Annotated in this window: 51 protein-coding genes (2 of these 51 only partly in view); 24 read left to right on the forward strand and 27 right to left on the reverse strand. The window is 59.0% G+C overall.

The window, feature by feature from the left end:
• Positions 1-134, forward strand: the final stretch of a protein-coding gene (locus tag ACZRMS_RS16050; RefSeq protein WP_463996036.1) for a GNAT family N-acetyltransferase. Its footprint begins 439 nt before the window's first position; only the last 134 of its 573 coding nucleotides appear in the window; its start codon lies off the left edge, out of view; the stop codon is at positions 132-134.
• Positions 135-154: 20 nt separating this feature from the next.
• Here the strand turns inward: ACZRMS_RS16050 and ACZRMS_RS16055 are convergent, their stop codons facing one another.
• Complete coding sequence (locus tag ACZRMS_RS16055; protein WP_463996037.1) at positions 155-1066, reverse strand: LysR family transcriptional regulator; 912 nt, start codon at positions 1064-1066, stop codon at positions 155-157.
• Between the two features lie 93 nt (positions 1067-1159).
• Complete coding sequence (locus ACZRMS_RS16060; protein ID WP_463996038.1) at positions 1160-1381, reverse strand: hypothetical protein; 222 nt, start codon at positions 1379-1381, stop codon at positions 1160-1162.
• A 196-nt stretch (positions 1382-1577) separates the two neighbouring features.
• On the opposite strand from ACZRMS_RS16060, the gene ACZRMS_RS16065 reads away from it, so the two are divergent.
• Positions 1578-2138 carry an NADPH-dependent FMN reductase gene (locus tag ACZRMS_RS16065; RefSeq protein ID WP_463996039.1) on the forward strand — a complete coding sequence of 187 codons (561 nt, stop codon included), beginning with the start codon at positions 1578-1580 and terminating at the stop codon, positions 2136-2138.
• Between the two features lie 44 nt (positions 2139-2182).
• On the opposite strand, the gene phnX is transcribed toward ACZRMS_RS16065, so the two are convergent.
• On the reverse strand, positions 2183-3010 hold the full coding sequence (gene phnX / locus ACZRMS_RS16070) for a phosphonoacetaldehyde hydrolase (protein ID WP_463996040.1): 828 nt from the start codon (positions 3008-3010) through the stop codon (positions 2183-2185).
• A gap of 71 nt (positions 3011-3081) precedes the next feature.
• On the reverse strand, positions 3082-4191 hold the full coding sequence (locus tag ACZRMS_RS16075) for a 2-aminoethylphosphonate--pyruvate transaminase (protein ID WP_463996041.1): 1110 nt from the start codon (positions 4189-4191) through the stop codon (positions 3082-3084).
• Between the two features lie 112 nt (positions 4192-4303).
• On the opposite strand from ACZRMS_RS16075, the gene ACZRMS_RS16080 reads away from it, so the two are divergent.
• A complete protein-coding gene (locus tag ACZRMS_RS16080; protein ID WP_463996042.1) occupies positions 4304-5161 on the forward strand; it encodes a LysR substrate-binding domain-containing protein in 858 nt (285 codons plus the stop codon).
• A 117-nt stretch (positions 5162-5278) separates the two neighbouring features.
• Here the strand turns inward: ACZRMS_RS16080 and ACZRMS_RS16085 are convergent, their stop codons facing one another.
• Positions 5279-6148: a LysR substrate-binding domain-containing protein gene (locus tag ACZRMS_RS16085; protein WP_463996043.1), complete on the reverse strand. Its 870-nt coding sequence runs from the start codon at positions 6146-6148 to the stop codon at positions 5279-5281.
• A gap of 291 nt (positions 6149-6439) precedes the next feature.
• Between ACZRMS_RS16085 and ACZRMS_RS16090 the strand changes: the two genes are divergently transcribed.
• The 3 genes from ACZRMS_RS16090 to ACZRMS_RS16100 all read left to right on the forward strand — a co-directional run bounded on the left by ACZRMS_RS16090 (position 6440) and on the right by ACZRMS_RS16100 (position 9984).
• Entirely contained in the window at positions 6440-7765 is a 1326-nt protein-coding gene (locus ACZRMS_RS16090) for an MFS transporter (RefSeq protein WP_463996044.1), read from the forward strand.
• Positions 7766-7780: 15 nt separating this feature from the next.
• The gene (locus ACZRMS_RS16095) at positions 7781-9172 is read left to right on the forward strand and encodes an FAD-dependent oxidoreductase (RefSeq protein WP_463996045.1); all 1392 of its coding nucleotides are present in this window, start codon (positions 7781-7783) and stop codon (positions 9170-9172) included.
• 107 nt (positions 9173-9279) lie between these two features.
• Positions 9280-9984, forward strand: a complete 705-nt coding sequence (locus ACZRMS_RS16100; protein WP_048359609.1) for a YebC/PmpR family DNA-binding transcriptional regulator — start codon at positions 9280-9282, stop codon at positions 9982-9984.
• 111 nt (positions 9985-10095) lie between these two features.
• On the opposite strand, the gene ACZRMS_RS16105 is transcribed toward ACZRMS_RS16100, so the two are convergent.
• Positions 10096-11406 carry a protein kinase gene (locus tag ACZRMS_RS16105; protein WP_463996098.1) on the reverse strand — a complete coding sequence of 437 codons (1311 nt, stop codon included), beginning with the start codon at positions 11404-11406 and terminating at the stop codon, positions 10096-10098.
• 233 nt (positions 11407-11639) lie between these two features.
• Here ACZRMS_RS16105 and ACZRMS_RS16110 point away from each other — a divergent pair, with 233 nt between their 5' ends.
• The 7 genes from ACZRMS_RS16110 (at position 11640) to ACZRMS_RS16140 (ending at position 17960) form a co-directional block, all read left to right on the forward strand.
• Entirely contained in the window at positions 11640-12137 is a 498-nt protein-coding gene (locus ACZRMS_RS16110) for a Csu type fimbrial protein (RefSeq protein ID WP_463996099.1), read from the forward strand.
• A gap of 16 nt (positions 12138-12153) precedes the next feature.
• The gene (locus ACZRMS_RS16115) at positions 12154-12690 is read left to right on the forward strand and encodes a Csu type fimbrial protein (protein WP_463996046.1); all 537 of its coding nucleotides are present in this window, start codon (positions 12154-12156) and stop codon (positions 12688-12690) included.
• Between the two features lie 18 nt (positions 12691-12708).
• On the forward strand, positions 12709-13245 hold the full coding sequence (locus tag ACZRMS_RS16120) for a Csu type fimbrial protein (RefSeq protein ID WP_463996047.1): 537 nt from the start codon (positions 12709-12711) through the stop codon (positions 13243-13245).
• A gap of 32 nt (positions 13246-13277) precedes the next feature.
• Entirely contained in the window at positions 13278-13745 is a 468-nt protein-coding gene (locus ACZRMS_RS16125; protein WP_463996048.1) for a Csu type fimbrial protein, read from the forward strand.
• Positions 13746-13769: 24 nt separating this feature from the next.
• Complete coding sequence (locus tag ACZRMS_RS16130; protein ID WP_463996049.1) at positions 13770-14549, forward strand: fimbrial biogenesis chaperone; 780 nt, start codon at positions 13770-13772, stop codon at positions 14547-14549.
• 142 nt (positions 14550-14691) lie between these two features.
• Positions 14692-17013: a fimbria/pilus outer membrane usher protein gene (locus tag ACZRMS_RS16135; protein ID WP_463996100.1), complete on the forward strand. Its 2322-nt coding sequence runs from the start codon at positions 14692-14694 to the stop codon at positions 17011-17013.
• A complete protein-coding gene (locus ACZRMS_RS16140) occupies positions 17010-17960 on the forward strand; it encodes a Csu type fimbrial protein (protein ID WP_463996050.1) in 951 nt (316 codons plus the stop codon). The genes ACZRMS_RS16135 and ACZRMS_RS16140 overlap by 4 nt, the downstream gene beginning before the upstream one ends.
• Here ACZRMS_RS16140 and ACZRMS_RS16145 read toward each other — a convergent pair.
• Both ACZRMS_RS16145 and ACZRMS_RS16150 read right to left on the reverse strand, forming a co-directional pair.
• Positions 17957-19108 (reverse strand): M14 family metallopeptidase, encoded by a 1152-nt coding sequence (locus ACZRMS_RS16145; protein ID WP_463996051.1) that lies wholly within the window; start codon positions 19106-19108, stop codon positions 17957-17959. The genes ACZRMS_RS16140 and ACZRMS_RS16145 overlap by 4 nt on opposite strands.
• Positions 19109-19644: 536 nt before the next feature.
• Positions 19645-20112 carry an Lrp/AsnC family transcriptional regulator gene (locus ACZRMS_RS16150; protein WP_016782348.1) on the reverse strand — a complete coding sequence of 156 codons (468 nt, stop codon included), beginning with the start codon at positions 20110-20112 and terminating at the stop codon, positions 19645-19647.
• A gap of 182 nt (positions 20113-20294) precedes the next feature.
• On the opposite strand from ACZRMS_RS16150, the gene ACZRMS_RS16155 reads away from it, so the two are divergent.
• Entirely contained in the window at positions 20295-21347 is a 1053-nt protein-coding gene (locus tag ACZRMS_RS16155; RefSeq protein ID WP_463996052.1) for a Glu/Leu/Phe/Val dehydrogenase dimerization domain-containing protein, read from the forward strand.
• Positions 21348-21396: 49 nt separating this feature from the next.
• On the opposite strand, the gene ACZRMS_RS16160 is transcribed toward ACZRMS_RS16155, so the two are convergent.
• Positions 21397-21744, reverse strand: a complete 348-nt coding sequence (locus ACZRMS_RS16160) for a DUF6124 family protein (RefSeq protein ID WP_463996053.1) — start codon at positions 21742-21744, stop codon at positions 21397-21399.
• Positions 21745-21873: 129 nt separating this feature from the next.
• On the opposite strand from ACZRMS_RS16160, the gene ACZRMS_RS16165 reads away from it, so the two are divergent.
• Positions 21874-22533, forward strand: a complete 660-nt coding sequence (locus tag ACZRMS_RS16165; protein WP_463996054.1) for a LexA family protein — start codon at positions 21874-21876, stop codon at positions 22531-22533.
• Positions 22534-22590: 57 nt separating this feature from the next.
• Here ACZRMS_RS16165 and ACZRMS_RS16170 read toward each other — a convergent pair whose 3' ends face one another.
• Genes ACZRMS_RS16170 through ACZRMS_RS16185 form a run of 4 tightly spaced genes read right to left on the reverse strand, consistent with a single transcriptional unit; the run spans position 22591 to position 28164 of the window.
• A complete protein-coding gene (locus ACZRMS_RS16170) occupies positions 22591-24531 on the reverse strand; it encodes an acetyl/propionyl/methylcrotonyl-CoA carboxylase subunit alpha (protein ID WP_463996055.1) in 1941 nt (646 codons plus the stop codon).
• Positions 24528-25346, reverse strand: coding sequence for a gamma-carboxygeranoyl-CoA hydratase (locus tag ACZRMS_RS16175; protein WP_463996056.1), 819 nt, complete (start codon positions 25344-25346; stop codon positions 24528-24530). Before ACZRMS_RS16175 ends, ACZRMS_RS16170 begins: the two co-directional genes overlap by 4 nt.
• A gap of 35 nt (positions 25347-25381) precedes the next feature.
• The gene (locus ACZRMS_RS16180; protein WP_463996057.1) at positions 25382-26989 is read right to left on the reverse strand and encodes a carboxyl transferase domain-containing protein; all 1608 of its coding nucleotides are present in this window, start codon (positions 26987-26989) and stop codon (positions 25382-25384) included.
• A gap of 11 nt (positions 26990-27000) precedes the next feature.
• On the reverse strand, positions 27001-28164 hold the full coding sequence (locus ACZRMS_RS16185; RefSeq protein ID WP_463996058.1) for an isovaleryl-CoA dehydrogenase: 1164 nt from the start codon (positions 28162-28164) through the stop codon (positions 27001-27003).
• Positions 28165-28369: 205 nt separating this feature from the next.
• On the opposite strand from ACZRMS_RS16185, the gene ACZRMS_RS16190 reads away from it, so the two are divergent.
• The gene (locus tag ACZRMS_RS16190) at positions 28370-30052 is read left to right on the forward strand and encodes an AMP-binding protein (protein ID WP_463996059.1); all 1683 of its coding nucleotides are present in this window, start codon (positions 28370-28372) and stop codon (positions 30050-30052) included.
• Between the two features lie 682 nt (positions 30053-30734).
• Here the strand turns inward: ACZRMS_RS16190 and ACZRMS_RS16195 are convergent.
• From ACZRMS_RS16195 to ACZRMS_RS16205, 3 genes are all read right to left on the reverse strand, one after another.
• Positions 30735-31631: a hydroxymethylglutaryl-CoA lyase gene (locus ACZRMS_RS16195; protein WP_463996060.1), complete on the reverse strand. Its 897-nt coding sequence runs from the start codon at positions 31629-31631 to the stop codon at positions 30735-30737.
• Positions 31632-31762: 131 nt separating this feature from the next.
• Positions 31763-32161 carry a MerR family transcriptional regulator gene (locus ACZRMS_RS16200; protein WP_463996061.1) on the reverse strand — a complete coding sequence of 133 codons (399 nt, stop codon included), beginning with the start codon at positions 32159-32161 and terminating at the stop codon, positions 31763-31765.
• 26 nt (positions 32162-32187) lie between these two features.
• On the reverse strand, positions 32188-33153 hold the full coding sequence (locus ACZRMS_RS16205; protein ID WP_463996062.1) for a LysR family transcriptional regulator: 966 nt from the start codon (positions 33151-33153) through the stop codon (positions 32188-32190).
• A gap of 148 nt (positions 33154-33301) precedes the next feature.
• Here ACZRMS_RS16205 and ACZRMS_RS16210 point away from each other — a divergent pair, with 148 nt between their 5' ends.
• Positions 33302-34516, forward strand: a complete 1215-nt coding sequence (locus ACZRMS_RS16210) for an acyl-CoA dehydrogenase (protein WP_463996063.1) — start codon at positions 33302-33304, stop codon at positions 34514-34516.
• A 272-nt stretch (positions 34517-34788) separates the two neighbouring features.
• Here the strand turns inward: ACZRMS_RS16210 and ACZRMS_RS16215 are convergent, their stop codons facing one another.
• Both ACZRMS_RS16215 and xthA read right to left on the reverse strand, forming a co-directional pair.
• Positions 34789-36096, reverse strand: a complete 1308-nt coding sequence (locus tag ACZRMS_RS16215; protein ID WP_463996064.1) for a substrate-binding domain-containing protein — start codon at positions 36094-36096, stop codon at positions 34789-34791.
• An 88-nt stretch (positions 36097-36184) separates the two neighbouring features.
• Positions 36185-36997 carry an exodeoxyribonuclease III gene (gene xthA / locus ACZRMS_RS16220; RefSeq protein ID WP_463996065.1) on the reverse strand — a complete coding sequence of 271 codons (813 nt, stop codon included), beginning with the start codon at positions 36995-36997 and terminating at the stop codon, positions 36185-36187.
• A gap of 183 nt (positions 36998-37180) precedes the next feature.
• On the opposite strand from xthA, the gene ACZRMS_RS16225 reads away from it, so the two are divergent.
• The 5 genes from ACZRMS_RS16225 (at position 37181) to ACZRMS_RS16245 (ending at position 44896) form a co-directional block, all read left to right on the forward strand.
• Positions 37181-37831, forward strand: coding sequence for a GNAT family N-acetyltransferase (locus ACZRMS_RS16225; RefSeq protein WP_463996101.1), 651 nt, complete (start codon positions 37181-37183; stop codon positions 37829-37831).
• A 64-nt stretch (positions 37832-37895) separates the two neighbouring features.
• Positions 37896-39623 (forward strand): autotransporter assembly complex protein TamA, encoded by a 1728-nt coding sequence (locus ACZRMS_RS16230; protein WP_463996066.1) that lies wholly within the window; start codon positions 37896-37898, stop codon positions 39621-39623.
• On the forward strand, positions 39620-43294 hold the full coding sequence (locus tag ACZRMS_RS16235; RefSeq protein ID WP_463996067.1) for a translocation/assembly module TamB domain-containing protein: 3675 nt from the start codon (positions 39620-39622) through the stop codon (positions 43292-43294). Before ACZRMS_RS16230 ends, ACZRMS_RS16235 begins: the two co-directional genes overlap by 4 nt.
• A gap of 189 nt (positions 43295-43483) precedes the next feature.
• The gene (locus tag ACZRMS_RS16240) at positions 43484-44389 is read left to right on the forward strand and encodes a LysR family transcriptional regulator (protein ID WP_463996068.1); all 906 of its coding nucleotides are present in this window, start codon (positions 43484-43486) and stop codon (positions 44387-44389) included.
• A gap of 318 nt (positions 44390-44707) precedes the next feature.
• Positions 44708-44896: a hypothetical protein gene (locus tag ACZRMS_RS16245; RefSeq protein ID WP_048359584.1), complete on the forward strand. Its 189-nt coding sequence runs from the start codon at positions 44708-44710 to the stop codon at positions 44894-44896.
• On the opposite strand, the gene ACZRMS_RS16250 is transcribed toward ACZRMS_RS16245, so the two are convergent.
• Positions 44893-45279, reverse strand: coding sequence for a fe2+ zn2+ uptake regulation protein (locus ACZRMS_RS16250; protein WP_463996069.1), 387 nt, complete (start codon positions 45277-45279; stop codon positions 44893-44895). The genes ACZRMS_RS16245 and ACZRMS_RS16250 overlap by 4 nt on opposite strands.
• A gap of 255 nt (positions 45280-45534) precedes the next feature.
• A complete protein-coding gene (locus tag ACZRMS_RS16255) occupies positions 45535-46536 on the reverse strand; it encodes a FecR family protein (RefSeq protein ID WP_463996070.1) in 1002 nt (333 codons plus the stop codon).
• Between the two features lie 164 nt (positions 46537-46700).
• Between ACZRMS_RS16255 and ACZRMS_RS16260 the strand changes: the two genes are divergently transcribed.
• Positions 46701-46976 (forward strand): PepSY domain-containing protein, encoded by a 276-nt coding sequence (locus ACZRMS_RS16260; protein WP_048359581.1) that lies wholly within the window; start codon positions 46701-46703, stop codon positions 46974-46976.
• 78 nt (positions 46977-47054) lie between these two features.
• On the opposite strand, the gene ACZRMS_RS16265 is transcribed toward ACZRMS_RS16260, so the two are convergent.
• From ACZRMS_RS16265 to ACZRMS_RS16275, 3 genes are all read right to left on the reverse strand, one after another.
• Positions 47055-47624 carry a GNAT family N-acetyltransferase gene (locus tag ACZRMS_RS16265; RefSeq protein ID WP_463996071.1) on the reverse strand — a complete coding sequence of 190 codons (570 nt, stop codon included), beginning with the start codon at positions 47622-47624 and terminating at the stop codon, positions 47055-47057.
• Between the two features lie 111 nt (positions 47625-47735).
• Positions 47736-47993, reverse strand: a complete 258-nt coding sequence (locus tag ACZRMS_RS16270) for a DUF2790 domain-containing protein (protein ID WP_463996072.1) — start codon at positions 47991-47993, stop codon at positions 47736-47738.
• A gap of 275 nt (positions 47994-48268) precedes the next feature.
• Positions 48269-48523, reverse strand: coding sequence for a DUF2790 domain-containing protein (locus ACZRMS_RS16275; protein ID WP_463996073.1), 255 nt, complete (start codon positions 48521-48523; stop codon positions 48269-48271).
• Between the two features lie 302 nt (positions 48524-48825).
• Here ACZRMS_RS16275 and zapE point away from each other — a divergent pair, with 302 nt between their 5' ends.
• Positions 48826-49944: a cell division protein ZapE gene (gene zapE / locus ACZRMS_RS16280; protein ID WP_463996074.1), complete on the forward strand. Its 1119-nt coding sequence runs from the start codon at positions 48826-48828 to the stop codon at positions 49942-49944.
• A gap of 772 nt (positions 49945-50716) precedes the next feature.
• On the opposite strand, the gene dkgB is transcribed toward zapE, so the two are convergent.
• The 4 genes from dkgB to ACZRMS_RS16300 all read right to left on the reverse strand — a co-directional run.
• On the reverse strand, positions 50717-51520 hold the full coding sequence (gene dkgB, locus ACZRMS_RS16285) for a 2,5-didehydrogluconate reductase DkgB (RefSeq protein ID WP_463996075.1): 804 nt from the start codon (positions 51518-51520) through the stop codon (positions 50717-50719).
• A 174-nt stretch (positions 51521-51694) separates the two neighbouring features.
• Positions 51695-52630, reverse strand: coding sequence for a DUF8189 domain-containing protein (locus ACZRMS_RS16290; protein ID WP_463996076.1), 936 nt, complete (start codon positions 52628-52630; stop codon positions 51695-51697).
• Positions 52631-52821: 191 nt separating this feature from the next.
• Positions 52822-54207, reverse strand: a complete 1386-nt coding sequence (locus tag ACZRMS_RS16295) for an efflux transporter outer membrane subunit (RefSeq protein ID WP_463996077.1) — start codon at positions 54205-54207, stop codon at positions 52822-52824.
• 7 nt (positions 54208-54214) lie between these two features.
• A protein-coding gene (locus ACZRMS_RS16300) for a MacB family efflux pump subunit (protein ID WP_463996078.1) crosses the window boundary here: on the reverse strand, positions 54215-55921 show its 3' portion. 264 nt of this gene lie beyond the right edge of the window; only the last 1707 of its 1971 coding nucleotides appear in the window; the start codon falls outside the window, past its right edge — the gene reads right to left on this strand; the stop codon is at positions 54215-54217.

The raw sequence follows: 55921 nt of genomic DNA on the forward strand, positions 1-55921 counted from the left end.
TCGGCGCCTGCCGGTTGTACGAACGTTGCGGGTACCAGGTAGGCGGGATCGATTATCTGCGCTATCGCGGTATTGATCCGCAGACCAGCGAAGTAGCGATTTTCTGGTATCTGATGTTCGAGAGCCGGATTTAGCCTGCTGTCGCAGACGGCCGTTAAAGCACCACCAACCCCTGATCAGCCAGCAATGCCTCGGCCTTCTGGTGCACGATCTCAAGCAACGCAATAAGTGCCAGCCCGGGCTCGCAGCCTTTGCGTGTCAGTGCATACAGTGTCACGGGAATGGCAGGCGACAGGGGGCACACATCCAGCCCGGCGGCTTTGGCGCCCACTGCCGTAAACGGGTCGACCAGTGCCAGCCCTTCACCAGCCTCCACCATGCTGCGCATCATCTGATAGCTCTGAACCTGAATGTGCACGACAGGCATCGGGCGCAAGGCTTGCAGCTTGCCGTCCAGCACGCGGCTCAGGGGGTCATGCTGCTGCAGGCCGATCATGGCCTGGCCGGCCAGCTCTTGCAGCGCGATGTATTTGTGCCGGGGGGATAACCAGCCGTGGGGTGCCAGGAGTTGCACTTTGCCCTGGATCAGGGGCCGGCAGTCGATCCCCGATTGTTCTGAAGGTTGCAGGCTCAGGCCGATATCGCATTCGTCCATTAACAGACGGCGCACGATTTCAGCGCAAGGCTGGCTGCTCAAGGTGGTGGGGGTGTCGGGAAAGCGGCGGCGCAGTGCGCCTATGCAGTGGGGCAGAAGTGGCTGTGCCAGTGTCTCGCTGCACACCACGCGCAAGGCCGGCTCCTGATGCTGGCGCAAGTCGTTGCCAAGCTGGCGCAGCGGCTCAAGTGCCTGGTACAGCTGGTTGATCAGGGGTTGCAGCAACAGCGTGTCGCGGGTGGCCTGGAGCCGCCCGCGAACACTGGAAAACAGCATAAAGCCCAATTGTTGTTCGGCCTCCTGCAGCGTGGCGCTGAGGGTGGTCGTGGGCAATTGCAGCAACTCGGCGGCATGGCCGAGGTTGCCGGTTTGCAATATGGCCTGAATCACTTCGATGTGGCGTAAACGCATGCGTGAAGTCCATGTTCAGCAGATGAGGTTTCAGCGTTGCGAAGCCTGATCCAGGTCTCATCCTTTGACTTCAGCGATATGCCGGTTAGCAGGTCAGGCTGTGACAACCGGAGTAGGATCACGAACCAGAATGACGCCCGACTGCACCAGCTCGAAATTATTGTCGTCGTTCTTTTTGACGCGGTCGCCAATGGCCAGTTTGTACGTTGTTACGAGTTGGTCGCCTGTTGCTTCTGTATTTTCAAACTCATGCACGGAGTAGACACGACCTTCCGCATCCCTTGCATGAAATTGCCCAACGAGAACTGCCGCCATTTGTAGAGAACCTCTGGAGATAAACACCCAATTTTCGGTTCTGTAGACCGTTGTTCAGTAGGGGAAGTTTAGCAATGTGAAAAAAATAGTCTGCCTACTTTACAGGCTTGCAGGCCGATAGGGTGAACTGGGGTGCAAGAAAGGCGTCCGATCATCTATAACTACTCTTCCTACAGCTACTGACTCGGGGTTTTCCATGAGCAAGGTCTACAGCGTTGCAGTATTGGTTGGCAGTTTGAGAAAGGACTCCCTCAATCGAAAAGTGGCCCATGCGCTTGCCGAACTGGCGCCGGCCAGCCTGAAGCTGAATATTGTCGAAATCGGTGAGCTGGCGCTTTATAACGAAGACATTGATGTCACGCCGCCGCCAGCGTCTTACACCGCCTTCCGTGACAAGGTCCGCCCGGCCGATGCGGTGCTGTTCGTTACCCCGGAATACAACCGCTCGGTACCCGGTGTGCTGAAAAACGCCATCGATGTCGGCTCGCGCCCCTATGGCAAAAGCGTATTCAGTGGCAAGCCGGGTGCGGTGATCAGCGTGTCCCCGGGAGCCATTGGCGGCTTTGGGGCCAATCATCATTTGCGCCAGTCCCTGGTGTTTCTCAATGTGCCGTGCATGCAGCAGCCTGAGGCCTACTTGAGTGGTGCGGGGGATGCATTTGATGCGTCTGGCAAGCTGTCAGATAAAACCCGACCGTTCTTGCAAAAATTTATCGACGAATTTGCCGGGTGGGTTGAGCGCCAGCACCAGGAATGAAGCACAAAGCCGCAAGCTACAGGCTTGCAGCTTGACGCTGCGTCTTAGCTGCTTTGCGGCATCTCGCCTTTGGCCAGGCGGCGGTTGATGTCAGTGATGACGTCCGGCAAGTCGCTGATGGTGTCGATCAGGTAGTGCGGGCGCGAACCGGCGAACAGAGCGTGGATGCGCGTGCGTTCGCTGGCCAGTGTCGCAGGGTCCAGCGCTTTGTATTGCTCATGGGTCAGCCCCAGGGCGTTGCCGGAGCACACCAGCGCAACGGTCCACATGCCGGCACGGCGACCTTCCAGGATGCCCGGCACGGTGTCGTCGATCTTCACGCAGGCGCCCACATCATCAATACCCAGCGCGATCACGTTGGCCAGTGCCTGAGCCGGCCACGGGCGGCCGTTGGGAACTTCGTCGGTGGCCACTACGTGGTCGGCGATGTAGCCGTTGGTGGCCGCCAGCTCAACCACTTTGGCCATTACTTGCGCCGGGTAGCCAGAGCACGAACCGATTTTGATGCCTTGCTCGCGCAGCTTGGCGATGGTTTCCAGTGCGCCCGGGATCAGCGCCGAATGCTCGGCGATTTTTTCGATTTGCAGCGGCATGAAACGTTCGTAAATGGCGGTCACGTCGGCGTCAGTCGGGGCGCGACCAAATGCTTTTTTATAGCGCTCGGTGATTTGCGGCTGGTCACACAGGGTGCGGATGTGGTCCCACTTGCCCATGCCCATCGGGCCGCGTGCTTCTTCAATAGACACTTGCACATCGAACTCGCCAAAGGCTTCGACAAAAATCTGCGTGGGGGCGAACGAGCCAAAGTCGACCACGGTGCCGGCCCAATCGAGAATGGCGGCCTGAAGCTTGCTTGGGTTGGTGTAGTTCATGTCGATAAATCCTGTGTGAGCGACTCTTGGTCGCACGGAGTAATTTGGGGTGTTATTGGGCAACAGTGCCGTCAGATTTCCACTACTTCCATTTCCTGCAGTACCTGCGCCACGGCGGTTACAGCAGCTTGCATCTCAGCCTGGTTGACGTGGCCGATGCAGCCCACGCGGAAGGTTTCGACCTGGGTCAATTTGCCCGGATACAGGATGAAACCTTTGGCCTTGACGCGTTCGTAGAACTCCTTGAACTGGTAGCGCGGGTCTTTCGGTGCATGGAAGGTGACGATAATCGGCGCTTGAATAGCCTCGGGCAGGAAGCTGCGAATGCCCAGTGTGGCCATGCCGTCGAGCAGTGCCCGGCAATTGTTGGCGTAGCGCTGGTGGCGTGCCGGCAGGCCGCCTTCTTCGTTGTATTGCAGCAGGGCCTCGTGCAACGCGGCGACCACGTGGGTGGGCGGGGTGAAGCGCCATTGCCCGGTCTTGGCCATGTAGGTGTGCTGGTCGTAAAGGTCCATCGCCAGTGAGTGGCTGTTGCCGGCGGCGTTGGCCAGTGCCTCTTTGCGGGCGAAGACAAACCCCATACCCGGTACACCTTCCAGGCATTTGCCGGAGGCGGCGATCAGTGCGTCAAACGGCACTTGCTGTGCGTCCACAGGCAGGGCACCGAAGGAACTCATGGCGTCGATGATCAGACGCTTGCCGTGCCGGGCAATGACAGCTGCAATTTCGGGCAGCGGATTAAGGATGCCGGTGCTGGTTTCGCAGTGAATCAGCGCCACATGGGTGATGCTCGGGTCAGCCTGCAGCAGACGGTCGACATCAGCGGCCGTCGTCGGCTCATCTTCAGCCGTTTCAAAGGTGCTGAAGCGCCGGCCCAGTACTTCACAGATCCTGGCCAGGCGTTTGCCGTACGCGCCGTTGATCAGCACCAGCACATTGCCGTCCCGTGGCACCAGAGTGCCGATGGCGGCCTCGACAGCGAAGGTGCCGCTGCCTTGTAGTGGCACGCAGTGATGGCTGGTACCGCCATTGATAATGGCCAGCAGTTGCTCGCACAGGCTGGCAGTCAACTGGTTGAAGCTGTCATCCCATGAACCCCAGTCGACCATCATCGCCTGTCGGGTGCGCTGCGAGGTGGTCAGTGGGCCAGGGGTCAGCAGGATCGGTGCGGCAGTACTCATTCTGGTTTCCTCACAAGCGTTGGGATGTACTGGATACACGGCATAAATTGCAGTTTGAGTTGCTATCAATCAAATTGTTTGTTGTTATGCCAGCCATCAGTGAGGCTTATAGATGAATTTATTCCAGCTCCGCGCTTTTGATGCCGTGGCCCGCGAAGGCAGTTTTACCCGGGCGGCGGCTCGCCTGTTTATCAGCCAGCCGGCGGTCACCGGGCATATCAAGACCCTTGAAGAGCACTACCAGATCACCTTGCTGCGGCGTACGGCCCGGCGTGTGGAGTTGACGCAGGAGGGCATCAAGCTGGCGGCCATTACTCGCGCCATGTTCGGTCTGGTGGATGAGGCGCAGGTCCTGCTGGAGGCCCATCGGCAGTTGCTGACCGGGCGCCTGGAAGTGGCGGCCGATGGCCCGCATCAGGTCATGCCGATGCTGGCCAGCCTGCGGGCGCGCTACCCGGGGATTACGGTGAATCTGCGTTTGGGCAATGCCCAGGAAACCCTGGCGGCATTGTTGTCAGAGCATGTGGATGTGGCCGTGCTGACCGAAATTGAACCGCGCAAAGGTCTGACCTTGCGGCCACTCAACGAGTCGCGGATTTGCGCACTGGTGCCGGCCAGTCATCCGTGGCTGGACCTGGCAGACGGCATCGGGATTGAGCAACTGGATCAGGTGATCATGGTGTTGCGTGAGCCGACGTCGATTACCCGCCGGACCTTCGATGCCGCGTGCGGGCTGGCCGGGGTCACCCCGCGCGTGCTGCTGGAACTGGACAGTCGTGAGGCCGTTACCGAGGCGGTCGCCGCACAGCTCGGGGTGGGCGTCGTCTCGTCGGTAGAGGTCAGCCATGACCCCCGTGTCCGTACGGTACCGATCAACGGTGCCGGGCTGATCAACCGCCACATGCTCGGTTGCATGGAGCGCCGCGCCGAGTTGCGGCTGATCAAGGCGTTTATGGAGCTGGCGCCGTAGAAATGTCGTAACCCTGTGGAGCGGGCTTGCTCGCGATGGGATCGCTGCGGTGTATCAGGTAAACCGCGCTGATCCCATCGCGAGCAAGCCCGCTCCCACATTTGAATGCCAGTGGCCTTACAAACTCTCCCGCACAATCTCCAAAAACGTCGCCACTACCCGGCGTGTGCTTTGCTCGCGCAGGCACACGAGGGTTTCGGTCAGGCGTCTTTTGCAGTCGGTGATGGGCAGGGCAATCACCCGCGAGTCTGAACCGAACTCTGCCGCCGACACCACGCCCACGCCAATCCCGACCACCACCGCTTCACGCGCCGCTTCGCGCCCCTCAACCTGGATCGCGGCGCGTATGCGCAAGCCTGCCCGGCTCATTTCTTCTTCAAGGGTTTGCCGGGTCACGGAGCCCACTTCGCGCAGCACCAGCGGTGTGTCATCCAGGTCGGCCAGGCAAATGGAGTCGCGGCTGGCCCACGGGTGGGTTTGCGCGACAAATGCCACCATCGGATCGCTGCGCAAGGGCACACTGAACAACCGTTCGTCATTGACGTCTCGTCCCAGCAGCGCCAGATCAGCCTGATAGTTGAATAAGCGCGACAGGGATTCGTCGGTGTTACCGGTTTCGATTTTTACGCTGATACCGGGGTAGCGCTCGCAGAAGCGGGCAATTTGGGGCAAGACGTGAACGGGCGCGTCTACAGCCAGAACCAGGCTGCCAGTTTGCAGCGCCTGGGAGTCCTGCAATAACTCCTGGGCCTCAGCTTGCACCCCAAACAAGCGCTGGGTAATGCCCAGCAGGCGCTCGCCCAGATCGGTCAGGCGCACCGAACGCTTGTTGCGATGGAACAGCAAGACGCCGAAACGTTCTTCGAGCTTGCGTACCTGATCAGAGATTGCCGGCTGACTTAAGAAAAGCCGCTCGGCGGCGCGGGTGAAACTGCCGTGTACGGCAACCGCGTGAAAGGCCTTCAACTGCGCGTGGGAAACCGACACCGGGCAACCTCTTACAAGCTGAGCTTATGATTGAAATACGATAAATCGATTTTACCTATTAGTCAGTAATTGTTTCTATCGATCTCGGCCTGGCGTTATGTCCTCGATAGCGCCGGGTTGTGACACGCCTCTGCGCGATCCTGAAACCCAATAAAAACGGGGTCGTCGTGGCATGTCTGATTAATGCCGTCCTTGTCTGAAGGGCGGTATTGAAGTGCTCAACACAATAAAAAAAACAGGCGTTCTTTTCTGATTCTGCCGGCACATTCCACACCTGAGGTCAGACCCAACATGAATAAGCACATTGGCACCATCAAGCGTTGGCGCGTGCAGATTTTTGCCATCACTTGGCTGGCCTACGCGGCCTTCTATTTCACCCGAAAAGCATTTTCCGTGGCAAAGCTGGGGATCGGTGAAGACCCGACTTTCCATATGGACAAGATGGCGATGGCCAACCTGGATGCCATCTATCTGGCCGCGTATGCAGTCGGACAGTTTACCTGGGGCATTCTCGCCGACCGCTATGGCCCCAGGGTGGTGGTGCTGGGCGGTTTGATCATTTCGGCCTTGGCCGCTCTGGTGATGGGTACGTTTGCCACCTTGCCGATATTCGCCACCTGCATGCTGATTCAGGGGTTGGCGCAATCAACGGGCTGGGCTGCCTTGTGCAAAAACATAGGCAGTTTTTTTCCGGCAAAACAACGTGGCCAAGTGCTGGGATTGTGGAGCTCGAGCTATGCCTTTGGCGGCCTGGTGGCTTCGCCGTTTGCCGGCTGGTGGGCGTACACGTTGATCGGCAGTTGGCACGCGGCGTTTATTTCCAGTGCCGCGGTAGTCGCGGTGACGGCCGTGCTGTTTTTTATCTTCCAGCGCAACAAGCCTGAAGACGTTGGCTTGCCGGCGGTCGAGCCTGAACCCCAGATGAGCGCCGAAGAGATCGAGGCTGAAAAGAAACTCGGCTTTTGGGCGCCGTTGCGCGAAATCATGCGCAATCGAACGGTGCTGATCCTGGGGCTGGCGTATTTCATGCTCAAGCCTGCGCGCTACGCGATTTTGCTGTGGGGACCGGTGATCGTTTTCGAACAAATGCCACAAGTGGGCAAGGTGGGTGCGGCGATTATTCCGACAGCGTTTGAGCTGGCCGGTTTATTGGGCCCGGTGATGATTGGCGTGGCGTCGGACAAAATCTTCGGTGCCCGACGCATGCCGGCCTGCATTTTGAGCCTGCTGGCGCTGACCATCTCGCTGGCCTTCTTTATGGGCGCCTTGCAGTCCGGCAGCGTGTTGATCGTGGTAGCGCTGCTGTTTGTGATGGGGCTGACCCTGTATGGGCCGGACTCGATGATTTGTGGCGCGGCGGCGATTGATTTCGGCACGGCCAAAGCCGGCGCCACGGCGGCGGGCTTTGTGAACGGCTGCGGCTCCGTTGGCGCGGTGCTTGGCGGCTTGCTGCCGGGGTATTTCGACACGGTCACGGTATTTATCGTGTTTTCCTGCTGCGCGCTTTTCTCGGCCCTGGTGCTGATCCCGTACTGGAACAGCCGTCCTGACGGTTACAGGCGCGAATGTGCATTTGTGCCCAATCACCCGTTATTGATCAAACCTTTGCGCACCTGAGTGGGAGAACGATCCATGCGACCTTTTTGGCTGGAACAGGCGCTTGCGCTGGAAAACGCTGAACCTTGCGAAACCCTGAACGGTGACACCCGCGCCAACGTCTGCATCGTAGGTGGCGGCTACACGGGGCTGTGGACCGCGATCATGCTCAAGGAGCAAAACCCCGAGCTGGACGTGGTGCTGATTGAGGCCGACATCTGTGGCGCCGGTGCCAGCGGGCGCAACGGCGGCTGCGCGCTGTCGTGGTCGGCCAAGTACTTCACCCTTGAACGGTTGTTCGGGGTGGAGGAGGCGGTGCGGCTGGTCAAGGCTTCGGAACAGAGCATTTATGCGATCGGCGCGTTCTGTGAAAAGTACGGGGTGGACGCCGACTATCGCCTGGATGGCACGCTGTACACCGCCACCAATCAGGCCCAGGTCGGTTCGACCGACGGCGTGATAGCGGCGCTGGAGCGTCAATCCATCAACTCGTTCAACAAATTGCCGGTTGAAGAGGTACAGCGCCGGGCCGGTTCGGCCCAGCATGTGGAGGGCTGGTTTTCACCGGCAGCCGCCAGTGTGCAGCCAGGCAAGCTGGTGCGCGGGCTGCGCCGGGTTGCGTTGCAGCTGGGCGTGAAGATTTACGAAAACACCCCCATGACCGGGCTGGAGGAGGGCGCCACGGCGCTGATCCGCACACCTGCCGGGAGCATTCGCGCCGACCGTGTAGTGTTGGCGATGAATGCCTGGATGGCCCGGGCGTTCCCGCAGTTCGGGCGCAGTGTGGCGATTGTGTCCAGCGATATGCTGATTACCGAGCCGCGTCCGGACCTGCTCGAAGAAATCGGCCTGACCAGCGGCGTCACCGTGCTCGATTCACGCATTTTCGTGCACTACTACCACAACACCCCGGACGGGCGAATCATGCTGGGCAAGGGCGGCAATACCTTTGCCTTTGGCGGTCGCATGTTGCCGGTATTCGATCAGCCTTCGCCCTATGCCGGGCTATTGCGCCAAAGCCTGGAGCAGTTTTTCCCGGCCTTCGCCGGGGTTGCTGTGGAGGCGACCTGGAACGGGCCTTCCGATCGCTCGGTCACCGGCTTGCCGTTTTTCGGTCAGATGAGCAGCCACGGCAATGTGTTTTATGGCTTTGGCTATTCGGGCAGCGGGGTCGGGCCGTGTCATATGGGCGGTCAGATCCTGGCGTCGCTGGTACAGGGCCAGGCCAATGACTGGACACGTTCGCCGCTGGTCAACGGGCCGCTGGGGTATTTCCCGCCCGAACCCATTCGTTACCTGGGCTCGTTGATGGTGCGCAACGCGATTCGGCGCAAGGAGCGGGCCGAGGATCATGGTCACCGGCCCCGGCATCTGGATGTGCGTCTGGCCAAATTTGCGGCCGCTGCGGGCAAGGCGGATAAGGGTTAAGCAGGCCCGGATTGGATTTTTTGGTCGATTGCCGACTTCTTGCCGTATAAACTTGCGCCCATTCGACGGCCGCCAGGCCGCGACACACCAGATTGAGAGAGCAAGCAATGGGCGCACAGTGGAAGGTTAAACATAAAGCGGACGCCGCCAACAGCCGCGGCAAGATTTTTGGCAAGCTGGCCAAGGAACTGACGGTTGCGGCCCGAAATGGCGCCGACCCGGACATGAACTCGCACTTGCGCCTGGTCTACGAGCAGGCCAAGAAAGCCTCGATGCCGGCTGACACCATCAAGCGCGCAATCAATAAAGGCGCCGGTATCGGTACCGAGGCCGTGCAATACCATCGTGTTACCTACGAAGGTTTTGCTCCCCATCAGGTACCGCTGATCATTGAGTGCCTGACAGACAACATCAACCGCACTGTGGCTGAAATCCGCGTTGCCTTCCGCAAGGGCCAGCTGGGCGCTTCGGGTTCGGTGGCATGGGATTTCAACCATGTGGGCATGATCGAAGCCAAGCCGGACACCCCGGACGCCGATCCGGAAATGGCCGCGATTGAAGCCGGTGCCCAGGACTTCGAAGAAGGTGAGGAAGAAGGCACGACCTTGTTCATCACCGAGCCGACTGACCTGGACGCCGTGCAAAAAGCCCTGCCGGAGCAAGGCTTCACCGTGCTGTCGGCCAAGCTGGGCTACCAGCCGAAAAACCCGGTAAGCGGTTTGACTGACGAGCAGATGGCCGAGGTTCAGGAATTCCTGGCCAAGCTGGAAGAGCAGGACGACGTGCAGGACATGTTTGTAGCGTTGGCTTAAGACGCTTTATGTGGGCTCTGTAGCCGCTGAGGAGCGTAGCGAGGCTGCGAGGGTTGCGTAGAAGGCCCTGCATTTGAAGGGCCTTCGTTCCTCGTCAGCGGCTACAGATTTTCATGCCAGCTCCTGGCTGATCCGGGCAAAGTCCGGCCGCGCCAGTACATCGGGCTGAATGCAGCGCTGCTGCAAATCGTACAGCTCACTGCGCTGTTGATCGCTCAGGCCTGAGTCGATCCGCTCCAGCAACTCCCCCAGTAAAATCCCGAACGCACGCACTTCGATGCGTTGCAGCGCACGGCTGTGCGGGCTGTCGTCGGTGGCATGGAAGCACGCAGCGCCAAAATCCCCCAGCAGGCATTCGCCCCGGGCATTAAACAAAATATTGTGCCCGTACAAGTCGCCATGACAGATGCCCTGCGCGTGCAGGTGGCCAGCCGCCGAGGCGATGCCCCGTGCGATGCGCAAGGCGCTGTCAGCGGTGAATCGCGTGCTGTGGGCGTACACGTCGCGGCTGCAGGTGTCGAAGCTGGGCAGGGCGGCAAGGTTGATAAACGACGGGTCGATCAGCTCCATGACCAGCGCGGCCTGGTGGTCAGGGTGGCCCACCACGCGCCCCAGGACCTTGATCAGGTTGGGGTGCTGACCGGCAGCGATACAGGCGTTCATTTCATTGAGCGGCGAGCCGTCGCTGGTAATGCTGCCCTTGTACAGTTTTACCGCCACCGACTGCACAGGCTGACCGGGGGCGCTCCAGCGCGCTTGATAAATGATCCCGGAGGCGCCTTCGCCCAACGTGTGTTCAAGCTCTAGCTGCGACCAGTCAATGTTCGGCGTGGTGTCGGCTGCACGCTGAGCGCTGGCATCTTCACGCAGCGGGTTGCCGGCGTAAGCCAGCCAGCTCAGGCCCGGCAATCCCAAAAGGGTGTCCGGCAGCTCGGTGAAACGGTTGGCTGCCAGCCGGATCAGCTCCAGACGTTCGCAGTTGACCAGGCTGCGGGGCAGTTGCTGCAAGCGGTTCCCGGCCAGCATCAGCTTTTGCAACAGGGGGCGCTGGCCCAGTTCCTCGGGCAATTGCCCGATGCAGTTGTCGGTCAGGATCAGCCAGCGCAGCAAGGGGGGTAATGCCGCGCCGGGTACGCTCTCGATCCGGTTGGCCTTGAAGCCGATCATGCTGAGCTGCGCGCATTGACCAAGGCATGCTGGCAGCTCGGTGAACTGGTTGTCCGAGCAAAACAGGATGCGTAAATGGGTCAGGCGATGCAGGTCGTCGGGCAGGCTGCTCAAAGCGTTACCGCTCAGGTTGAGGATTTGCAGCGAGTCGGCCAACTGAAAAATCTCGGTGGGGAACTCGGTCAGCCCGCATGACAGATCAAGGCGTTCGAGGCCCGCCAATTGGCCGGCGCGCAGTTTGGCGAGGGTATCCATAAGCAGGGTCGGGTACTCGTGGGAGGGGCGAAAAGTGTCGCGCATGATAACGATTTATCGGCTTGGGGCCGAGTCTTTGCACGCAGAGGTACTGCGCACAGCCTACGATGAACGGTCTGTGTCTGTTTAATTCCGCTGTTTCATGGACGAACCATCCTACGCTGCTAACCTTCATGCATAAGAACACGCCATGAAAGGGAAAACTCGTGGAGTTTCGTACAGGGATCATCATTATTGGCTTCTTGTTCAGCGGTTGTGCATGGTCTGCGCAGTACGAACTGGAAACCCGCCTCGTCGTCGAACGAGGCTGCCAGTTGGTCGGCATAACCCGCGAGGCGGGTGTCGACTCCTTGGGTATGCTTGATTTTGGTCATACATCGCGGCTGGACGGCCCATCAGCCCCCTTGACTGCAGCACTGATTAATCCGCGTTTACCCCGCTTGGAATGTAATCCCGATACGACTTATCAACTTCGAATCGACGGTGGCCAGCATGGTGGCAACGCCGATGTTCGTTATCTGACCCTGGGCCCCGGCAGCCCGGCCATTCCTTATCGACTGTTTCGTGACCCGGCGCGGCAAATACCGTTACCGGTCAATGTGCCTGTCAGCGGCACAGTGCCTGACAGTGGCTCGGTTGATTTGCCGTTGTATGGACGGATCGAGCCTTTACAGTTAATCCCCCCTGTCGGGCTGTATACCGACCTATTGAAAGTCACTCTCACGTGGTAGCGACAGGAGTATGGATATGGCCGGCTCTGCGCGCATTTCAATCCTGTTCGGGACCTGTGTCTTGCTGGGCGTAAACGCGCAGGCAGCCATGCTCAGCGGGCAGATCCAAGCCCGTCTGGTGATCTTGGCCAGTTGTCAGGTAAGCAGTGGAGGCAGTGTCGATGAGTACAGCCAGGGCAAGATGGGCGTGCTCGATTTTGGTAGCCACGGTCCGACCTGGAATACCCCGTTTGAAGCATTGCTCGAGGGTAGCGAAAGTAATCTGGCGGTGGACTGCAACCCTTCGGTGAAGGGTTTTTCGGTCTCCATCGATGGCGGCAGTCACGTTAAGGGCACGACGCGCCAATTGAGCAATGGGCGACACATGATTCCATATCATCTGTTTTTCGATGCCGCTGGCAGCGATAGCTACAGTATTGGGCAACAGCACAGATTCAAGGTGGTGAGTGGTGGCCAGGTACCGATTCCGGTGTATGGCATGGTGACGGCGAATCCCAATGCGCTCCCGGCGGGTGTCTATCGAGACACGCTCCGGGTGACGTTGGATTGGTAAATATGAGTGGGGTGCAAGATGCGCGTACTTACATCAACGTTGGGTTTCACATTGCTGGGCTTGATGGCGGCAAGTCAGGTACAGGCAGCCACCACGGTAACCGGTGTCATCAATGCCACGTTAACGCTGACTACCAGTTGCCTGGTTAACGGGGCAGCGGGCACCAGCGGGCTGGATTTCGGGACTTTGAGCTTCGGTACCACGACCTCGCTTTTCACTGAGGCCGACGGGCAAGTGCTGGGCAGTGGCGGTGGGGCCTTGACGATCCAGTGTTCGGCCGGTACGTCGCCGGTAATTACGGTGGGGGCGGGTGCTCACGATGGGCTCTCCACGGGGGGCACTCGTGCCTTGTCGGACAGTAATGGCCACTTCGTACCCTATGACCTTTACAGCGACACAGGGCATAGCACCTTGGTAGCCATCAACGGCACCATCGCGCCCGGCCTCAGTACAGGCGTAGCGCAGACGATCAATCTATACGGCAAGGCGGTGGGTAAAACCGGCCTTCCGGCGGGCAGCTACACGGATGTCATTAACGTTTCGCTGACCTTTTAACCTTTGTGGGCTGGCCGTGCGCAGCGTCACTGATGCTGCTGTGTTCGTGCAGCGGTGTTTTGCAGGGTGCAACAACTGCGACGTTTCAGGTCGGGGCGAGCATCGTGGCGGGGTGTCTGGTGACCAGTACCGGCGGCACTTACGGCAGTCTGAACTTCGGTACGTATCCGGCGTTGTCCACCTCGCCAGTCAGTGTGACCCTGGTGGGTGGCGTTACGTTGCAGTGTACGCCAGGGGTGACTGTCAGCATGCAGGTCGATGGCGGGTTGCATAACGCCAGTGGGCGTCATTTGCAGGTCGGCAGTGGCAGTGCACGGGTGGCATACCAGTTATTTCAGGACGCTGCCCACAGCCAGAGCCTGGGCATCGCGCAGTCGGTCAACGTGCCTTATACCAATGCCAACGCAATCAGCCTGCCGATTTTTGGCTATGTGCTACTGCCGGGTAATCAACCGGCGGGTGCCTATAGCGATACGGTGCAAGTGCAATTGTCTTATTGAAGTCCAGGGCTCAGGAGTTTGTTTATGCACTTATTTTTACGGCCGCTTCAAGGTTTGGCCTGCTGCTTGCTGACGTTGGGGATTACTCAGCAGGCACTGGCAGCCAGTTCGATTTTGATCTGGCCTATTGATCCGGTACTGGAAGCCGATCAGCAAGCCAGTGCCTTGTGGTTGGAAAACCGCGGAGATGAGCCTGCCAGTATGCAGATACGGGTATTTGCCTGGAATCAGGACGGCTTTGATGATCAGTATCAAAATCAGCGTGATGTGATTGGCAGTCCGCCGGTGGCCACTATCGGGCCTGGGCAAAAGCAGCTGATTCGTTTGACCCGGACCAAGTCTTTTCCCGCAGGCGAGGAGCATGCCTACCGCATCATCATCGATGAAATCCCTTCGGCCCTGCCTCCTGCGGCGAATGACAGCACCAAGACGGCGGCGACGATTCGATTGCAAATGCGCTACTCGGTGCCGCTGTTTGCTTATGGCGCCGGGCTGTGGAGCAAGGTGGATACAAGCCGCCCGCGTGATGCTGCCGGTATCGGCTTACCGCAATTGAGCGGTCGCACCGTCAAGGTCGATGGCAAGCCCTATATCGAGATCCGTAATCGTGGCTCGGTGCATGCGCGACTGACCGAGGCGGTGCTCAAGTCGGGTGGCAAGTCGCAATCGATGGTAGATGGTTTGCTGGGCTATGTGTTGCCGGGTGCAACGATGCGCTGGCCAGCGCCGTTGGCCCAGGGCGATGCCTTGCAAGTACGGGTTAATGGTCAGACCAAGGTGCAGGCGGTGCCTTTAGGTCAATAAACGCAGGATTCAGTTGTCACAATTGGCCTTCAGCAAGTCCCCCTGACAACGGCATGACGTAGCGCGGTGTTGAATATAACCGCGGGAGCGTTTGCAAGGAGCAGCCATTGAGGGACGGGATGAGGACGTGAGCCGGGCACTGATGTTGGCCATCATCGGCTTGTGCAGTGCACTGGTGGTGCCAATCAGTGAGGCAGCAGAACTGCCTCCACCGCCCGCCAATATACAGGCGGTCGCCGATGCACCGCTGTATCTGGAATTGGTGGTTAATCAAATGAATACCGGGCGCCTGGTTCTCGTGCAGCAACGTGCAGGTCAACTGTATCTGCCAGCGGCCGATTTGAAGGAGTCGGGTATTCGCCTGCCAGTAGCCAGCCCGGAGGAAGTGGGACTCGACAGCGTGCCTGGTTTGCACAGCGAGTACGATATTCAGGGCCAGCGCCTGTTGCTCGACGTACCCCCCGAATGGCTGCCTGAGCAGCACTTTGGCAGGCGTTCAAGCTACCCGCGCACGGAGGCGGTGAGCAGCTTTGGCGGCTTGCTCAACTACGACCTGTACCTGAACGACACCGACGATGCTGGCACTTATCTGGCCGCCTGGAATGAAATACGGCTGTTTGACAGTTGGGGCACGCTGTCAAACACCGGGCAATACCGGCGCAGCATTGTGGGTACAGCTGATAGCCAGATGGATAACGGCTACCGCCGCTATGACACGCTCTGGCGCTTTTCCGATGACGAGCGAATGCTCACCTATGAGGCGGGCGACCTGATCAGCGGCGCCTTGCCCTGGACCAGTTCCGTGCGCATGGGCGGGGTGCAGCTATCGCGAGACTTTGGCGTGCGTCCTGATCTTGTGACCTATCCGTTGCCGCAGTTCTCCGGGGAGGCGGCGGTTCCGTCTTCAGTCGACCTGTTCATAAATGGCTTCAAGTCCTCCAGCGAAAACTTGCAACCTGGGCCTTATACCCTGACCAATATTCCCTTTATCAATGGCGCAGGCGAGGCCGTGGTGGTGACTACCGACGCGCTGGGGCGGCAGATTGCTACCAGCGTGCCGTTTTATGTGACCAGTACCTTGCTGCAAAAAGGCCTGAGTGATTTTTCGGTGTCGGCGGGCAGCGTGCGTAGGGAGTACGGAGTCCGTAACTTTGCCTACGGCCCGGGTGTGACGTCGGGTAGCCTGCGCTATGGCCTGACCGACAGCCTGACCCTTGAAAGTCACCTTGAAGCCTCTGACTCGCTGACCTTGGGCGGCATGGGGGGCAATCTCAAGTTGGGTAACCTTGGTGTACTCAACAGTGCCGTGAGCCAAAGCCAGTTCGATGGCCACGATGGCCGCCAGTTGAGTGTGGGCTACCAGTACAGCGCGCAACGTTTCAGTCTTGCCTATCAGCGTTTGCAACGATTTGCCGACTATGCCGATCTCTCGGTAGTCGACAGTGATTACATCAGCCTCAGCCAGCGTAGCGAGCAATTGACCCTGAGCTTGAACCTGGATCGCTTTGGCAGTCTGGGCGCCGGGTATTTTGATGTGGTGGCCGCCGATACTTCGCGTACCCGCTTGCTTAACCTGAGCTGGAGCAAGCCGTTGTGGTTCAACAGCAGTGTGTACGTCTCGGCCAATCGTCAGTTTGGCGACAGTAATTGGGCGCTGCAGGCGCAGATTGTGGTGCCGTTTGATCTGAACGCCAGCATGAGTTTCAGCACCGAGCGCAGCACCACGGGCGCCACCCAGCAACGGGTCAATTACAGTCGCGGGGTTCCGACGCAGGGGGGCGTCGGTTTCAACCTGGGGTATGCCCATGGCGACACACCGGACTACCGCCAGGCCGACCTGACCTGGCGGATGCAGTCGGTGCAGCTGCAAGCCGGCGTTTATGGTACGTCAGCTCAGCAAACACGTTGGGGCGATGCCAGTGGGTCACTGGTCTGGATGGACAATCAGGTATTTGCGGCCAACCGTATTGACGATGCCTTTGTCGTAGTCAGTACCGGGGATTTTTCCGATATTGGCGTGTTGTATGAAAACCAGAGGGTAGGCAATACCGATAAAAACGGTCATCTGCTGGTGCCCTGGAGCAGTGCTTACTATCGCGGAAAATACGAAATAGATCCGTTGAACCTGCCGGCCAACGTCCTCAGCCCTACGGTCGAGCAGCGGGTGGCGGTGCGTCGTGGAAGTGGCTACTTGCTGGAATTTCCATTAAAGCGGGTGGCCGCTGCCAGCGTGCGTCTGGTCAATGCCCAGCAGCAAAACCTGGGGTTGGGCAGTGCGGTACTGAATGAGCAAAACGGCTCGCGTGCGGTCGTCGGCTGGGACGGGTTGGTGTACCTGGAAAACCTGGTGGCAAAAAACTCGCTGCAAGTGATCCTGCCTGATGGCCAGCAGTGCAAGGCACAATTCGAACTGGTGCCCGAGGCGGACCAGGTGCCTTTGATCGAGCCGGTGGTGTGCCAATGAAGTGTGCAATCGGGCTATGCCTATTGTGTTGCTTTGCTGTGTCCGAAGTAGAGGCAGGTTGTACTGCAGCGGCGGTCGCCAGCCCGGCCGGTTATGGAACGATCAGTTCAACGCTGGTGCGCACCGTGGCTCAAAACACTTCCTCAACAAGTGCTGGCCTCACCTGCACTCCCGGAGGGATCGCGCTATTCAGCACCGCCTACTTCAAGACCACGATCACCTCGGCCCAGAGTGGAATGCTAGGACCTACCGGAGATGTGATTGCCTACTCGATCAGTGCGGGCACTAATGGTACTCATCCCATTACCCGTGGAACGGCATTCGACTTTGCCAGCAACGGGCTGCTGGGCACTACGGCACCCAGTATCATTCCCTTGTACTTCACGACCTCGATCAATAATGTCGCGGCAGGGATCTACACCGAAACACTGAGTGTGCGATGGGACTGGTACTACTGCACCGGCTTGGGCGCTTTAGGCATTTGCCTTGGGTCAGACTCGGGGGTCGACAAGGTCAGCACCCTGACCGTGAGCATGACGGTGGCCAACGACTGCACCATCAGCGCTCCCGCTATTACTTTTGGCAATGCGCCGGTGATCAGCGGGTTTACCCCGGTCAGTCAGACCATCAGTGTGGCCTGCACCAAAGGCAGTGCCTACACCGTGGGTTTGAGTGATGGCCTGCATCCCGTCAGTGTGGGCGGTCGGCGGCAGATGATTTTCGGCACTAATTTTTTGGCCTACGACATTTTCAAAAGCGCCGGAACCACCCGCTGGGGTAGCGTTGGCGCTGCCCGGCGTGCCAGTTCGACGGCTGAAGTCAACCCCGGCAACGGGTTGGGCACAGGCAGCCAGATTTTCAACTACAACGCCAAGATTTATACCGACCAGACCACGCCGCCAGCCGGTGCCTACACCGACAGCGTGGTGCTGGACGTGGGATTTTAGCGAAGCTCCCTGACCATCGCCGAGAGGGTGGTCAGCACATCCTTGGCCAGCTGTTTGGAACGCTTGCCATCCCAGCCGGTCTGCGGGTTCGGTGCATTGTTGTTGTCCTTGAACGGCATTTCAAGGGTCAGGGACAGGCAGTCAAAACGCTGGCCGACGCTGTTGCAGGCCAGGGTCATATTGGCTTGCCCGGGTTCGTCGCGGGTATAGCCGTGCTCGGTCTGGAAGTCCTTGGTCAGGCCGCTGAGATGAGTGCGAAAGCGCTCCTCAAGGGTGGCCAGCCGCGGCGTATAACCCGGATTGCCTTCGCAGCCTGCGGTGAACACGTAGGGGATTTCTTCGTCGCCGTGAATGTCCAGAAACAGGTCGACGCCGTACAGGCTCATCTGCTCCAGGGCGAAGAACACTTCGGGGCTGACCTGCGGGCTGGTGTTTTGCCAGGCGCGATTGAGGTCCTGACCGTTGGCATTGGTGCGCAAGTGCCCGTGAAAGGCGCCATCGGGGTTCATGTTGGGGATCAGGTACAGGTCGGCGAAGTCCAGCAGCTTGCGCATTTGCGGGTCACTGCCTTGTTCGAGGCGCTCGAAGATCCCTTCCATAAACCATTCGGCCATGTGTTCCCCGGGGTGCTGCTGGGCGATGATCCAGATCTTGCGCTTGTGGCTGGCGCCGTTGCCTTTGCGCAACAACTGAATGTCGCGGCCTTCGGCACTTTTGCCCGTGGCCAGCAACTCGCAACCCGACCACTGCAGGGCATTCTTGATCAATTGATCATGGCGCTCGCGGCTGTAGGGCTCGAAGTAGGCAAACCAGACCTGAGGTTGTTCGGCAGCAAGGTGAATGTTCAGTGAGGAACCATCGAAATCACTCGGTACCCGGAACCAGTTTTCCTGATCGTAAGACGCTACCGCCTGATAACCATCCCAGGCTTTGTTGTAGGAAGACTGGCTGGCGTTGCTTAGCTGGAAATGGTGGGTATGCCCCGGCGTCAGGCCATCAACCTTGAAGTGGAACCACTGAAAGTGCGGGCTCTTGGTGTCCGGCTTGATAGCCAGTTGAACCTGCAGCGGGTTACTGGCATCCAGCACCTGGATATTGCCGCTGTCGAAGTCGCTGCTGATGTGAAGTGAGGAGGGCGCCACGGTCATTGTCAAATTCCGAAATCTGATAATTGTGGGCGTTACTGTACATCGCTATGGCGATAGGCCAATACGGAATTTTGAGCAAAAAAATGAAGGGAAAAGCGAAGGGGGGCGTCATCCTTGACGCTGCGCAATTGTAGGGTTTTTGCGAGTGATTCTCAAGTGCTAAATTGCCATTACGGCCATAGTCCAGGACTTCAGGCTTCCGTTTGCCGATGTTCTTTTGCTATCATCGTCGGCATCGTAGCGGTCACCGAAAAAAACCGGCCGCACACCAGACTTCATTAGCCTGAAGCACGCAGAGCCAGATAACTGGCCGCAAAAAAAAGACCCGGCCAGAAGCCGGGTCAAATAACCGTGATTAGCCTGATGAGGAGCTAATTCAAAAGACCGACCTAAGGTCCCTTGAATTATCGACTGATCTCGCGACCAGCTGCATGCAATAGTAATCATTATCATTTGCAAAGCAAGTATTTTCCCGCGTTTTTTGGAAATTTATTTTCCATTTCCCGGCCCAGTGCTCTATCCCGCGGCCTGCAGAACTAGTCCAACAACAGCTCAGTGGTGCGTTTGACCTCACTCATGGCGATATTTGAGTGGGCTTCCTGGACGTGTGGCTTCTGCAACAAGTGATCGCGTAAAAAGCGCTCGTAACTGTCGATGTCATGGGTGACCACTTTCAGCAGGTAATCCATATCGCCCGCCATGGTGTAGCACTCGATCACTTCGGGGTAATCGGTGATGGCCTCTTCAAATTCCGTCAAATGACGTCGCCCGTGGCCTGACAGCCGCACATTGACGAACACCACCACATTGAGACCGAGCTTTTTGGGATTGAGCAGGGCGACCTTGCGTTCGATCAGGCCTTCCTCTTGCAGGCGATGGATGCGCCGCCAGCAGGGGGATTGCGACAGCTCCACATGTTCCGCCACCTCGGCGGCAGACAGGTCGGCATTGTGCTGCAACAGGCGAAGAATCTTGCGGTCGATGGCGCTTAATTTAATCTGCATGAACGGGTCTGATTTCTTATTTTTTTTGAATGATCCATGCAGATTAGCAGATCATTTCCTGCAATTTAGAAAGAAAATTCCTAAGCAAAACCTTCACTCTTTTGCTACGTACCGGGCGTCGGGTCAGATACTGACTTTTCGGTCTGGTGTGCTTCCAGGGCTAAAACAAGAGAGAGAACGAAATGCCGATTTTTGCTCACCCCGAATTCGATCACCACGAACAAGTCCAGTTCTGCCACGACAAAGCCACGGGCCTCAAGGCCATCATTGCAGTGCATAACACGCGTCTGGGCCCGGCCCTGGGCGGCTGCCGCATGTGGCCTTATGCCGATGAACAGCAAGCCTTGAACGATGTGCTGCGCCTGTCCCGTGGCATGACCTACAAGTCGGCGCTGGCCGGGTTGCCGTTGGGCGGGGGCAAGGCGGTGATTATTGGTGACCCGCGCAAGGACAAGAGCGAAGCGTTGTTCCAGGCCATGGGCGGGTTTGTGGAGAGCATGGGAGGGCGTTACATCACGGCGGCGGATTCTGGCACCGGTGTCGCCGAAATGGCCCTGATGGGCCAGCGCACCCGGCATGTTGTCGGAGCGGGCACGCGTGAGCAGCTGGGTGGCGGCACGCGCAGTGGCGATCCGTCCCCTGCAACGGCCCTGGGTGTGTTTATCGGCCTGCGCGAAGCCGTCTTGCAGCGACTGGGTCGCAGCGACCTCACGGGCTTGCGGGTGGCCATTCAGGGCCTTGGGCAAGTGGGTTTCGACCTGGCCCGGCAACTCAAGGAGGCGGGGGCCGAACTGTGGGTCCACGACATTCAGGAGGCCAACGTGCGCCGTGCAGTCGACGAACTGGGCGCCCACGCGGTGAGTGCACAAGACATCTACGGGCTGGACGTTGACGTGTTCTCGCCATGTGCGATGGGCGCCATCATCAACGATGAAACCTTGCAGCTCCTGCAGGCCCCGGTGATTGCCGGTGCTGCCAATAATCAGCTGGCCAAAGCCAGCCATGCCGATGAGCTATGGCGTCGTGGCTGCCTGCATGCACCTGATTACGCAATCAATGCCGGCGGCATCATTGATGTCTCCTACGAGTACAACGGTGGAACGCCCGAACAGGTCCGTCAGCACGTCGAAGGCATTGGTGAGACCTTGCGTCAGATCTTTCTAAGAGCCAAAGCCCAGGATCGCAACACCACGAGCATTGCTGACAGCCTCGCGCAGGAACGTCTGAACGCTTGATGGAAAAGGCGTTGGTGTTCGTATCGGGTAACCAGCGCCTTTTTTTGCATCAGCGGGCAGAGAGTTGCTGTGCATCAATCGCCGTGTCGACCAACTGCTTGGACGATTCCATGAAAAACAGGATGCCCATCAGAAAGTCACGCTCAACACTTTGCTGATACTCGACTGCACCCTGGGTGCTGGCAATTGCGCATCGCAAGTAATCTGACGCGTGGACCAGTGCTTCTTCCTGGCTCAGGCCATCGCACACCTGAAACACTTTCTTTTCTGAAACGTGCTGAGAAACAGATGGTTTCAAATAATAGTCCAGCGCACGTTGGGTTGCGGCGCAGTCCTTCAAGGATTCGAGCTCGGTTTCGGGCTCGGCCGGTATCGGGATTTTTATTATTGGGGTCATGATTTACCTGCGTTTGAGAGACGAATCGAATCAGCAGTACATTAATAGTACAAAAAGTATTTCAGTGCTTATCGTAAATAATACAATGTGTGTATTGTTGCGGCGTTATCAATCCGTATTGTTCGGCAGATGGATAAATGGATCGCTTTAGTCAGAACGAAATTGCGCGAGCTAAAACTCACGCAAGAAAAACTTGCCGAACGCGTCGGGGCTTCCCAGGGCGGAGTCGGCCATTGGCTCAATAAACGCCGTCAGCCCGACTTGCAGACGATGAACAACGTGCTGCATGCCCTTGGGCTTGAGCACCTTGAAGTCGCCCTGGTCGTGCGGGAGCGCAGTGGTACAGGCGATACGTCCGGCCCGGACGAATACACCTATGACATCACTTCGGCTTTCCGTTATCCGGTCAGGGACTGGGTGACGGCAGGGCAGGTTCACGAGAAAGTGCAGGTCGGTTATGCGCCGCCCGGTACGATCTTCGAACTCAGCGATCACTACGCCAAAGGCGCGGCGTTCTGGCTGCAAGTGACGGGTGATGCCATGACGTCGCAGGTGGGGCTGAGCATCGGCCAGGGGATGATGATTCTGGTTGATCCAGATATCGAGGCCGTACCGGGCAAGATGGTCATTGCCTTGACGCCGGAGTCCGAGACCACGACCTTCCGGCAGTTGATCGAAGAAAGCGGTCAACGCTACCTCAAGCCACTTAACCCGACTTATCCAAAGACCCTGCTGGATGAACGCTGCCGCATTATCGGGGTGGTGGTGCAAGCCACGGCCAAGTTCTAGCTACAGCGGTCAACGGCTGCAAAAAAGGCGGATACCGATAACGGTATCCGCCTTTTTTTATTCCAGTTCGACCAGGGCCGAGCCTTCGCTGACCATCTCGCCTTCCAGGCAGAACAAGGCTTTGATCACGCCACCGTGGGGTGCCCGCAGGCTGTGTTCCATTTTCATGGCTTCGAGGACCACCAGTTGCGCGCCAGCCTCAACGGTCTGCCCCACTTCGACCAGTACCCGCACGATGCTGCCGTTCATTGGGGCTGTGAGGCCGCCCTGGGCCACGTGGCTGGCGCCGACGGCAGCAATCGGGTCGTGCAGGCGTACGCCGTGCAGCTCGGCATCCCAGCGCAGGTACAGGGTGTCAGCCCGGCGAATGGCCAAATGCTGACGCCGTACGCCGTCCTTCTCGATGACTAACTGTTCATCACGCAAAGTGGCCGTGTTGCCACTGAGGTGGATGACCTGTTGTTCGCCATTGCAGTTCAGGGCCAACAAGGTGCGGGCCGGCAAGCCACTGCGAAAGCCATTGTTGGCTGACCAGGGGGATGCCGTGTCATCGCCGCGTATCTGTGGTGGCTGGCTTTGATGGAAGGCCTCGGCCGCAGCAGACCAAAAGGCTGTGGGCAAGGGCTGAGCAGCAGGTAGCAGTTCTTCCTGGTAGCGCGGGATAAATCCGGTATCGAGCTCAGCAGCGGCGAAGGCCGGGTGTCCGATGATTCGGCGCAAAAAGCTCAGATTGGTTTTCAGCCCGCCAATGGCGAACTCGTCGAGCATTGCCAGCAGCCGCAAGCGTGCCTGTTCGCGGTCTTCCCCCCAGGCAATCAGCTTGCCCAGCATCGGGTCGTAGAAAGGTGAAACCTCATCGCCCTCACTGACGCCGCTGTCCACCCGTCTGCCCGGGCCTGCGGCGGATTCGCGATATACCTCAAGGCGTCCGGTTTGCGGCAGAAAATCATGGCTCGGGTCTTCAGCGTACAAACGCACTTCGATGGCGTGGCCGCGCAACGGCACTTGCGCCTGGGTGATGGGCAAGGCTTCACCCCGTGCCACGAGGATTTGCCAGGCCACCAGGTCCAGCCCGGTAATGGCTTCGGTGACCGGGTGCTCAACCTGCAAGCGCGTGTTCATCTCCATAAAGAAGAACTCGCCTCGCGCATCCAGTAAAAATTCAACGGTACCGGCACCCACATAGCCGATAGTCTGCGCAGCCTTTACGGCCGCTTCGCCCATGGCCTGGCGCAGCTCGGCACTGAGGCCCGGTGCTGGCGCTTCTTCTACAACTTTCTGGTGACGGCGCTGGATCGAGCAGTCGCGTTCGTTGAGGTACAGGCAGTTGCCGTGCTGATCGGCAAAGATCTGGATTTCCACATGGCGCGGTTTGAGCACGTACTTCTCGACCAGCATCCGTGCATCGCCAAAGGATGACAGGGCCTCACGCTGGGCAGAGGCCAGCGCCTCGGCCAGCTGGCTGACGTCTTCGACCACTTTCATGCCCTTGCCACCGCCACCTGCCGTGGCTTTGAGCAACACCGGGTAGCCGATGCGGTCTGCGGCGAGGCGGAAGGTTTCCAGGTCCTGGGCTTCACCGTGATAACCAGGGACCAGGGGGACGCCTGCCACTTCCATCAAGGCTTTGGCTGCCGATTTGCTGCCCATGGCATCGATGGCGCTGGCGGGCGGCCCGAGGAAAATCAGCCCGGCGGCTTCAATGGCGCGAGCAAAGTCGGCATTTTCCGACAAGAAACCGTAGCCGGGGTGGATGGCCTGAGCACCGCTGGCCTTGGCCGCGCTGATGATTTTGTCGATTCGCAGGTAGCTGTCGGCAGCCTTGCTGCCCCCCAGGTCCACGCAGGTATCGGCTTCGCGGCAATGGCGTGCATCACGATCGGTAGCGCTGTGGACCGCGACGGTCGAGAGGCCCAGTGCTTTGGCTGTGCGCATCACCCGGCAGGCGATTTCGCCACGGTTGGCGATCAGCACGCAGGTAAGAAGAGGTGCGGTCATGGGCGCAGGTCCTGAGTCGATGGATCGGGTTGCCAGCTGGGAGCACGTTTTTGCAGAAAGGCGCGCAAACCTTCCTGGCCTTCAGGGCTGACCCGAATCCGCGCAATGGCGTTTTCGCAGTAGCGGCGAATGGCCGGGGTTGGCGCGCCATGGCTGACTTCGCGCAGCAGGTCCTTGCACGAGCGCATGGCTTGCGGGCTGTTGAGCAGCAGGTTGTCGACCCAGCGGGCGATGTGTTGCTCAAGCTCGGCGAGGGGGTAGCACTCGGACAGCAACCCCAGTTCGCGGGCACGCTCGCCGCTGAAGCGTTCCGCGGTCAGGGCGTAGCGCCGCGCTGCACGCTCACCGATGGCTTGCACCACGAAGGGGCTGATCACGGCTGGTGCCAGGCCAATACGCACTTCAGACAAACAGAATTGGGCGTCGTCTGCACCGATGGCCATGTCGCAGGCGCTGATCAGTCCCAGCGCGCCACCATAGGCCGCACCTTGCACGACGGCCAGGGTCGGCATTTTCAGCTTGGCCAGGTTGTACATCAATTCAGCCAGGTGACGGGCGTCGTCGAGATTGGTGTTGTAGTCCAGCTCGGCCGATTGCTGCATCCAGGCCAGATCGGCACCGGCGCTGAAATGTTTTCCGCGCCCGCGCAGGATCAGAAAGCGCAGGCCTGCGTCGGCCTGCACCGCATCCAGAGCAAGGATCAGCTCGCGGATCATCTCGGCATTAAAGGCATTGTTCTTTTGCTCGCGACTCAACCACAGGGTGGCAAAGCCCCGGGGGTCGGTGTGCAGTTCGAGGGTGTTGAAATCAATCATGTCCGTCAGTCCTTAAAGTGGCTGTGGGCGCAGGTTTACATCCGGAACACGCCAAAGCGCGTGGCGTCGATCGGGGCATTGAGTGCCGCCGACAGGCCCAGCGCCAACACGTCGCGGGTTTGTGCCGGGTCGATCACGCCGTCATCCCACAAGCGGGCACTGGAGTAGTAGGGGTGGCCCTGGTGTTCGTACTGGTCAAGGATCGGCTGTTTGATCTCGGCCTCTTCCCGTGCCGAGAACGCCACGCCGTTGCGTTCAGCCTGCTCACGTTTGACCTGCACCAGCACGCCGGCGGCCTGTTCGGCGCCCATCACACCGATCCGTGCGTTGGGCCACATCCACAGAAAACGCGGGTCGTAAGCACGGCCGCACATGCCGTAGTTACCGGCGCCAAAACTACCGCCGATGATCACGGTAAATTTCGGAACTTTGGCGCATGCCACGGCAGTCACCAGTTTTGCCCCGTGCTTGGCGATGCCACCGGCTTCGTATTTTTGCCCGACCATAAAGCCGGTGATGTTTTGCAGGAAAACCAGTGGAATACCGCGTTGGCACGCCAGCTCAATAAAATGCGCGCCTTTTTGTGCCGCCTCGGCAAACAGGATCCCGTTGTTGGCCAGGATCGCCACCGGATAACCGTGCAAATGGGCAAAGCCGCACACCAGCGTGGTGCCGAACAGAGCCTTGAATTCATCGAACACCGAACCATCCACCAGTCGTGCAATCACTTCGCGTACATCGAAGGGTTGCTTGGCATCGGCAGGGACGATGCCGTACAGCTCGTCACGGCCATACAGCGGTGCCAGCGGGGTGCGTTGTTGCAGTTGGCCCAGCTTGCGCCAGTTGAGGTTGGCGACGCTGCGCCGGGCCAGTGCCAGTGCGTGCTCGTCGCTGTCGGCGTAGTGGTCGGCCACCCCCGAAATCTTGCAGTGCACATCGGCACCGCCCAGGTCTTCAGCACTCACCACTTCGCCCGTGGCCGCTTTTACCAGCGGCGGGCCGGCCAGAAAGATGGTCGCTTGCTGGCGCACCATAATGGCTTCGTCGGCCATGGCAGGCACATAGGCGCCGCCTGCCGTGCATGAGCCCATGACCACGGCAATTTGCGGGATCCCCGCCGCGCTCATGTTGGCCTGGTTGAAGAAAATCCGCCCAAAGTGCTCGCGGTCCGGGAACACTTCATCCTGGCGCGGCAGATTGGCCCCGCCCGAGTCCACCAGATAGATGCACGGCAAGCGGTTTTGCTCGGCGATGGTTTGCGCCCGCAGGTGTTTTTTGACGGTTAGCGGATAGTACGAGCCGCCTTTGACCGTGGCGTCGTTGGCCACGATCATGCACTCCACGCCTTCGACCCGACCAATACCGGCGATGATTCCTGCAGCCGGAACGTCTTCGCCGTATACGTCGTAGGCCGCCAGCTGACTCAGCTCCAGGAAGGGGGAGCCGCTGTCCAGCAGGCGGTCAATGCGTTCGCGGGGCAGCAACTTGCCACGCGACGTGTGGCGCTCCTGGGCCTTGGCCCCGCCACCCTGTTGCACCTGATCGAGCAGGGTGCGCAAGGCTTCAACCTGTTTGAGCATGGCGTCGCGGTTGGTGGCGAACTCAGCCGAGCGCGGGTTGATCGTCGTATGCAAGATGGACATGCGCAGGCTCCTTAGCGAGTTTCGTTGAAGAGTTCACGACCAATCAGCATGCGTCGGATTTCGCTGGTGCCGGCGCCGATTTCATACAGCTTGGCGTCACGCAGCAGGCGTCCGGCAGGGAATTCATTGATGTAGCCATTGCCCCCCAGAATCTGGATCGCATCGAGGGCCATTTGGGTGGCGCGTTCAGCGCTGTACAGAATGACCCCGGCGGCATCCTTGCGGGTGGTTTCGCCACGCTCGCACGCCGCAGCCACGGCATACAGGTAGGCACGGCTGGCATTGAGCTGGGTGTACATGTCCGCGACCTTGCCCTGGATCAGCTGGAATTCGCCGATGCTCTGGCCGAACTGCTTGCGGTCATGGATGTAAGGGACTACCAGGTCCATGCAGGCCTGCATGATCCCGGTCGGGCCGCCGGACAGCACCACACGCTCGTAATCGAGGCCGCTCATCAGCACTTTGACCCCGGCGTTGAGGGTGCCCAGCAGGTTCTCTTCAGGGACTTCAACGTCGTCGAAAAACAGTTCGCTGGTATTCGAGCCGCGCATGCCGAGCTTGTCGAAATGCTTGCTGCGGCTGAAGCCTTTCCAGTCGCGTTCCACGATAAACGCACTGATGCCGTGGGCGTTCTTCTCAATGTCGGTTTTGGCATAGATCACGTAGGTACTGGCGTCCGGGCCGTTGGTGATCCAGGTTTTGCTGCCGTTGAGTACGAAGTGATCGCCGCGCTTGTCGGCACGCAGTTTCATGGAGACCACGTCGGAACCGGCATTCGGCTCGCTCATGGCCAGTGCGCCAACGTGTTCGCCACTGATCAGCTTGGGCAGGTACTTGAGTTTTTGTTCGTGGGTGCCGTTGCGGTTGATCTGATTGACGCAGAGGTTGGAGTGGGCGCCGTAGGAGAGGGCGACTGATGCCGAGCCGCGGCTGATTTCCTCCATCGCCACCACGTGGGCCAGGTAGCTCAGGCCGGTGCCGCCGTATTCTTCCGGGACGGTGATGCCGAGCAAACCCATGTCACCGAACTTGCGCCACATGTCGGCCGGGAACAGGTTGTCCTTGTCGATTTGCGCCGCCCGCGGCGCCAGTTCGGCGGCAACGAAGGCCTGGACCTGATCGCGCAGCATGTCGATGGTTTCGCCCAGGGCGAAGTTCAAAGTCGGGTAGCTCATGGGGCACCTTGATCGTTGTTCTTATGGAGGCGTGTACTGCGTCGCCATTGATAACCTTTACGTTAACGTAAACTTGGCGGTCGCGACTGTCAACGACCTTTACGTTAACGTCAACTTCAGCCAGAGTGCTTGCTATTCTTCAACTTGATACGGCGCAGATGAGCGCCGTACCTATGCTCCCAAAACAATCACAAGAGGAGTTGTCATGAAGCCGCAATCCGTCCCCAGTTACAGCCAGGGTGCACAAGACAAAGCACTGCCGGCGATGACCATCGGTCAGGCTTTCGATCGGACAGCCGCGCTTTACCCCGACGGTGAGGCGCTGGTGGTGTGCCATCAACAACAACGTTACACCTGGGCGCAATTGGCCCGGGCGGTGGATTTGCATGCCAGGGCGCTGCTGGCTTTGGGCTTGCAGGTCGGTGACCGGCTCGGGGTGTGGGCGCCGAACTGTACCCAGTGGTTTATCAGCCAGTTTGCCAGCGCAAAAATCGGCGTGGTCCTGGTCAATATCAACCCTGCGTACCGGCTCTCGGAGCTGGAATACGTGCTTAAACAGTCGGGGTGTCAGTGGCTGGTCTGTGCCGGGGCGTTCAAAACCTCCAACTATCACGCCATGCTTCAGGAGCTGATCCCGCAGTTGGCCGAACAGTCGGCGGGGGTTCTGGATTGCGCGCGCTTTGCCGGGTTGCGCGGCGTTATCAGTCTCGCCCCTGAGCCGCCCGCGGGCTTCCTGCCCTGGTCGCAACTTGCCACGTTGGGCGGCGAGGTGACCGATGAGCAGCTCCATGCCCGCGAAGCCTGCGTGCAGTACGATCAGCCGGTGAATATTCAGTACACCTCGGGCACCACGGGCTTTCCCAAAGGCGCGACCCTGAGCCATCACAACATTCTCAACAATGGCTATATGGTGGGTGAAAGCCTGGGGCTGACGGCCAGCGACCGGCTGGTGATCCCGGTGCCGCTCTATCACTGTTTTGGCATGGTGATGGGCAACCTGGGCTGCGTGACCCACGGCACCACGATGATTTATCCCGGTGAGGCCTTTGACCCGGGCCTCACCCTGCAAGCGGTTGCGCAAGAGCGGGCCACGGGGCTGTACGGCGTGCCGACCATGTTTATCGCCATGCTCGACCACCCGCAGCGTGCCGAGTTTGATCTGTCGGGTTTGCGTACCGGGATCATGGCCGGTGCGACGTGCCCGATCGAGGTGATGCGCCGCGTGATCAGTGAGATGCACATGGGCGAAGTGCAAATTGCTTATGGCATGACCGAAACCAGCCCGGTGTCGATCCAGACCGGTCCCGCAGACGACCTGGAACTGCGTGTTACCACTGTGGGGCGCACCCAGCCGCAACTGGAGAGCAAGCTGATCGATGCCGGGGGCAATGTCGTTGCGCGAGGTGAGATTGGCGAGCTGTGCACCCGCGGCTACAGCGTGATGCTCGGGTACTGGAACAATCCGCAGGCCACCGCTGATGCCATTGATGGTGAAGGCTGGATGCATACCGGCGATCTGGCGCAGATGGATGAGCAAGGGTATGTACGCATCGTGGGGCGCAACAAGGACATGATCATTCGCGGTGGCGAAAATATTTACCCGCGTGAGCTGGAAGAGTTCTTTTTCACCCACCCGGCGGTGGCAGACGTGCAGATCGTGGGCATACCTGACGCCAGGTACGGTGAAGAAATCGTGGCATGGATCAAGTTTCATCCCGGCCATGCGGCCAACGAGCTGGAGTTGCAGACCTGGTGCAAGTCGCGCATCGCACACTTTAAAACGCCGCGCTACTTCAAGTTTGTAGACGCGTTCCCGATGACCGTGACCGGCAAAATCCAGAAATTCAAAATGCGCGAGATCAGTATTCAGGAGTGTGCAAAACGCTAAGGCACTATCTGTTTTTTTGTGGGAGCGGGCTTGCTCGCGATGCAGTCGCTGCGGTTTATCAGGTAAACCGAGGTGAAGGCCATCGCGAGCAGGCCCGCTCCCACATGAGTCGCATGTGAATTGGCAAAATATCAAACCCCGGACAGCACAAAGGGGAGCCGAAGCTCCCCTTTAATGTGTCGTGCATGCTCTTTTTTTATTATTGAAGGGCGGTCTATTGTTGTTTTTGGAACTCACCCTTTGCTGCGTTTTGTGCGACCCCCATCCGGGGTCAAGAGCAAACGTATTTTTTTGAGCGCTGATCCACTTTTATCACGGGCTATCAAACCTGTGATCCAACCTGTGCATGTGCTACCTGAAGGTAGTTTTATTATTCTCTGCCCGGTTGCGAGGTGGCTTTTAGGCGCCTCGGAAAAGTAAACCTTCTCCAAAAAAATCTGTTAGCTGCGTCTCTGTCGTGTTGTTTTTGTTATGTCAGAGTCGTTTCGTATTGTTTTTATTATGTTGCTGCGGTTTTTATTCTTGTTATGCCATAGAGATAGCAGGAGCCGTGCCAACTTTTAAAAACCCTTATAAATCAATATGTTGAGTTTTCAGGCAATAAAAAACCGGCCCCTGAAACGGCCGGTTTGTTTCCGTGTTACTCGTTTGGTTCCCTTGCGGTAACACCACGGCACACTTTTTAGCCCTGACGTGCCCTGGCGACCCGCGACCCGGTAACACGGCCCAGTACGCTGCAGATGTGTTCGCCTGCCAGTAGCAGCTTGTCCATATCGATCCCGGTTTCGATGCCCATGCCGTTGAGCATGTACAGCACGTCTTCAGTGGCCACGTTGCCGCTGGCGCCCTTGGCATAGGGGCAGCCGCCAAGCCCGGCAATCGAGCTGTCGAACACCGCGATGCCTTCTTGCAGGCTCGCGTAGATGTTCACCAGTGCCTGGCCGTAGGTGTCGTGGAAGTGCCCGGCGAGTTTTTCCCGGGGCACGTCAGCGGTGACGGCTTCAAACATTGCCCGGGTAGCAGTCGGCGTTCCGGTACCGATGGTGTCGCCCAGTGAAACCTCGTAACAGCCCATGGCATACAGCTCTTTCGCCACGGCTGCGACCTGTTGCGCGCTGACGTGGCCTTCATACGGGCAACCGAGCACGCAGGACACATAACCGCGCACGCTGATGCCGTGTTGTTTGGCGGCCTCGATAATGGGTTCGAAGCGCGCCAGGCTTTCGCTGATCGAGCAATTGATATTGCGTTGCGAGAAGGCTTCGGACGCGGCGGCAAACACTGCGACTTCTTTTACCCCGGCCGCCACGGCATCCTCAAACCCGCGCAGGTTGGGTGCCAGCGCACCGTATACCACGCCCGGTTTGCGCCGGATTTTCGCGAAAACCTCGGCCGAACCGGCCATTTGCGGCACCCACTTGGGTGACACAAAGCTGCCGACTTCTATATAGCCGAGCCCGGCGTCGGTCAGGGCGTCAACCAGTTGCACCTTGTCGGCGACACTGATGGGGTTGGCTTCATTTTGCAGACCGTCGCGCGGGCCGACTTCGATCAGGCGCACATGGGTGGGAAGTGTCATGGGGGTCACCCTCTCTGTGTGGGAATACCCGGTGGGAGCGGGCTTGCTCGCGATGGGCACAATGCGGTGCATCAGCATTAGCGCGTCGATGCGATCGCGAGCAAGCCCGTTCCCACAGCAGGTATCAGCGTCTAATTGGGTATCTGGTTTTGTATTGTCTGTTCCAGCGCCTGGATACAGCGCTCTTCGGCAGTGTCCAGCTCCAGCTGCATCTGCTGGATATCCAGTAACTGCTGTTCCAGCTGCTCGCGGCGCTCGGCGATTTTGGCCAGCATGCTGTTGAGTTGCTTTTGATTGCCGCTGCTGGGGTCGTAAAGCTCGATCAGTTCGCGGCATTCGGCCAGGGAAAAACCAATGCGTTTGCCGCGAAGGATCAATTTCAGGCTGACCTTGTCCCGTGCTGAATACACGCGCTCCTGGCCGCGTCGCTCGGGGGCGAGCAAGCCTTGTTCTTCATAAAAACGAATGGCGCGGGTGGTGATGTCGAGCTCGCGGGCAAGGTCGGAAATACTGTACGTCTGGCTGCTCATGGGCGGGCTCTGGAGGAATCGTGTTCTTAAACTACTGGCTGGTTGACGTTTACGTCAAGCAAGCTGGCGCTGTCGTGTTTCTTTTCCTGTGCCACTTGCTGTTGGCACAGCTCAATCAGTTGTTCGCGCATCCAGCGATTGGCCGGGTCTTGCTCGGTGCTTTCGTGCCAGTACAAATGGGTTTCCACGTTGGGCAATTCATTGAGCGGCAGCGGCACAAAATGCAGGGCATGGCGCCGGGCGAAGCGCTCGGGAACGGTCATCACCATGTCGGTTTGCTGTAACACATTGGAGGCCATCAAGTAATGCTGCGAGCGCAGGGTGATCTTGCGTTGCAGGCCCATTTTGCCCAGCGCCAGGTCCACTTCACCCAGGCCATTGCGCCGGGTCGAGATATGAATATGGGTCAATGCCAGGTAGTCATCGAGTTGCAAGGCGGCTTTGCCGGCCAAGGGGTGACCTTGACGCATGGCACATACATAGCGGTCCTCCATCAGCTTGACGTGGCGTACTTGCGGGTCGGTATTGAGCGGCGCATCCACGGCAAAATCCAGACGTCCGGCCGCCAGATCGCTGGTGGTCTCACGCCGATGGGAGAGAAAACTCTCGACCACCACCGATGGAGCCTGACGGCGCAAGCGCTGGAACAGCGGCGGCAGGATCACCGCTTCGCTCAGGTCCGTCATGCTGATGCGGTAGGTCTTGTTGGCTTGCAACGGGTTGAAGGTGCGGCTTTCCTGCACTGACACGCGCAACAGCGCCAGGGCACTGCGCACCGGGCTGATGATGTTCTGCGCCATGGGGGTAGGCACCATGCCCTGGGCGGTACGGACAAACAGCGGGTCGTTGAAGCTTTCGCGCAATCGCGCCAGCGCATTTGACACGGCCGGCTGAGTGATGCCGATGATTTGCCCGGCGCGGGTCAGGTTGGCTTCGGTGTAGATGGCATCGAAGACAATAAACAGATTGAGATCGACCTTGTTCAGGTTCATGGCGCGTGGCTCTTGTTGTTAGAGGGAGGGACGCGGGGTAATCATATATTGCTTATGAATGGTAATACACGCTGTTAATAGATGGCGCAAATGAAGGGTGGCTGACCTAGTATCACTTTTCGACATTTCCGGTAGAAGGTAGCCCCCCATGGATTTCGCTTATTCCCCGAAAGTTCAGGCACTGCGTGAGCGTGTGACCGCGTTTATGGACGCCTGTGTGTACCCGGCGGAGGCGATTTTCGAGCAGCAGGTAGCGCAAGGTGACCGCTGGCAGCCGACCGCGATCATGGAAGAGCTCAAGCGCAAGGCCAGGGCTGAAGGCCTGTGGAACCTGTTTTTGCCGGAGTCTGCACTGGGGGCCGGGTTGACCAACCTGGAGTACGCCCCCCTGGCTGAAATCATGGGGCGTTCAATGCTGGGGCCGGAGCCGTTCAATTGCTCTGCCCCCGATACTGGCAATATGGAAGTGCTGGTGCGCTACGCCAGCGAGGCGCAAAAACAGCAGTGGCTGGAGCCGCTGTTGCGCGGCGAAATCCGCTCGGCGTTTGCCATGACCGAACCGGATGTGGCCTCCTCGGATGCGACCAACATGGACGCCCGTGCGGTACGCGACGGTAACGAATGGGTGATCAATGGCCGCAAGTGGTGGACTTCCGGTGCCTGCGACCCGCGCTGCAAAATCCTGATCTTTATGGGCCTGAGCAACCCCGAAGGGCCGCGTCATCAACAGCACTCGATGATCCTGGTGCCCGTCGACACGCCGGGGGTAAAAGTCGTGCGTCCGTTACCGGTGTTCGGCTACGACGATGCGCCCCATGGGCATGCCGAAGTGCTGTTCGAGAACGTGCGGGTGCCGTACGAAAATGTTTTGCTCGGCGAAGGACGCGGTTTTGAAATTGCCCAGGGCCGTCTCGGGCCGGGTCGCATTCACCACTGCATGCGCTCAATCGGCATGGCCGAGCGGGCGTTGGAGCTGATGTGCAAGCGCGCCCTTGCACGTACCGCCTTCGGCAAACCGCTGGCACGGTTGGGCGGGAATATCGACAAGATTGCCGACTCGCGCATGGAGATCGACATGGCCCGGCTGTTGACGCTCAAAGCGGCGTACATGATGGACACGGTGGGCAATAAAGTGGCGAAAAGCGAAATCGCGCAAATCAAGGTCATCGCCCCGAACGTTGCCTTGAACGTGATTGACCGGGCGATTCAGATGCATGGCGGGGCAGGGGTGTCGGGGGACTTTCCGCTGGCTTATATGTACGCCATGCAGCGTACGTTGCGCCTGGCCGATGGACCCGATGAAGTGCATCGGGCGGCGGTGGGCAAGTTTGAGCTGGACCAGTACGCAAAAATTCCCGGGTAACCACGTTTCTGTGGGGGCGGGCCTGCCCGCGCTAGCATCGCGAGCAAGCCCGCCCCCACAGGCAATGCTGTTCATTTATAGAACAACGCTACTCAATTGTGGGAGCGAGCTTGCTCGCGATGGTCTTCAGAGCGACGCATTTACTCAGTAAATACGCGTCATCGTTTACGACCATCGCGAGCAAGTCGAACCGTCGCACCGCCGCGCCCACAGAGTTAGAGATCGCTTAAGTGAACAACATTGCGCCCCCACAGGGGTTTTGAGTTCAGGATTTAATACACCCACACCTCAACCCGTCGGTTCTTGAGGCGCCCTTCGTCTTCGGTGTTGGCCGCCACCGGCATTTGTGCGCCATAGCCGCGAATTTCGCGCAGCACTACCCCGTTTTTAACCAATTCGCGACGCACCGCCATCGCCCGCAATTTTGACAATAGTTGCGCGCGCTCCGGGTCATCCTTGGCGTCACCAAAACCCACCAGCGTTACCTGCCTGTCGAGCTTGTCGTTGGCGCTCAGGTAGTCGACCACCCGCAGCAAGTCCTGACGTGCCTTGTTGTCCAGCGAAGCACTGCCTTCCTCAAAACGAAAATTCACGGACAGACGCTGCGCCTCTTTGGTCAGCGCCTGATACTCCTGGGGCATATGTGCGCCTGCAAGGACGCTGCCCGCCTGTACGCTTTGGGCGACAAAGCCGTTTCGCGCGACGATGGCCTGGCCTTGAGGGCTTTGGGTGAAGGTCACCAGTGCCTTGGCCCAAGGATTGTTCGTGGCGGGCGGCAGGTAAAAGAACAGCCGCCGCGACAAGGGATAGTCCTCGCTGGCGATCAGGCTGGTGAGTGGCAACATCGGCTGCGATGCGCCGTCGACAATGGCCACGGCTTTGGCTTCGCGGATGTAAGGCAGGCCGATAAAACCGATGGCTTGCGGGTCGTGGCTGACGGCATCCGACAGTTGTTCGCTGGATTCGAAGCGTTGCGCGGTGCTGCTCAAGGGATGCCCGCTGCGGCTCAGGACCAGCTCTCTGAAGGTGTCCCAGGTGCCGGACTGGTCATCGCGGGCATACAAACGGATCGTGCCGCCGATACCGCCCAGTTGCTCCCAGCGGCTGATCTGGCCGCTGAAAATCTGTGCCAGTTGTTCAGTGTTGAGCTGGTTCAGCGGGTTGCGCGGGTGAAGAATGATCGCCAGGCCGTCGATGGCAATTACCTGCTCGGCGTCAGGGCTTTTCAGGTCGCCGAGGCGTTCGAGGTCGACCAGTTCGCGGTCCTTGATCGGCCGCGATGAGGCCACCAGGTCGGCCTGCCCGGCGGCAAGAGCCGTGAAACCGGTGCCCGAGCCGTGGGCTGCGACATCCACACGGATCTGCTGGCCCTGGGCGTTGGTGCCGACAATGCTGTGTTCGTTGGGGGGGATGACCGGGACGCTGTGGATATCGTGCAGGCCTTGCTCGGCCAGCATGGCCGTCACCAGCGCCGGGCCGAGGTTGGCACCGATGGTGTTCGAACCCTGTATCCGCAAGTCGGCAGCCATGGCCGGACTGGCCAGGGTGCAGAACAGGGTCAACGACATAAAGCGCAGCATCAGCGGGCACCTTCCTGGAGCCATAGAAATGTCTGCAATTTAAGTCAAAAAGGTTTCAAACCAATGACAGCCCGCTCCCACTCTCAGATCAGCTCAATTCCAGCCAGATCGGTGCATGGTCTGACGGTTTTTCCATGCCGCGCAGGTCGTAGTCGACGCCTGCCGCCTTGATGCGTGGCACCAGCCCTTGTGAGGCGAGGATCACGTCAATGCGCAGGCCCCGCTTGGGCTCGTCTTCAAAGCCACGGCTGCGGTAATCGAACCAGCTGAAACGGTCGGCCACGTCCGGGTGCAGGTAGCGAAAGCTGTCAACCAGCCCCCAGCCCTTGAGACGCTCCAGCCACTCACGCTCTTCCGGCAAGAAGCTGCACTTGCCGGTTTTCAGCCAGCGCTTGGCGTTGTCCGGGCCAATGCCGATGTCGCAGTCCTGCGGGGAGATATTGATGTCGCCCATCACCACCAGCGGTTGTTCGTTGCTGAACTGGCTTTCCAGCAACTGCTGCAGGTCGCTGTAGAAGCGCTGCTTGGCCGGGAACTTGGTAGGGTGGTCGCGGCTTTCGCCCTGTGGGAAGTAACCATTCATGATGGTCACGGGCTGGCCATTTTCGTCAGCGAATGTGCCCCAGATAAAACGCCGCTGGGCGTCTTCTTCGTCGGTGGCAAAACCCTTGTGCAGCTCCAGCGGCGCCTGACGCGAGAGCAGGGCAACACCGTAATGGCCTTTTTGGCCATGAAAGTGCACGTGATAGCCCAGTGCTTCAATGTCGGCGAGGGGGAACTGGTCGTCATGGACCTTGGTTTCCTGGAGGCCGATCACGTCAGGCTGGTGTTTCTCGATCAGCGCTGCCAGCTGATGCGGCCGTGCGCGCAGGCCGTTGATGTTGAATGAAACGATTTTCATGGGCGGGCAGTCCTGAGCAAAACTGTGATGCTAGCGGACTGACGCGTCAGCGGCCAGCGTGCAGTGGGGCAAATGCACTGCTAACGTAGGATGCACTTGGCCACGATTGAACTGTTGTGGCACTCGGGGGTTCGTACGCACTACAAGCGCCGCTATCCAGGCCGCGCCCGGGAGGTTGACCGCATGACGCAAACGTCGAACGCCACCAGTCAGATCCAGCTGCTCGACAGTGGCTATTCAAGAGAAGCACGCTCCTTGCTGTATCAGGCTTATCGCCATGAGCCGACGTATCGCTTTTTGTTTAATGCCGATCGCAGCGGTTATGAGCAACGGGTTCGCGCTACGGTGCGGGAACTGGTCAGGCAGCATTTTTTTCAGGATTTGCCCGCATTGGGGTTGCTGGTCAATGACCGGCTGGTGGGCATTGCCTTGATTGCGCCACCGCAACGGCGTCTGGGGATTACCGAAAGTTGGGCCTGGCAGCTGCGCATGTTGCTCAGTACCGGCTTGAACTGCACGCGGCGTTATCTGGATTATCACCAGGCGGTGCAGGCCTGCGTTCCGGGGGATGCTGTGCATATGCTGCCGCTGCTGGGTATTCATCCCGAATTTCAGGGGTTGCACTACGGTGAGCAGTTGCTTGAAGCAGTGCATAACTGGTGCGCCGAGGACGAGCATTCCGAGGGCGTGGTGCTCGATACTGGCAACCCGCATTATCTGGAGTTTTACAAACGTCAGGGCTACGTGGAAATCGGCGAGGTCGCCATCGGGCCAGTCGTGGAGCATGTGTTCTTCCATGCCAATCCGCAGGCGGTGGATACCGCAACGGCCTAAACACTGATTTTTTGCCCATTGGCGCGCTCTATGAGTACCCCTGCCCGTGATAGCATCCGCGCCTATGAAGTTTCCAGGAAGATTTACCAGTGGTGTTGTCCTGCTGCTCAGCAGTTTTGCGGCGTTTGCCCAAAGCGAGCTGGTGGTCAAGGTCAAGCCGGCAAACAACGCCCTCAAGGCCAATGTGGAAGGCTATATCGGCAGCCTCGGCGATCGCGACGAGAAAGCGTTGTTGCGCTTCCAGCGTGGCGCGAAAGAGCAGGCCCTTAAAGCATCCCAGGCCTTGGGTTACTACCAGCCCATCATAGAAGCCGAGGTTAAACCCGGCGATCCGCCGCGCCTGGTATTGAGCATCGATCCCGGCGAACCGGTGCATCTGCGCAACGTCAATGTGCGTGTCGAAGGCCCGGCCGCCTCGCTCAAGGCTTTTCAAATCCCCGCCAGTGATGACCTGAAACCTGGCGCGGTGCTCAACCAGGGCAACTACGAAGATGCCAAGCGCATGATCCTGAACCGTGCCCTGCGCTACGGTTTTTTCAATGGCAAATTTACCCGGCACGAACTTTTGGTGGACCCTAAAGGCGGGTTTGCAGATATCAATCTGGTCTACGAAAGCGGGCCGCGTTACGTGCTCGGCAAAGTCAGTTTTACCGGCGATGCCCCCTTTGACCAAACCCTGCTGGATCGCCTGGTGCCCTTTAAGCCCGGCACTGCGTACGACTCTGAACTGGTCGCCGAACTCAATCAAAACCTGCAAAGCAGTGGCTACTTTGAAATCGTGCGGGTTGATGCCGCGCCAAGTACCGCCGTGGGGCAGGTGATCCCGGTCGATGTTGATCTGGAAACCCGCAAGCCGCGCACCATGACCCTGGGCCTGGGTTATTCGACCGACACCGGTGCCCGCGGTAAAGCCAGCTGGACGCGACACTGGGACAACCCGCGCGGCGACAGCTATGGCTTCGAATCTGAAATTTCCCAGCCCAAACAGAACGTCGGCGCCTGGTATGACATCCCGCTGGACCCGCCGCTGACCGACAAGCTGCGTTTTGCTGCCGGCTATCAAAACGAAGAAATTGCCAACACCGATACCCTGAGCAAGTTGCTCACGGTTGGCCCCGAGTGGCACAGCAAACTGGATAACGGCTGGACGCGCATTGTGTCGCTTAAATGGCAGCACGAAGAATATCGCCTGGGCGATGACTCGGGCCTCAGTACCTTGCTGATGCCGGGTGTCAGCTATTCGGTGTTGCGCAGCGATAACCGTATCGACCCCAGCCACGGCTACAGCGTGACCACGGACATGCAAGTGGCCAAGGAAGGGTTGTTGTCTGATACCAACCTGTTCCACGGCGATGTGAAATTCAAGGCCTTGACCACCTTGTGGGACAAGCACCGTTTCCTGGGCCGGATCCAGTTTGGCGGCAGCGCCACCAACGGCTACAAGTCGATCCCGCCGTCCTTGCGCTTTTTCGCCGGTGGCGACCAGAGCGTGCGTGGTTATGACTACCAGAGCCTGTCACCGAAAAACTCGGAAGGTGACCGTATCGGTGGGCGTTACATGCTGGCCGGCAGCCTCGAGTATCAATATCAGTTTGCTGAAAAATGGCGCTGGGCGACCTTTGTCGACCAGGGCAATGCATTCAACACGCTGGACTTTCCAAGCTTGAAAACCGGGGTCGGCGTGGGTATCCGCTGGATCTCGCCGGTCGGCCCGATACGTCTCGATCTGGCCCATGCGCTGGACGATGACGGCGGTGTTCGTTTGCACTTTTCCATGGGGCCAGAACTGTGATTCGTGGTTTGAAAATAGCGGGCCTGGTGGTGTTGACGTTAGTGCTGCTGGTGGTTGTCAGTGTGGGCATCATTCTGGGTACGCAAGCGGGCAGCCGTTGGGTGCTGGGGCAGGTGCCGGGCTTGCAGGTGGATAACTTTGCCGGGCGCCTGGGCGGCCAGTGGGGTGCCGATCACCTGTTGTGGGAGCAGGGCACCAGCCGGGTCGAGGTGAGCAAGCCGATCTTTGCCTGGTCACCCGAGTGCCTGACGCGCATGACCCTGTGCATCGATCAGTTGCAGGCCGATAAGGTCAGCCTGCAATTCCCCCCGGGAGAAGACAGCAGCAGTGGTCCGATCAGCCTGCCGGACCTGAAGTTGCCGCTGGCGATTGAAGTCGGGGTGGTGAAGGTTGGCAATGTGTTGTTCAACGGCATCGAGCAGCTCAAGGGCCTGCAAATGTCGGCGCAGTGGACCGCCAAGGGCTTGCAGATCGACTCGGTGAGTGTCGAGCGCGAAGACCTGAGCGTGGAGTTGTCCGGGCTGCTTCAGCCCAATGGCGACTGGCCGCTCACCTTGCAAGGCAATGTCAGCCTGCCCGCGCCGGGTGACAAACCCCTGGCGGTGGCGCTCAAGGTTGAGGGCAATCTGCGCACCACACTGAACCTTGTGGCCGATACCAGCGGTTACATCAATGCGCATCTGACGGGTGAGCTTCAGCCTCTGGCGGACAACCTTCCGGCACAGTTGAAAATAACCGCCGAGCCGTTCAAGGCCAGCCCCGACCTGCCGGACACTCTGCAACTCAATCAATTGCTGCTCACGGCCAAAGGTGACCTCAAAGACGGCTACGAGTTGAACGGCAGCGCCATATTGCCGGCTGAAAACGCCCCCGTGAGCCTGTTGCTCAAAGGGCGTGTGGATGCCAAGGGCGCGCAAATCGCAGCACTGGATCTGACGGCCAGCCCGCAGCAGCACTTGAAACTGTCCGGGCAGGTGGACTGGCACGAAGGGCTGAGTGCCGAGGCCAAAATCGACTGGCTGGAGTTCCCCTGGCACAACCTCTACCCGCTGATTGCCAAGCCTGATGTGGACCTGCGCACGTTCGCCGGTGAAGTGTCTTATCGCGATGGCAATTATCTGGGCAACTTCAAGGCGGATCTGGATGGTCCGGCCGGCAAGTTCAGCCTCAGCAGCCCGTTCAGTGGCGACCTGGGCAAGATTTTCCTGCCTGAACTCAAACTGGTTGCCGGGCAGGGCAAGGCCGAGGGGCATGCCAATGTACAGTTCGCCGACGGCGTGGCCTGGGACACGGCGCTGGACTTGAGTGCGCTCAACCCCGCGTACTGGGTCGCCGAATTGCCGGGTACCCTGGCAGGTCCCTTGCGCAGTAAAGGCTCATTCAAAAATGAGCGCCTTGAACTCAATGCCAACCTCGACCTGAAAGGCCGTTTGCGCGGCCTGCCGGCGGTGCTGCAAGCCAAGGCCGAAGGCGCGGGTGAAGCCTGGACGGTCAGTACGCTGGATATTCGCCTGGGGGACAACCGAATCAACGGTACCGCCAGTTTGCAGCAGCAACTCAAGGCTCAGCTTGATCTGAACATGCCGCGTCTGGGGCAACTGTGGCCAGAACTGCGCGGCCAGCTCAAGGGTCGGGTCGACCTGAGCGGGACGCTCAAGGCGCCGCAAGGCAAGGTCATGCTCAACGGCCAGCAGCTGGCGTTTGCCGACAATCACCTGCAAAGCCTGACGCTGGATGCCAGCCTGGATCGCAATCAGCGTGGCCAGCTGGACCTTAAGGGCAGCGGGATTCGAGCCGGTGACACTCAGTTGGGTGTATTGACCGCCAACGGCAGTGGCGATATCAAGCGCCAACAGCTCAAGTTGGCGTTGCAGGGGCCAATGCTGAACCTGGGCCTGGCGCTGGATGGCGGCCTGGATAAAGACAATTGGCGCGGGCGGTTGGTCAGTGGTGATATCAAGGCCGGCGGCCAGGCCTGGGTGCTGCAAAACCCGGCGCGGCTGGAGCGTCTGGCCGATGGCCGGCTCAACCTGGGGGCGCAGTGCTGGATCTCCGGTCCGGCCAGCCTGTGCAGCGAAGAGCAACGCCTGGTGCCTGATCCGAAACTGCGTTTACACCTCAAGCAGTTCCCCCTCGACAGCCTGGCGCAGTGGTTGCCCAAGGACTTCCAGTGGCAAGGTCAGCTCAATGCCGACCTGATGCTGGACCTGCCGGCCAGCGGGCCAAAAGGCCAGGTCGTGGTGGATGCCAGCGGCGGTACGTTACGCATCAAGGACAAAGGCCAATGGCTGGACTTCCCGTACCAGGCGTTCAAGTTGACCAGTAACCTGACGCCTAACCGGGTCGAGTCGCGGCTCGATTTCGATGGCGGCAGGCTGGGGCAACTGATGCTCTCGGCACGTATCAACCCGCTGCCCAAAAACAAACCGATTACCGGCGAGTTCCGTCTGGTGGGGCTGGATGTGTCGGTTATCCGGCCGTTTGCACCGATGGTGGAAAAACTCACGGGTCTGTTGAACGGCTCGGGCACGATCTCGGGCGGTTTGCTGGCGCCTCATGTCATGGGCAGCGTGGCGCTGACCGGTGGCGAAATTTCCGGACCGCAACTGCCGACCAACTTCGAGAACCTGCAACTGACAGCGCGCATCAACGGCGAAACGGCGCAACTTGCCGGTGGCTGGACCAGCGGTCCGCAAGGGCAGGGCAGTATCTCCGGCGACGTGGCATGGGGCCAGGCCATGGCCGTCAACGTGCTGGTCAAGGGCAACAACCTGCCGGTTACGGTCGAGCCTTACGCCAAGCTTGAAGTCGCGCCGGACCTGAAAATCTCCCTCAGCCCCGGCAACACTTTGTTGATCGCAGGCCGGGTGAACGTCCCCAAAGGTGAAATCGTGGTTCGCGAGTTGCCGCCCTCGACGGTCAAGGTGTCGGATGACACGGTGATCGTAGGGCAGCAGGCAGCGGATCAGGCGCCACCGATGGTGGTCGACATGGATATCACCGTGGTGGTGGGGCAAGAGCTGCTGACGTTCTCGGGCTTTGGCCTGAACGCCGATCTGGCGGGGCAGGTGCATATTGGCAACAACATGGACACCCGTGGCGAGTTGCGGCTGAACAACGGCCGCTACCGTGCCTATGGCCAGAGGCTGACCATCCGCAGGGCGCGGCTGTTGTTTGCGGGGCCGATTGCCCAGCCGTATCTGGACATTGAAGCGATTCGCCAGACCGACGATGTTATTGCCGGGATTCGTCTGACGGGCAGTGCCGAACAACCCACCACCCAAATCTTCTCGGAGCCTGCCATGAGCCAGGAGCAGGCGCTGTCCTACCTGATTCTGGGACGTCCGCTGACGGGTACCGGCGAAGATGAAAACCTGCTGGCGCAAGCTGCACTGGGCCTTGGGTTGATGGGCAGTTCGGGGGTCACCACCAGCTTGGCGAATCACTTGGGGATCAAGGATTTTGAGCTCGACACCGAAGGCAGCGGCAATGACACCGCAGTGGTGGCCAGTGGCAAGATCAACGAGCGCTTGAGTGTGCGTTACGGGGTTGGCGTGTTTGAACCTGCCAGCACCATTGCCTTGCGTTACAAGCTGAGCAAAAGGGTGTATGTCGAGGTGGCCAGCGGCGTGGCCAGCTCGCTGGATATCTTCTACAAGCGGGATTTCTGAACTGATGCCTGCCCGGAACCACTGTGGGATCGGGCTTGCTCGCGATCGCATCACCGCGCTCTGGCAGGTTGACCGCGTCGCCTGCATCGCAGGCAAGCCAGCGCCCACAGTAATCTCCCCTAGTCTGAAGGTAGGGGGGGCAGAATCAGCGATTAAGCTGCTTCAGATTTCCTGAGTAATGGAGGGTCCATGGACCGTTTCAACGCGATGCTGGTCTTTACCCGCATCGTTGAACTGGGTGGCTTTTCCAGGGCTGCCGACAGCCTGCAAATGCCGCGCGCATCGGTGACGGTGCTGATCAAGCAGCTGGAAGCTCATCTGGGTGTGCAATTGTTGCATCGCACCACGCGCCAGGTAAGTCCGACCCTGGACGGTGCGGCCTACTATCAGCGTTGCGTCAACTTGCTGGCTGATCTTGAAGAAGCCGAAGGGCTGTTCCGAAGCAGTCAGCCCAAGGGCACGCTGCGGGTCGAAATGCCTGCGGCGGTGGGGCGTCTGGTGGTGTTCCCGGCGTTGCAGGAGTTTACCCGGCGCTACCCGCTGATCGAACTGGAAATCGGCCTCAACGACCGTCCCGTGGACTTGATCCGCGAAGGGGTGGATTGCGTTATCCGTGGCGGGCTGACGATGGATGACTCGCTGGTGGCCCGGCCGCTGGTGCAGATGGACCAGATCACCTGCGCCAGCCCCGGCTATTTGCAGGTCCACGGGGTACCGCAATCGCTCGAAGACTTGAGCGGGCATCAGGTGGTGGAGTATGTCTCCAGCGTTTCGGGCAAGCGCTACGGGCTGGAGTTTCAGGTCGGCGACGAAGTGCGTCTGGTGGACTTGCCCAGGCAGGTCTCGGTCAACAGTGCAGAGGGGTATCTGGCGGCGTGTGTGGCGGGGTATGGCCTGGTGCAAACGCCGCATTACCATGCCGTGCAACTGGTGCGCGAAGGGCGGTTGCAAGAAGTGCTCAGTGAATGTCTGCCACCGCGTCTGGCGTTGACCGCCCTGTATCCGCCGCATCGGCAATTGTCCCCGCGTGTACGGGTATTTGTGGATTGGCTGGTGGACGTGTGTGCCCGGCCGGGCAGCGGCTTTCGACGTTAACCCGAGCCTGTGGGGCAGGCTCGGGCTGTTTTGTCAGCGGTGGTAATAACCTGAGCCACCATCATGGTGACGGTGACCGTCGTGCCATCCATGGCCTGGGAAAAACACGCATCCGCTCATGGCCAGGATGAGCATTAACGGAACCAGCCTGGTGATTCGACGCAACATGTCTAAATCCTCATGGTTAGAACCGGTGGCAGCTAAAAAGCTTCCCCGGCTGTAATATGAGACCCCGGATGTTTCAATTCATTTGCGTAAACCAAACATATTTGTTGAATTTGCGGTTTGCGTTTTCAGACTTACTTTCAGGAACAGGCTATGACCTCTTCGCAACGCTTGAAATACTCGATTTTGATTTCACTGGTCGTTCTGGGGATCATGTTCGGTCTTTCGTACATGCAAAACGCCGGCATGATCACCGAGAAAATGTTCCAGTACATCGCCATCGGCGTGGCAGTGGTTGTGGTGGTGATCAATGGCGTGATGCGCCGCAAGACCAAGATTTAAGCTTCGATCCTGCCGGTCAAAACGGCTTCAGCCTGCGGATGCAGGCTGTAGCTCTTGTCGCTGTTGAGCACCACCACCCCCTCGCTGCACAAGCGTTTGAGCACCTCGCGCACACTCAGGAATGACAGTGGAATATCCAGTGCCTGCAAGTGGCTGTGCATGCCGCGCACCCCGAGCCGGCGCTCATTTCCGGCCGCTGTCAGCAACGCGTCAATGACCTTGAGCCGCACCAGGCTGGTACGCAGCCCGAAGCATTTGAGCAGGTGACGGATCCGTTCGTTGCCGTGCAAGGGCGCCAGTGTTTCCAGCAACCCTGGATCGGGTTGAAAATTTGCGTCGCGATGCTGCTGGCTACCATCCGTTGGTATATGCGAGTTGTGCATGTAAAAAACTCCTTTTCAGAGCCCGATCAGGAAAAGAAAAAAATGCTCTTAGTTAACTAGACGAATGAGCGGCTTAAATCATGAACATTGGAATGTAGAAAATTTGTCGTAAATTCGTCTCGATTGCGTATGCACCCAGTGCAGGCGGGGGTTTTGAGCGTTTATGAATTTTTTTTAATCGACGTGGATTTCGCTGTCCGGGTGTGTTTCTGGCCGATTGCGGCGCCGGGCGGCTTGTCGTGAAAGCTGTGAATGCTAGAGGGTGGGGAGTGGGTTCAAAACGGGTTTTCCGTCCTGGCTGACGCTAAGGTAAACCGGCAACACTTTGGGCAGGGTGGTCACCAGGTGGGTGATTTCCCGGGTGTTGAATACACCACCGATCCGCAGCTTGCCGGTGGCGCTGTCGGCCAGGGAGAGGGGGGTGTCGAGGTAGCGGTTGATCAGGGGCAAGGCGTCGGCCAGGGACAGGTTGTCCAGCACCAGCTTGCCGTTGCGCCAGGCCAGATCCGGCGTGCTGGCCTGGATCTGGCTGATTTGCGCGGCGTTGTCGCCAGCCTTGTAGCGTGCCTGCATCCCCGGTTCCAGACGCAGACCGTCACCACTGAGGTTCGTGTTGCTGGTCACCAGCACCGAGCCTTCAAGCAGCGTGACCCGGACCTGGTCTTCGTACAGCCACACGTTGAACTGGGTACCGGTGACACGAACCCGTCCTTCTGCGGCCTGCACCAGGAACGGATGGGCCGTATCGTGACTCACCTTGAAAAACGCCTCACCCTTGCTCAGGGTCACCCGGCGCGCGTCCTTGTAGTTGCTGAAGGTCAGTTGCGTGCCCAGATTAAGCTCGACCTGGCTGCCATCGGGCAGGGTTACGGTCTTTGCGCTGGTACCGGCCTGGTAGCGCTCGTAAGCATTGGGGAGCCAGCCCAATTGCCAACCGCTGAAAGCGGCCACGGGGGCTGCGAGAAGGGTGATGGCCGCAGCCACGGCAAAACGCTGCCAGGGGCTGCGATGCCGTGCGGGGGGCAGGGCAATCACCTGAGCTTCGGCGGGCGCGGAGCGTGGCAGGTGGGTGCTGACATCCCAGATGTCCAGCACGGCTTCGTATTCGGACGCATGCAGGGGGTTGGCGTTTAGCCACTCAGCAAAAGCGTGACGTTCCCGGCGGGTGCAATCGGGCTCATGCAAGCGCATGCACCACTGAGCCGCCGCTTCGGTAATGGCATCGTATTCGGCTTCTGTGGGGCGTGTATCGCTCATGGGCTCTTCCCGGTTTTGTGCATTCTAACCCCGTGCCAGAGCTAACGAGAACATGAGCCATGTCAAAAGCATGTCATTTAGGCATATGGCCTGGATTTTCTCTGCTACGGTTGTCCCAGTCACATTGAGTACCAGATGCAACATCAATTAATGGAGTTAAGACAATGTTGAAGAAAACCTTTGCTGCTGTGATCACTACTGCTGCTTTGTTGAGTGCCGGTGCAGTAATGGCCAACCCTGTTGATCCAAACTGGGCGTTCTCCAAAGAGCTGGTTGAAGTTCTCAAGAACAAAAACGGCTACACCGTGATCAAGAAAATTGAAGCTCAGGACCCGGCTGCCGGCATCTGGAAAGCGGAAGGGATCAAAAAAGTCGATGGCCTTGAATACGAAATCATTTTCGATTCGACCGGCAAGGTTATTTCCGAGAAGAAAGACTGATTACGGTCGCCTGACACGAATCGTCCGCCAGGCGGTTCGCCCCGACCCTGATCGCCCGCAGCGACAGGGTCGGTTTTTTTAAACCTCGCCTTCACCACCGTTTTTGCGCCGCGCCAGCCATTGATCCCGGGTAATTTCCCACAGATCGCAGACAAATCTTCCGCTCACAAAGTCCTTCTCTTCGCTGCTTACCCTGTGCATGCCGGCCCGCTCGGAAATGCGTCGCGATCCGGTATTCGGTGCGGCTTTGGGCACCCTCATGCTCTCGCGATTCAGGGTCTGGAACCAGAAAGCGTCCACCGTCTCGCAGGCTTCGCTCATCAGGCCCTTGCCTTGATACTCGGGGGCCAGCCAGAAGCCCCTGTTGTTGTCGACGGCATCCATCAGGCTGATGCTGCCGATCAACTCGGCAGGTTGTGACAGCAGGCGAATCGTCCAGTGCCATTCTTTGCCCAGCGCGATGGCCGGTAACGCCACGTCACGCAGGAAGCTCAGCGCACCATCTGCCGGGTAGGGCCAGGGGACGACGGCATTCAGGTAACGCACGACTTCCCAATGGGCAAACCGTTCCTGGATCGCGGGCGCGTCGCCGAGCTGCAATGGTTGCAACATGAGACGCCGGGTGTGCAATGTCGGTGTAACGGGCATGGGCATGCTTCCTTGCAATGGATTTGAGCCGAGACTACCTCTCAATGCCACCCATTAAAAAGCCCCCGTAAAAACGGAGGCCGGTGCTGATCGTTGCGTCGGGGGGTGGTATTAGCCGTTGCTGCAACCATTGCCCATCACGCGGTACTCCAGAATATGACGCTGGCCCTGATGGTCTTCATAGGTCATCTGTGCCGGTACGACTTCGCACACATCGGCCGTTGGCGTCACGCTGATAACATTGGCAATGTCGAGGTCGGTGGCGTAAGTGTAATGTTCAACAGCCAGTTGCTGTGGTGCAACTGCAAGTTCGTCAGCGGCAGCCAGGGTTGAAAAACCAATCAATGCAAGAGCGATCAAAGACTTCATTATTAAAACCTTAAGCAATCACGAATCACTGACTTCAATTGCCGTGCCGGCGGGAGAAGTTGTTACGCTGTTGGAGGATATGGCGTAACACGAAGTACCGTGCCCTGTTTCAATGTTGCGGTGAGGGATGAACATAGAATACGCGCCGGGTGTTTTGATTAAAGTCAAAAGATCGCCAAGCAGTCTTGCCGGATCAGTAACAATCCCCCGGGGTTTTCTGGGCGCAATAAAAAGCCCCCTGAAAACAGGGGGCTCGGGGCCGTAGCCGCAGTTTGTCAGTGGGTGCTGCAACCGTCGCCCATTGCCTGGTACTCAAGGGTGTGGCGCTGACCCTGGGAGTCTTCATAGGTCATGGTCGCCGGTACGACTTCACATACGTCTGGAATAGTGGACAGGCTGATCACACGTGCAATGTCCAGTTTCGTACCATAGCTGTATTGTTCTGTCACAGGCTGTTGAACCGAAGAAGTTTCGCCTGCAACTGCCAGCGTTGCAAAGCCGGCAAGTACGAGTGCGATTAAATTTTTCATGGTGTGGCCTCTAAAGTAATCAAGAGTTAAAGCTGACTGACTTCATTTGCCGATGAGGCGGGAAGAAGTTACGACACATGTAAAAGTTATCAAGTGCGTACGAAGTACCGTGTATCAATGTCAACTCATGCGTGAAGCATGCGAGCAAGCTTACGCTGATCCATCAAAGCAAAAAGGCCTGATGGCAAAAGGCTCTATTACCGCTCGGGTAACAATGTGAGGGTGCTGTGGCTTTTTTCAAGTGCCCCGGCTGTCACCTTGCTGGCATACTCGCCTCTCTGATTCAGGAGTCAGTCACCCGCATGAATGTCGAGTCCCCCCTTAGTGCATATCAACAGGCCATCGAGCAGCTGGGTTTTGTCCATGACCCTGCCCAGTGGGTGGCGGTACAGGCGTTGCAGCGTTGCCATGAGGCATTGCACGGCGGTGCGCAGCCGGTCAACGGCGTGTATTTGTGGGGCCCGGTGGGCCGGGGTAAAACCTGGTTGATGGACCGGTTCTACCAAAGCCTGCGGGTGCCGGCCCGGCGTCAGCACTTTCATCATTTTATGCAGTGGGTGCATCAGCGCCTGTTTCAGCTGACCGGCACGGCAGACCCGCTCAAGGCATTGGCCAAAGGCCTGGCTGAGGAAGTGAAAGTGCTGTGCTTTGACGAACTGTTCGTCAATGACATCGCCGACGCGATCATTCTGGGGCGTTTGTTCCAGGTGATGTTCGACGAAGGCGTGGTGCTGGTCTGTACCTCTAACCAGCCCCCGCAAGACCTCTACGGCCACGGCTTCAACCGGGACCGCTTTGCGCCCGGGATCACGGCGATTCTCAAGCATATGGACGTAGTGCCGGTGCAAGGGGTTGAGGACCACCGGCTGCACCCCGGGATTGCTCATCAGCGCTATTGGGTGACCGTGCCGGGCCAGCCGGGCGCGATGGATACGGTGTTCAGGGACCTGACCCGGGGGCAGGCGGTGTCTGATCAGCCGATCAGCGTGGGTCATCGCTCGCTGAACGTGGTGCAGGCCAGTGATGCGGTGCTGTGGTGCAATTTTCATGAGCTGTGCGAGCAGCCGCTGGCGGCCACCGAGTTTATGGACATCTGCGACCGCTACAAGGTGATGTTGCTCAGCGATGTGCCTTGCCTGAGTGCCGAACAGCGTGAGGGCAAAATTGCCCGCGGCACGGAAGACGGGGCAGTGAAGGTCGAGGCGGGGGATCGGGAGCTGCCGCAGCTGTCCAGATACGATGACAGCGTGCGGCGTTTTATCGCCCTGATCGATGAATGCTACGACCGTAAAGTGCCGGTGTGCATCGAGGCTCAGGTGCCAATTGACCAGCTTTACACCAAAGGTTATCTGGAGTTCGCCTTTCGCCGGACCTTGAGCCGTCTGCAGGAAATGCAGCTGCAGCGGTTTGGTCTGCAATAACCCGTGATTTGGTTGAAACCCTGTAGATACTCTGTTCCCGGTCAAGCACTGGCGAAGTGTTTCTCGCTAAACGGCTTGGCCGGATCAAAGGCGTCCGAGGCGGCAGCCGGTCTGTTTGGTGTCGGGATCTGTGACGCCTCCAATCCGCTGTGGGAGCGAGCCTGCTCGCGAAGGCATCACTGGGGTTTGCCAGAAAGATCGCGTCGCCTGTTTCGCGAGCAGGCTCGCTCCCACATAAAAGGGTGTTGTTTCAAATCTGGTTATTGCCTTTGCTTTGGCTGTAGTCAGGGGATTGTAAAAACAACGCGAATGCCCCTATTCCAGTTGGCGTGTATGGCGGATATGTACTTGGTGGTTCTGTTGTTTTTGCAGCTGTTGAACAGCGTACATATCCATTCGATGCGCCACGGCTATCTACGGGTTTCGCCCTTACGGCGGCTCACTTTTGTCAAACAGCCGAGTGTCGGACCACCACAAAAATAAGCAAAAAGGCCTTGCCCCGGCGTACGGCCCTCGCTGCGCTCAGGTGTCCCTCGCGCAGGTACGCTCCGTGGGCACGCCGTGACGGGCCATCCTTGGCCCAACACGGCTCTCCCGGCATCCATGCCGGGAGGCCCACTGCGCAGAACCTCCACTCGGCCTCCCGAAGGGGCAGGTAGATCAAGAGCAGATCAAAAGCAAAGCAAAGCAATAGATTGCGCGATACACAAACCCTGTAGTCGCTGACTCGCCGAGTGAGGCTGCGCTTACAGGTTTTGGGGTGGCGGCAAGATCAATCCCACGCAGGCGCAACGCTTTGCGGGTTGGTCAGGCGGTGGCCGCGATCCAGCGCGGCGATCTGCGCCATATCCCCATCGGTGAGTGTCAGCTCGCAGGCCTTGAGATTGCTCTGAAGGTTGGCGCTTTTGGTGGAAGAGGGGATCGCCGAATAACCCAGCTGCATGGCCCAGGCCAGGGTCACTTGTGCCGGCGTGGCGTCATGGCGCTTGGCGATTTCGATAATCACCGGATCTTTCAGTACTTCACCGTAAGCCAGGGTCATGTACGAGGTGATATGGATGCCCTGGCTCTGTGCGAACTCCACCACTTTGCGGTTTTGCAGATACGGGTGCAGTTCGATCTGGTGGGTGGCGATATGTTCGGCGCCGACAGCGGCAATGGCTTCTTTCATCAGCGCGATGGTGAAGTTCGAGACGCCGATTTGTTTGGTCAGCCCCTGTTGTTTTGCCTCAAACAGCGCACCCATGAACTCTGCGACGGGTACTTCATTGCCCGGTGATGGCCAGTGAATCAGCGTCAGGTCCAGGTGGTCGGTACGCAGCTTTTTCAGGCTGTCCTTGAGGCTCGGGATCAACTGGTCTTTGGCAAAGTGGCTGACCCAGATTTTGCTGGTGAGAAACAGTGCATCGCGGGCCACGCCACTCTCGGCAATGGCCTGGCCAACGTCAGCTTCATTTTCATAGATCTGCGCGGTGTCGATTGCGCGGTAGCCCAGGTCCAGGGCGGTTTTGACAGAATCGATAACCACTTGGCCCTTGAGGCGGAAAGTACCGAGCCCGAATGCTGGAACTGTCATGGATAACTCCTTGGAGGTCGTAAGAATGAGGTTGAGTATCCTCGCCCTGATCTGTGGGAAAAACCGCTGGTCAAGCAAAGCACTCTTGACCTCAGGTCATGAATCACGGATCAGGCTTAGCCTTCAACGTTCCAGCCCTTAACCCGGGGCAACGGGCCTGAGGCGTCGCTCAGGTCAGTTTCTGTCCGTACAGTTGGGGGCGAAGATCGAGATGCCCAGGTCATTGCATGGGCGCTGCCCCATCAGATAGAACGCACCTTTGTAGTCGATCATGCAAGGCGAGGACAGATAGGTGCCTATGGTCTCGCCAACGTATTTACTCTCCCCGGGGGAGGGAACAAAACCCGTGAAGTAATTCCGGGTCGGCTTTCTGAGTGCGCTGTAGCACAGGCTGTTATTCCACGGGTGCAGGGCGGGTGAATCGAGGACTTCATAAAACGAAGACCGATAGATGGGCATCCATTGCCGGTTTTCAAATTTGAATACATGCAGCAAGTTGTCCATTCCGCAAACTGCAACATGAAGCTTTTCTCTGAATACGCAAAGAGACGGGCTGCCTTTAAAGTTTATTGCGGGCACGTGTGTTGTATTGTCCCAATTGGAGCCGGTGAGCGTCTTGTAGTAAAACTCGCCGTTGTAAGTGCCTTGCAGGGCTATATAGAGTTTGTTGTCGCAGGTGGTGACAGACGGTGCCGCAACCGTTAATACACCGGGCACCGTTGTAACCGCTGACCATTGATTGCGGGCGTAGGTAACGTAACGCAGGCGTTGATCACTGCCGGTATAGAAGCAATGCAGGCGCCCGTTATAGACCGTTACCGCGGGTGCAAGACCGGTCAGGCCGGGCAGGGAATGCTCTTGGCTGCTTTCCACGGCGATTTTATCGCCCCGGGTTTTGCCCATAATCAGGTAGCCCAGTTTGCGGGCGCCCTGTGCGTCTTTCTTGATGTAGAACGCGTATATCTTGTCCAGGTATTCAACCGCCGAAACCGCACTGCTAATCCCTGTTCCCTCAAGCGGTAACTGAAGTTCCCACCAGCGACACCGGGTACCCTCGACAGAGCGTGTTGTACGCGTACCTGTTTGATCTTCATCTTTTTCAATGTTCATTTAATACGCCCTTCTGCAAAGTGGTTTGCAGGTTGTTATTTGAATGATGTGCTTTAAGCGGCGACAGTGAGTGAAGTGCTACAGGCTTGTTTGCAAGCGAGAGCGATGAGAGTTTTTTGTGTGCGCCGGGTTATCAGGGAGATTAAGAATTGTTGTCGCACTGAGGTATTACATATATAGGCGGCTGGTAATCACCATCCTCCACCCAATGCCTTGTACAGCGCGATGCTGGCCTGCAGTCGTTCCATACGCAGTTGCACGTTCTGATCCTGGGCCTGGTACAGCGTGCTCTGGGTTTGCAGAACCGTGAGCAACACTTCAGCCCCGGCCTGGTAGCGGCTTTGAGCAATATCGAAGGCCAACTGCGCCTGCTTGAGTTCTTCGTCCTGCCATTGGCGTTGCTGGTCCAGGCCACTGGCGCTGTTGAGGGCTTTTTCGACGTCGGCGAAGGCGCTGATGATGCTGGCGCGGTAGGTTTGCAGCAGCTCTTGCTGGCGCGCCGTGGCTTTGTCGCGCGCTGCGCTGAGGCGGCCGTTGTTGAAGATCGGTGCGGCCAGCCCGGCGCTCAGGTTGTAGAACGGGCTGCGCAGGACATCGCTGAAACGGTCGGCGCCCGAGCCGAGGCTGGCGCTCAGGGTCAGGTTGGGCAGCATGGCGGCGCGGGCAACGCTGATGTCGGCCCGGGCGCCAGCCAGTCTGGCTTCGGCGCTGGCAATGTCCGGGCGGCGGCTGAGCAACTCGCTGGGCAGGCCGCTGCCAATTGTTGGCCAATGCAGCTGGGCGAAGGACGTCGCGTTGACTGCCAGTTGTTGGACGGGCTGGCCGAGCAGTACGGCGAGGGTGATTCGCGCGTCCCGGGCCTGCTGCTCAACCAGCGGCACTTGCCGTTGCTGGCTGGCCACCAGGCTTTTTTGTTGGGCCAGCTCCAGCGCCGTGGCAGAGCCCGCGTCATGGCGGACCTGCACCAGGTGCAGCACGTTTTGCGCATTGGTCAGGTTGAGCCTGGCAATGCGCAACTGTTCGTTGAGGGCCAGGATTTGCACGTAACTGCTGGCCACGCTGCTGAGCAGGGTCAGCTCAACCGTGTCGCGATCAAACTCGCTGGCCTTGAGTGCCTGGTCCGCACTGTCCCGGGCCGCGGCTTTGCCCCCCCAAAAGTCCACTTCGTAGCTGGCGCTCAGACGGGCGTCAAAGTAGTCCACCGCCTTGTTGTCATCGCGGGCATCCAGCTGGCTGTAACCTTTGCCGCGGAGCAATTTTTCGCGATTGCCACTGCCGGCAAATTGCACTTCGGGCAGTACCGACGCCCCGGCGATCACCGCCGTGGCCCGGGCTTGCTGCACCCGTGCCATCGCGCCAGCCAGGTCGTAACTGCCGAGCCGTGCCTGGGCAATCAGGCGTTCCAGGTCGGGGCTGCCAAAGTGTGACCACCATTGCCGGTTGTCCACTGGCGTAGTCAGTGAATGGGGCGATTGCCAGGCCGCAGGTGCCAGCACGTCGTGATTGTCGGGGGGCAGGGAGTGGCTGCAGGCACCCAGCAGCAGGCACACGGACAACAGGCTCAAGGACGGCTTCATCAATAGATCATTCACTGGTAAGGGCCGTGACCGGGTCGAGCCGGGCAGCTTTGCGGGCCGGCATAAAGCCGAAAATAACGCCGGTCACCAGCGCACAACCGAAGGCGCCAAGCACGGCGCCCCATGAAAACGCCACGGCCACATCCCACAGCAGCAGGACGCCGCCGCCGATAAAAGCCAGGGTGATGCCGGCCACACCGCCGACCAGCGAGAGCATCAGGGCCTCGGTCAGGAACTGGCGCAGGATGTCGCGCTGGCGGGCGCCGGTGGCCATGCGGATACCGATCTCGCGGGTGCGCTCGCGCACGGTCATCAGCATGATGTTCATCACCCCGATACCGCCCACCAGCAGAGAGATGGCAGCAATCGAACCGAGCATCAGCGACAGGGTGTTACGGGTTTTGGCTTCGGCCTGGATCATGGCCGCGTTGTTGGTGATTTCGAAATCACGCTGGCCGTGGTGCAGCTTGAGCATCAGTTGCTCGATGGCTTTTTCGGTTTGATGGACCTTGCTCGCGTCCAGTGCGGCGATCACCACGTACTCCGGGTTGTGGCTGGCGAACAGACGCACGCTGGCAGCGGAGTAGGGCACCACGATCCGGGTGTCACTGTCCGAGTCGCCGGAGCTGGCGCCTTTTTCCGCCAGCACGCCAACGACGCGAAAAGGCACGTTCTCCAGCAGGATGTACTGGCCAATGGGGTTGGGTACATCCTTGAGCACTTTGTCGCGCACCTTTTTGCCGATCACCGCCACGGCGGCTGCGGTGTTTTCATCGGCCTGGGTAAAGAAGCTGCCCTGGACCACGGGCCAGTTGAAAATCGCCGGAAAGTCGATGCCGTTGCCGCCGGTGTACAGGGTGTGGTCGACGTTGCCGTAGCGCACGCCGATTTCGGCGCCATTGATGGGCATGATCATTTTCACCTGGGGCAAGGTCGACAGGGCGGCCACGTCATTGAGGGTGACAATGCCCAGGGGCGCCCTGGGCCTGGGCGACATGCCACTGAGGTAAATGATGTTGGACCCAAAGGCGCCCATTTCGGCCATCACCTGGCGCTTGCTGCCTTCGCCGACGGCCAGCATCACCACCACCGAGGCCACGCCGATGACAATGCCGAGCAAGGTCAGGGCGGTGCGCAAGCGGTTGATCCACATCACCCGCCAGGCGGCGTGAACGGCGTCGGCCAGCTCGCCTTTCCAGGCGCCACGGGCTTCGCTGCCTTCATTCAGGCGCTGGCGCAGATCAATGGCCTGCAGGGCTTGGGGGTTGTCGTTCACGGCGGCAGGCTGGTCGCTGGCACTGTCGCTGATGACCTCGCCGTCGCGCACTTCGATGATCCGGTTGGCCCGCGCCGCGACTTCGCGGTCGTGGGTAATCAGGATCACCACGTGGCCCTGGCTCGCCAGTTCGTCGAGCAGGGCCATGACTTCGGCGCCGCTATGGCTGTCGAGGGCGCCGGTGGGTTCGTCGGCGAGGATGATGTGCCCGCCGTTCATCAGGGCGCGGGCGATGGACACCCGCTGTTGCTGGCCGCCGGACAGCTGGTGCGGGCGGTTGGCGGTGCGTTCGGCCAGGCCCAGGCGCTCCAGCAGGGCCGCGGCGCGGGCATGGCGTTCCGCGGCGGGGGTGCCGGCATAGATGGCCGGCATTTCGACGTTTTCCTGGGCCGAGGCCGAGGGAATCAGATGGTAACCCTGGAATACAAAGCCAAAGGC

It is taken from the genome of Pseudomonas sp. B424, from assembly GCF_055408345.1.

Bases quoted from the DNA above. Each gene is read 5' to 3' on its own strand.
- ACZRMS_RS16065 (WP_463996039.1), top strand. From the start codon at position 1,578: ATGAGCAAGGTCTACAGCGTTGCAGTATTGGTTGGCAGTTTGAGAAAG.
- ACZRMS_RS16190 (WP_463996059.1), top strand. From the start codon at position 28,370: ATGAAGCCGCAATCCGTCCCCAGTTACAGCCAGGGTGCACAAGACAAA.
- ACZRMS_RS16130 (WP_463996049.1), top strand. From the start codon at position 13,770: ATGCACTTATTTTTACGGCCGCTTCAAGGTTTGGCCTGCTGCTTGCTG.
- ACZRMS_RS16275 (WP_463996073.1), bottom strand. From the start codon at position 48,523: ATGAAAAATTTAATCGCACTCGTACTTGCCGGCTTTGCAACGCTGGCA.
- ACZRMS_RS16090 (WP_463996044.1), top strand. From the start codon at position 6,440: ATGAATAAGCACATTGGCACCATCAAGCGTTGGCGCGTGCAGATTTTT.
- ACZRMS_RS16250 (WP_463996069.1), bottom strand. From the start codon at position 45,279: ATGCACAACTCGCATATACCAACGGATGGTAGCCAGCAGCATCGCGAC.
- ACZRMS_RS16155 (WP_463996052.1), top strand. From the start codon at position 20,295: ATGCCGATTTTTGCTCACCCCGAATTCGATCACCACGAACAAGTCCAG.
- ACZRMS_RS16295 (WP_463996077.1), bottom strand. From the start codon at position 54,207: ATGAAGCCGTCCTTGAGCCTGTTGTCCGTGTGCCTGCTGCTGGGTGCC.
- ACZRMS_RS16135 (WP_463996100.1), top strand. From the start codon at position 14,692: ATGTTGGCCATCATCGGCTTGTGCAGTGCACTGGTGGTGCCAATCAGT.
- ACZRMS_RS16260 (WP_048359581.1), top strand. From the start codon at position 46,701: ATGTTGAAGAAAACCTTTGCTGCTGTGATCACTACTGCTGCTTTGTTG.
- xthA (WP_463996065.1), bottom strand. From the start codon at position 36,997: ATGAAAATCGTTTCATTCAACATCAACGGCCTGCGCGCACGGCCGCAT.
- ACZRMS_RS16075 (WP_463996041.1), bottom strand. From the start codon at position 4,191: ATGAGTACTGCCGCACCGATCCTGCTGACCCCTGGCCCACTGACCACC.
- ACZRMS_RS16265 (WP_463996071.1), bottom strand. From the start codon at position 47,624: ATGCCCGTTACACCGACATTGCACACCCGGCGTCTCATGTTGCAACCA.
- ACZRMS_RS16180 (WP_463996057.1), bottom strand. From the start codon at position 26,989: ATGTCCATCTTGCATACGACGATCAACCCGCGCTCGGCTGAGTTCGCC.
- zapE (WP_463996074.1), top strand. From the start codon at position 48,826: ATGAATGTCGAGTCCCCCCTTAGTGCATATCAACAGGCCATCGAGCAG.
- ACZRMS_RS16140 (WP_463996050.1), top strand. From the start codon at position 17,010: ATGAAGTGTGCAATCGGGCTATGCCTATTGTGTTGCTTTGCTGTGTCC.
- ACZRMS_RS16125 (WP_463996048.1), top strand. From the start codon at position 13,278: ATGCTGCTGTGTTCGTGCAGCGGTGTTTTGCAGGGTGCAACAACTGCG.
- ACZRMS_RS16120 (WP_463996047.1), top strand. From the start codon at position 12,709: ATGCGCGTACTTACATCAACGTTGGGTTTCACATTGCTGGGCTTGATG.
- ACZRMS_RS16185 (WP_463996058.1), bottom strand. From the start codon at position 28,164: ATGAGCTACCCGACTTTGAACTTCGCCCTGGGCGAAACCATCGACATG.
- ACZRMS_RS16210 (WP_463996063.1), top strand. From the start codon at position 33,302: ATGGATTTCGCTTATTCCCCGAAAGTTCAGGCACTGCGTGAGCGTGTG.
- ACZRMS_RS16145 (WP_463996051.1), bottom strand. From the start codon at position 19,108: ATGACCGTGGCGCCCTCCTCACTTCACATCAGCAGCGACTTCGACAGC.
- ACZRMS_RS16055 (WP_463996037.1), bottom strand. From the start codon at position 1,066: ATGCGTTTACGCCACATCGAAGTGATTCAGGCCATATTGCAAACCGGC.
- ACZRMS_RS16270 (WP_463996072.1), bottom strand. From the start codon at position 47,993: ATGAAGTCTTTGATCGCTCTTGCATTGATTGGTTTTTCAACCCTGGCT.
- ACZRMS_RS16165 (WP_463996054.1), top strand. From the start codon at position 21,874: ATGGATAAATGGATCGCTTTAGTCAGAACGAAATTGCGCGAGCTAAAA.
- ACZRMS_RS16080 (WP_463996042.1), top strand. From the start codon at position 4,304: ATGAATTTATTCCAGCTCCGCGCTTTTGATGCCGTGGCCCGCGAAGGC.
- ACZRMS_RS16290 (WP_463996076.1), bottom strand. From the start codon at position 52,630: ATGAACATTGAAAAAGATGAAGATCAAACAGGTACGCGTACAACACGC.
- ACZRMS_RS16195 (WP_463996060.1), bottom strand. From the start codon at position 31,631: ATGACACTTCCCACCCATGTGCGCCTGATCGAAGTCGGCCCGCGCGAC.
- ACZRMS_RS16160 (WP_463996053.1), bottom strand. From the start codon at position 21,744: ATGACCCCAATAATAAAAATCCCGATACCGGCCGAGCCCGAAACCGAG.
- ACZRMS_RS16115 (WP_463996046.1), top strand. From the start codon at position 12,154: ATGGCCGGCTCTGCGCGCATTTCAATCCTGTTCGGGACCTGTGTCTTG.
- ACZRMS_RS16255 (WP_463996070.1), bottom strand. From the start codon at position 46,536: ATGAGCGATACACGCCCCACAGAAGCCGAATACGATGCCATTACCGAA.
- ACZRMS_RS16215 (WP_463996064.1), bottom strand. From the start codon at position 36,096: ATGCTGCGCTTTATGTCGTTGACCCTGTTCTGCACCCTGGCCAGTCCG.
- ACZRMS_RS16205 (WP_463996062.1), bottom strand. From the start codon at position 33,153: ATGAACCTGAACAAGGTCGATCTCAATCTGTTTATTGTCTTCGATGCC.
- ACZRMS_RS16245 (WP_048359584.1), top strand. From the start codon at position 44,708: ATGACCTCTTCGCAACGCTTGAAATACTCGATTTTGATTTCACTGGTC.
- ACZRMS_RS16095 (WP_463996045.1), top strand. From the start codon at position 7,781: ATGCGACCTTTTTGGCTGGAACAGGCGCTTGCGCTGGAAAACGCTGAA.
- ACZRMS_RS16200 (WP_463996061.1), bottom strand. From the start codon at position 32,161: ATGAGCAGCCAGACGTACAGTATTTCCGACCTTGCCCGCGAGCTCGAC.
- ACZRMS_RS16170 (WP_463996055.1), bottom strand. From the start codon at position 24,531: ATGACCGCACCTCTTCTTACCTGCGTGCTGATCGCCAACCGTGGCGAA.
- ACZRMS_RS16100 (WP_048359609.1), top strand. From the start codon at position 9,280: ATGGGCGCACAGTGGAAGGTTAAACATAAAGCGGACGCCGCCAACAGC.
- ACZRMS_RS16105 (WP_463996098.1), bottom strand. From the start codon at position 11,406: ATGGATACCCTCGCCAAACTGCGCGCCGGCCAATTGGCGGGCCTCGAA.
- ACZRMS_RS16230 (WP_463996066.1), top strand. From the start codon at position 37,896: ATGAAGTTTCCAGGAAGATTTACCAGTGGTGTTGTCCTGCTGCTCAGC.
- dkgB (WP_463996075.1), bottom strand. From the start codon at position 51,520: ATGACAGTTCCAGCATTCGGGCTCGGTACTTTCCGCCTCAAGGGCCAA.
- ACZRMS_RS16225 (WP_463996101.1), top strand. From the start codon at position 37,181: ATGACGCAAACGTCGAACGCCACCAGTCAGATCCAGCTGCTCGACAGT.
- phnX (WP_463996040.1), bottom strand. From the start codon at position 3,010: ATGAACTACACCAACCCAAGCAAGCTTCAGGCCGCCATTCTCGATTGG.
- ACZRMS_RS16060 (WP_463996038.1), bottom strand. From the start codon at position 1,381: ATGGCGGCAGTTCTCGTTGGGCAATTTCATGCAAGGGATGCGGAAGGT.
- ACZRMS_RS16150 (WP_016782348.1), bottom strand. From the start codon at position 20,112: ATGCAGATTAAATTAAGCGCCATCGACCGCAAGATTCTTCGCCTGTTG.
- ACZRMS_RS16175 (WP_463996056.1), bottom strand. From the start codon at position 25,346: ATGATTGATTTCAACACCCTCGAACTGCACACCGACCCCCGGGGCTTT.
- ACZRMS_RS16240 (WP_463996068.1), top strand. From the start codon at position 43,484: ATGGACCGTTTCAACGCGATGCTGGTCTTTACCCGCATCGTTGAACTG.